The organism is Streptomyces spinoverrucosus (genome assembly GCF_006539505.1).
In the GTDB taxonomy this organism is placed as follows: domain Bacteria; phylum Actinomycetota; class Actinomycetes; order Streptomycetales; family Streptomycetaceae; genus Streptomyces; species Streptomyces spinoverrucosus.
This window is the reverse complement of the sequence record NZ_BJND01000056.1, coordinates 1-56,849: the sequence shown is the minus strand read 5'-3', so window position 1 is coordinate 56,849 and position 56,849 is coordinate 1. Positions and strand designations below refer to the sequence as shown.

The 56,849-nt window shown below is 71.2% G+C and carries 51 protein-coding genes (1 of these 51 running past the window's edge); 28 read left to right on the top strand and 23 right to left on the bottom strand.

Going from position 1 to position 56,849, the window contains the following annotated elements; all coding sequences use genetic code 11:
* Together SSP24_RS31700 and SSP24_RS31690 are read right to left on the bottom strand one after the other, a co-directional pair.
* A protein-coding gene (locus SSP24_RS31700) for a cation-translocating P-type ATPase (protein ID WP_141313416.1) crosses the window boundary here: on the bottom strand, positions 1-2,056 show its 5' portion. Its footprint begins 338 nt before the window's first position; only the first 2,056 of its 2,394 coding nucleotides appear in the window; its start codon is at positions 2,054-2,056; its stop codon lies beyond the left edge, outside the window.
* Positions 2,057-2,270: 214 nt separating this feature from the next.
* Complete coding sequence (locus tag SSP24_RS31690; protein WP_141313415.1) at positions 2,271-2,543, bottom strand: DUF2530 domain-containing protein; 273 nt, start codon at positions 2,541-2,543, stop codon at positions 2,271-2,273.
* 133 nt (positions 2,544-2,676) lie between these two features.
* Between SSP24_RS31690 and SSP24_RS31685 the strand changes: the two genes are divergently transcribed.
* Positions 2,677-4,128 carry an NCS2 family permease gene (locus SSP24_RS31685; protein WP_141313414.1) on the top strand — a complete coding sequence of 484 codons (1,452 nt, stop codon included), beginning with the start codon at positions 2,677-2,679 and terminating at the stop codon, positions 4,126-4,128.
* Between the two features lie 9 nt (positions 4,129-4,137).
* Here the strand turns inward: SSP24_RS31685 and SSP24_RS31680 are convergent, their stop codons facing one another.
* Positions 4,138-4,320 carry a toxin-antitoxin system HicB family antitoxin gene (locus SSP24_RS31680; RefSeq protein WP_174864755.1) on the bottom strand — a complete coding sequence of 61 codons (183 nt, stop codon included), beginning with the start codon at positions 4,318-4,320 and terminating at the stop codon, positions 4,138-4,140.
* A gap of 155 nt (positions 4,321-4,475) precedes the next feature.
* Here SSP24_RS31680 and SSP24_RS31675 point away from each other — a divergent pair, with 155 nt between their 5' ends.
* Both SSP24_RS31675 and SSP24_RS31670 read left to right on the top strand, forming a co-directional pair.
* On the top strand, positions 4,476-4,913 hold the full coding sequence (locus SSP24_RS31675; RefSeq protein WP_141313412.1) for a MarR family winged helix-turn-helix transcriptional regulator: 438 nt from the start codon (positions 4,476-4,478) through the stop codon (positions 4,911-4,913).
* Between the two features lie 27 nt (positions 4,914-4,940).
* On the top strand, positions 4,941-6,299 hold the full coding sequence (locus SSP24_RS31670) for an MFS transporter (RefSeq protein WP_141313411.1): 1,359 nt from the start codon (positions 4,941-4,943) through the stop codon (positions 6,297-6,299).
* A 9-nt stretch (positions 6,300-6,308) separates the two neighbouring features.
* On the opposite strand, the gene SSP24_RS31665 is transcribed toward SSP24_RS31670, so the two are convergent.
* Positions 6,309-6,896, bottom strand: a complete 588-nt coding sequence (locus tag SSP24_RS31665; RefSeq protein WP_141313410.1) for a Uma2 family endonuclease — start codon at positions 6,894-6,896, stop codon at positions 6,309-6,311.
* Positions 6,897-7,008: 112 nt separating this feature from the next.
* On the opposite strand from SSP24_RS31665, the gene thpR reads away from it, so the two are divergent.
* Positions 7,009-7,581 (top strand): RNA 2',3'-cyclic phosphodiesterase, encoded by a 573-nt coding sequence (gene thpR / locus SSP24_RS31660; RefSeq protein WP_141313409.1) that lies wholly within the window; start codon positions 7,009-7,011, stop codon positions 7,579-7,581.
* Positions 7,582-7,713: 132 nt separating this feature from the next.
* Here the strand turns inward: thpR and SSP24_RS31655 are convergent, their stop codons facing one another.
* Positions 7,714-8,709, bottom strand: a complete 996-nt coding sequence (locus SSP24_RS31655) for an aldo/keto reductase (protein WP_141313408.1) — start codon at positions 8,707-8,709, stop codon at positions 7,714-7,716.
* 56 nt (positions 8,710-8,765) lie between these two features.
* Positions 8,766-9,323: a Uma2 family endonuclease gene (locus tag SSP24_RS31650; protein WP_141313407.1), complete on the bottom strand. Its 558-nt coding sequence runs from the start codon at positions 9,321-9,323 to the stop codon at positions 8,766-8,768.
* A gap of 88 nt (positions 9,324-9,411) precedes the next feature.
* On the opposite strand from SSP24_RS31650, the gene SSP24_RS31645 reads away from it, so the two are divergent.
* Positions 9,412-10,155: an aminoglycoside adenylyltransferase family protein gene (locus tag SSP24_RS31645; protein WP_141313406.1), complete on the top strand. Its 744-nt coding sequence runs from the start codon at positions 9,412-9,414 to the stop codon at positions 10,153-10,155.
* Here SSP24_RS31645 and SSP24_RS31640 read toward each other — a convergent pair.
* Entirely contained in the window at positions 10,143-10,817 is a 675-nt protein-coding gene (locus tag SSP24_RS31640; protein ID WP_141313405.1) for an SGNH/GDSL hydrolase family protein, read from the bottom strand. The genes SSP24_RS31645 and SSP24_RS31640 overlap by 13 nt on opposite strands.
* Before the next feature lie 88 nt (positions 10,818-10,905).
* On the opposite strand from SSP24_RS31640, the gene SSP24_RS31635 reads away from it, so the two are divergent.
* Positions 10,906-11,880 carry a phage major capsid protein gene (locus SSP24_RS31635; RefSeq protein ID WP_141313404.1) on the top strand — a complete coding sequence of 325 codons (975 nt, stop codon included), beginning with the start codon at positions 10,906-10,908 and terminating at the stop codon, positions 11,878-11,880.
* 18 nt (positions 11,881-11,898) lie between these two features.
* Here SSP24_RS31635 and SSP24_RS31630 read toward each other — a convergent pair whose 3' ends face one another.
* Positions 11,899-12,672: a TetR/AcrR family transcriptional regulator gene (locus SSP24_RS31630; RefSeq protein ID WP_141313403.1), complete on the bottom strand. Its 774-nt coding sequence runs from the start codon at positions 12,670-12,672 to the stop codon at positions 11,899-11,901.
* A 90-nt stretch (positions 12,673-12,762) separates the two neighbouring features.
* Here SSP24_RS31630 and SSP24_RS31625 point away from each other — a divergent pair, with 90 nt between their 5' ends.
* Together SSP24_RS31625 and SSP24_RS31620 are read left to right on the top strand one after the other, a co-directional pair.
* The gene (locus tag SSP24_RS31625; RefSeq protein WP_141313402.1) at positions 12,763-13,737 is read left to right on the top strand and encodes an ATP-binding cassette domain-containing protein; all 975 of its coding nucleotides are present in this window, start codon (positions 12,763-12,765) and stop codon (positions 13,735-13,737) included.
* Entirely contained in the window at positions 13,734-14,546 is an 813-nt protein-coding gene (locus SSP24_RS31620; RefSeq protein ID WP_141313401.1) for an ABC transporter permease, read from the top strand. The genes SSP24_RS31625 and SSP24_RS31620 overlap by 4 nt, the downstream gene beginning before the upstream one ends.
* Before the next feature lie 145 nt (positions 14,547-14,691).
* Here the strand turns inward: SSP24_RS31620 and SSP24_RS31615 are convergent, their stop codons facing one another.
* Entirely contained in the window at positions 14,692-15,204 is a 513-nt protein-coding gene (locus tag SSP24_RS31615; RefSeq protein ID WP_141313422.1) for a DUF2269 domain-containing protein, read from the bottom strand.
* A 199-nt stretch (positions 15,205-15,403) separates the two neighbouring features.
* Here SSP24_RS31615 and SSP24_RS31610 point away from each other — a divergent pair, with 199 nt between their 5' ends.
* The gene (locus SSP24_RS31610) at positions 15,404-16,099 is read left to right on the top strand and encodes a hypothetical protein (protein WP_141313400.1); all 696 of its coding nucleotides are present in this window, start codon (positions 15,404-15,406) and stop codon (positions 16,097-16,099) included.
* Positions 16,100-16,175: 76 nt separating this feature from the next.
* Here the strand turns inward: SSP24_RS31610 and serC are convergent, their stop codons facing one another.
* Positions 16,176-17,294 carry a phosphoserine transaminase gene (gene serC / locus SSP24_RS31605; RefSeq protein ID WP_141313399.1) on the bottom strand — a complete coding sequence of 373 codons (1,119 nt, stop codon included), beginning with the start codon at positions 17,292-17,294 and terminating at the stop codon, positions 16,176-16,178.
* A gap of 201 nt (positions 17,295-17,495) precedes the next feature.
* Here serC and SSP24_RS31600 point away from each other — a divergent pair, with 201 nt between their 5' ends.
* Together SSP24_RS31600 and SSP24_RS31595 are read left to right on the top strand one after the other, a co-directional pair.
* Positions 17,496-18,464: an EamA family transporter gene (locus SSP24_RS31600; RefSeq protein ID WP_141313398.1), complete on the top strand. Its 969-nt coding sequence runs from the start codon at positions 17,496-17,498 to the stop codon at positions 18,462-18,464.
* 169 nt (positions 18,465-18,633) lie between these two features.
* A complete protein-coding gene (locus SSP24_RS31595) occupies positions 18,634-19,590 on the top strand; it encodes an LAETG motif-containing sortase-dependent surface protein (RefSeq protein WP_141313397.1) in 957 nt (318 codons plus the stop codon).
* A gap of 12 nt (positions 19,591-19,602) precedes the next feature.
* On the opposite strand, the gene SSP24_RS31590 is transcribed toward SSP24_RS31595, so the two are convergent.
* Positions 19,603-19,893, bottom strand: coding sequence for a DUF397 domain-containing protein (locus SSP24_RS31590; RefSeq protein WP_141313396.1), 291 nt, complete (start codon positions 19,891-19,893; stop codon positions 19,603-19,605).
* Positions 19,853-20,698 carry a helix-turn-helix domain-containing protein gene (locus tag SSP24_RS31585; protein WP_373306671.1) on the bottom strand — a complete coding sequence of 282 codons (846 nt, stop codon included), beginning with the start codon at positions 20,696-20,698 and terminating at the stop codon, positions 19,853-19,855. The genes SSP24_RS31590 and SSP24_RS31585 overlap by 41 nt, the downstream gene beginning before the upstream one ends.
* Before the next feature lie 120 nt (positions 20,699-20,818).
* Between SSP24_RS31585 and SSP24_RS31580 the strand changes: the two genes are divergently transcribed.
* The 8 genes from SSP24_RS31580 to SSP24_RS31545 are packed head-to-tail and all read left to right on the top strand — an operon-like array spanning position 20,819 to position 30,902.
* Positions 20,819-21,613, top strand: coding sequence for a TIGR03084 family metal-binding protein (locus SSP24_RS31580; RefSeq protein ID WP_141313394.1), 795 nt, complete (start codon positions 20,819-20,821; stop codon positions 21,611-21,613).
* On the top strand, positions 21,610-23,289 hold the full coding sequence (locus SSP24_RS31575) for an acyclic terpene utilization AtuA family protein (RefSeq protein WP_141313393.1): 1,680 nt from the start codon (positions 21,610-21,612) through the stop codon (positions 23,287-23,289). Before SSP24_RS31580 ends, SSP24_RS31575 begins: the two co-directional genes overlap by 4 nt.
* A complete protein-coding gene (locus SSP24_RS31570) occupies positions 23,244-24,884 on the top strand; it encodes an acyl-CoA carboxylase subunit beta (protein WP_373306672.1) in 1,641 nt (546 codons plus the stop codon). The genes SSP24_RS31575 and SSP24_RS31570 overlap by 46 nt, the downstream gene beginning before the upstream one ends.
* Before the next feature lie 6 nt (positions 24,885-24,890).
* Entirely contained in the window at positions 24,891-26,735 is a 1,845-nt protein-coding gene (locus tag SSP24_RS31565; protein ID WP_141313391.1) for an acetyl/propionyl/methylcrotonyl-CoA carboxylase subunit alpha, read from the top strand.
* 55 nt (positions 26,736-26,790) lie between these two features.
* The gene (locus SSP24_RS31560) at positions 26,791-27,924 is read left to right on the top strand and encodes an acyl-CoA dehydrogenase family protein (protein WP_141313390.1); all 1,134 of its coding nucleotides are present in this window, start codon (positions 26,791-26,793) and stop codon (positions 27,922-27,924) included.
* Between the two features lie 31 nt (positions 27,925-27,955).
* Complete coding sequence (locus SSP24_RS31555; protein WP_141313389.1) at positions 27,956-29,524, top strand: 4-coumarate--CoA ligase family protein; 1,569 nt, start codon at positions 27,956-27,958, stop codon at positions 29,522-29,524.
* Complete coding sequence (locus SSP24_RS31550) at positions 29,521-30,255, top strand: enoyl-CoA hydratase family protein (protein WP_141313388.1); 735 nt, start codon at positions 29,521-29,523, stop codon at positions 30,253-30,255. Before SSP24_RS31555 ends, SSP24_RS31550 begins: the two co-directional genes overlap by 4 nt.
* On the top strand, positions 30,243-30,902 hold the full coding sequence (locus SSP24_RS31545; protein ID WP_229864915.1) for a TetR/AcrR family transcriptional regulator: 660 nt from the start codon (positions 30,243-30,245) through the stop codon (positions 30,900-30,902). Before SSP24_RS31550 ends, SSP24_RS31545 begins: the two co-directional genes overlap by 13 nt.
* A gap of 21 nt (positions 30,903-30,923) precedes the next feature.
* Here SSP24_RS31545 and pdxH read toward each other — a convergent pair whose 3' ends face one another.
* Positions 30,924-31,598, bottom strand: a complete 675-nt coding sequence (gene pdxH, locus SSP24_RS31540) for a pyridoxamine 5'-phosphate oxidase (protein ID WP_141313387.1) — start codon at positions 31,596-31,598, stop codon at positions 30,924-30,926.
* A gap of 282 nt (positions 31,599-31,880) precedes the next feature.
* Here pdxH and SSP24_RS31535 point away from each other — a divergent pair, with 282 nt between their 5' ends.
* A complete protein-coding gene (locus tag SSP24_RS31535; RefSeq protein WP_141313386.1) occupies positions 31,881-32,981 on the top strand; it encodes a citrate synthase 2 in 1,101 nt (366 codons plus the stop codon).
* A 262-nt stretch (positions 32,982-33,243) separates the two neighbouring features.
* Here SSP24_RS31535 and iscB read toward each other — a convergent pair whose 3' ends face one another.
* On the bottom strand, positions 33,244-34,599 hold the full coding sequence (gene iscB / locus SSP24_RS31530) for an RNA-guided endonuclease IscB (protein WP_280527090.1): 1,356 nt from the start codon (positions 34,597-34,599) through the stop codon (positions 33,244-33,246).
* A gap of 490 nt (positions 34,600-35,089) precedes the next feature.
* Between iscB and SSP24_RS31525 the strand changes: the two genes are divergently transcribed.
* Both SSP24_RS31525 and SSP24_RS31520 read left to right on the top strand, forming a co-directional pair.
* Positions 35,090-36,013: a GNAT family N-acetyltransferase gene (locus SSP24_RS31525; protein WP_229864917.1), complete on the top strand. Its 924-nt coding sequence runs from the start codon at positions 35,090-35,092 to the stop codon at positions 36,011-36,013.
* Between the two features lie 158 nt (positions 36,014-36,171).
* A complete protein-coding gene (locus SSP24_RS31520; protein ID WP_141313384.1) occupies positions 36,172-37,584 on the top strand; it encodes a PAS domain-containing protein in 1,413 nt (470 codons plus the stop codon).
* Positions 37,585-38,052: 468 nt separating this feature from the next.
* On the opposite strand, the gene SSP24_RS31515 is transcribed toward SSP24_RS31520, so the two are convergent.
* Entirely contained in the window at positions 38,053-38,808 is a 756-nt protein-coding gene (locus SSP24_RS31515) for an SIS domain-containing protein (RefSeq protein ID WP_141313383.1), read from the bottom strand.
* Between the two features lie 278 nt (positions 38,809-39,086).
* Here SSP24_RS31515 and SSP24_RS31510 point away from each other — a divergent pair, with 278 nt between their 5' ends.
* Both SSP24_RS31510 and SSP24_RS31505 read left to right on the top strand, forming a co-directional pair.
* Positions 39,087-39,779: an iron-dependent transcriptional repressor DtxR gene (locus SSP24_RS31510; protein ID WP_020130217.1), complete on the top strand. Its 693-nt coding sequence runs from the start codon at positions 39,087-39,089 to the stop codon at positions 39,777-39,779.
* Positions 39,780-40,291: 512 nt separating this feature from the next.
* Entirely contained in the window at positions 40,292-41,170 is an 879-nt protein-coding gene (locus SSP24_RS31505; protein ID WP_141313382.1) for an alpha/beta fold hydrolase, read from the top strand.
* Positions 41,171-41,200: 30 nt separating this feature from the next.
* On the opposite strand, the gene SSP24_RS31500 is transcribed toward SSP24_RS31505, so the two are convergent.
* The 7 genes from SSP24_RS31500 to SSP24_RS31475 all read right to left on the bottom strand — a co-directional run bounded on the left by SSP24_RS31500 (position 41,201) and on the right by SSP24_RS31475 (position 50,175).
* Positions 41,201-41,851, bottom strand: coding sequence for a hypothetical protein (locus SSP24_RS31500; RefSeq protein ID WP_141313381.1), 651 nt, complete (start codon positions 41,849-41,851; stop codon positions 41,201-41,203).
* Positions 41,848-42,021: a hypothetical protein gene (locus SSP24_RS43090; protein ID WP_167529750.1), complete on the bottom strand. Its 174-nt coding sequence runs from the start codon at positions 42,019-42,021 to the stop codon at positions 41,848-41,850. Before SSP24_RS43090 ends, SSP24_RS31500 begins: the two co-directional genes overlap by 4 nt.
* 22 nt (positions 42,022-42,043) lie before the next feature.
* Positions 42,044-46,228 (bottom strand): CHAT domain-containing protein, encoded by a 4,185-nt coding sequence (locus SSP24_RS31495; protein ID WP_141313380.1) that lies wholly within the window; start codon positions 46,226-46,228, stop codon positions 42,044-42,046.
* A 17-nt stretch (positions 46,229-46,245) separates the two neighbouring features.
* Entirely contained in the window at positions 46,246-47,019 is a 774-nt protein-coding gene (locus SSP24_RS31490; RefSeq protein ID WP_141313379.1) for a tetratricopeptide repeat protein, read from the bottom strand.
* Between the two features lie 86 nt (positions 47,020-47,105).
* Entirely contained in the window at positions 47,106-48,695 is a 1,590-nt protein-coding gene (locus SSP24_RS31485; RefSeq protein ID WP_141313378.1) for a transporter, read from the bottom strand.
* Complete coding sequence (locus tag SSP24_RS31480) at positions 48,692-49,483, bottom strand: ABC transporter ATP-binding protein (RefSeq protein ID WP_141313377.1); 792 nt, start codon at positions 49,481-49,483, stop codon at positions 48,692-48,694. The genes SSP24_RS31485 and SSP24_RS31480 overlap by 4 nt, the downstream gene beginning before the upstream one ends.
* Positions 49,484-49,521: 38 nt before the next feature.
* Positions 49,522-50,175 carry a bifunctional DNA primase/polymerase gene (locus tag SSP24_RS31475; protein ID WP_141313376.1) on the bottom strand — a complete coding sequence of 218 codons (654 nt, stop codon included), beginning with the start codon at positions 50,173-50,175 and terminating at the stop codon, positions 49,522-49,524.
* Between the two features lie 320 nt (positions 50,176-50,495).
* Here SSP24_RS31475 and SSP24_RS31470 point away from each other — a divergent pair, with 320 nt between their 5' ends.
* Positions 50,496-51,881, top strand: a complete 1,386-nt coding sequence (locus SSP24_RS31470; protein ID WP_141313375.1) for an NsdA family TPR-like regulatory protein — start codon at positions 50,496-50,498, stop codon at positions 51,879-51,881.
* A gap of 200 nt (positions 51,882-52,081) precedes the next feature.
* Positions 52,082-53,896: a hypothetical protein gene (locus tag SSP24_RS31465; protein WP_141313374.1), complete on the top strand. Its 1,815-nt coding sequence runs from the start codon at positions 52,082-52,084 to the stop codon at positions 53,894-53,896.
* 11 nt (positions 53,897-53,907) lie between these two features.
* Here the strand turns inward: SSP24_RS31465 and SSP24_RS31460 are convergent, their stop codons facing one another.
* A complete protein-coding gene (locus SSP24_RS31460; protein ID WP_141313373.1) occupies positions 53,908-55,260 on the bottom strand; it encodes an ABC transporter substrate-binding protein in 1,353 nt (450 codons plus the stop codon).
* 117 nt (positions 55,261-55,377) lie between these two features.
* Between SSP24_RS31460 and SSP24_RS31455 the strand changes: the two genes are divergently transcribed.
* Positions 55,378-55,896 (top strand): SCO4402 family protein, encoded by a 519-nt coding sequence (locus tag SSP24_RS31455; RefSeq protein ID WP_141313372.1) that lies wholly within the window; start codon positions 55,378-55,380, stop codon positions 55,894-55,896.
* A 46-nt stretch (positions 55,897-55,942) separates the two neighbouring features.
* Entirely contained in the window at positions 55,943-56,830 is an 888-nt protein-coding gene (gene purU, locus SSP24_RS31450; RefSeq protein WP_141313371.1) for a formyltetrahydrofolate deformylase, read from the top strand.
* The last annotated feature ends 19 nt before the right edge of the window (positions 56,831-56,849 follow it).

The following is a 56,849-nucleotide window of genomic DNA, read 5'->3' as shown; positions in this document are numbered from 1 at the left end:
CGGCCAGCACCCCACCCGGGATCGAGTACCGCATCACCCGCCGCACGAAGTGGGGCTTCGCCCGTTCCGTGTTGGGTGCCAGGGCGAGGAAGAACGCCGGGACGCCGATCGTCAGCGTGGAGAGCAGGGTCAGGTGGCGGGGCAGGAACGGGTACTCCACCTGTGAGCACACCACCAGGATCGCCAGCAGCACCGAGTAGACCGTCTTGACCAGGAACAGGGTCGCCACGCGCGTGATGTTGCCGATGACCCGGCGCCCCTCCGCCACCACCGACGGCAGCGTGGCGAAGCTGTTGTTCAGCAGCACGATCTGCGCCACCGCCCGCGTCGCCTCCGACCCCGAGCCCATCGCGACCCCGATGTCGGCGTCCTTCAGGGCGAGCACGTCGTTCACGCCGTCGCCGGTCATCGCGACCGTGTGCCCGTGGGACTGCAGCGCGCCCACCATGTCCCGCTTCTGCTGCGGGGTGACCCGCCCGAACACTGTGCCCTCGTTGAGGGCCTCGGCCATCCCGTCCCGGTCGCTGGGCAGCCGCCGCGCGTCCACCGTCGTACCGGCCAGCCCCAGCTTGCTCGCCACCGCCCCGACCGACACCGCGTTGTCGCCGGAGATGACCTTGGCGGCGACGTTCTGGTCGGCGAAGTAGCGCAAGGTGTCCGCGGCGTCGGGACGCAGCCGCTGTTCGAGTACGACGAGGGCGGCGGGCTTGGCGTCCCGGGTGATCTCGGGCGAGTCCAGGTCGCCGGAGGTGCGGGCCAGCAGCAGCACCCGCAGGCCCTGCTCGTTCAGCCGGTCGGTCTCGGCGAGGTTCGGGTCGTCCTCGTCGAGCAGTACGTCGGGGGCGCCGAGGAGCCACGTACTGGACTCGCCGTTGCCCTCGCTGAAGGACGCGGCGCTGTACTTGCGGGCGGAGGAAAAGGGCAGCGCCTCGACGCAGCGCCAGTCGTCGTTGTCGGGGTAGGCGTCGATGATCGCCTGGAGGGATGAGTTGGGGCGCGGGTCGGACTCGCCAAGGGCACCGAGCACCTGCCGTACGTACGCCTCGTCGAAGCCGTTCAGCGTGCGCAGCTCGGTGACGTCCATGCCGCCCTCGGTGAGGGTGCCGGTCTTGTCCAGGCAGACCGTGTCGACGCGGGCGAGACCCTCGATCGCGGGCAGCTCCTGGACCAGGCACTGCTTGCGGCCGAGCCGGATCACGCCGATCGCGAAGGCGACGGAGGTGAGCAGCACCAGGCCCTCGGGGACCATGGGGACGATGCCGCCGATGGTGCGGGCGACGGAGTCCATGAAGTCGGTCTGCTTCACCACCAGCTGGCTGATGATGAGGCCGATAGCGGTCGGGATCATCATCCACGTCACGTACTTGAGGATCGTGGAGATGCCCGAGCGCAGCTCGGAGTGGACCAGCGTGAACCGCGACGCCTCCTCGGCGAGCTGCGCGGCGTACGCCTCGCGCCCCACCTTGGTGGCCTGGAACGCCCCGACCCCGGCGACGACGAAGCTGCCGGACATGACCTGGTCCCCCGGCCGCTTGACGACCGGGTCGGCCTCGCCGGTGAGCAGCGACTCGTCGATCTCCAGCCCGTCGGCCTCGACGCACACCCCGTCGACGACGACCTTGTCACCCGGCCCGATCTCGATCAGGTCGTCCAGCACGATCTCCGCGGTGCTGACCTCGGCGACCACCCCGTCCCGCCGTACCGTCGGCCGCACTTCACCGATCAGCGCCAGGGAGTCCAGGGTCTTCTTCGCCCGCCACTCCTGGAGGATGCCGATGCCGGTGTTGGCGAGGATGACGAAGCCGAAGAGGCTGTCCTGGATCGGCGCGACGACCAGCATGATCGCCCAGAGCACGCCGATGATCGCGTTGAACCGGGTGAAGACGTTGGCGCGGACGATGTCGACCATCGACCGGCTGCTGCGCACCGGCACGTCGTTGACCTCGCCTCGCGCGACCCGCTCGGCGACCTCGGCTGCGGTGAGCCCGGTCGTGGGAGAGGGCGCGCGCAGGGGGTGCGCGGCATCGAGACCGGCGTCCGCGTCGATGTGCGTCATGCATTCGACGGTACGGGCGGATTTGGGGCTTCACCCCCCGAGTGGGGTGAAGATCCGACTACGGGAGGACGTCTGTAGTGCCTCGGTTGTACGGGGGTTCCCGTAGGTCGTACGCGACTGGTCCTACGGGGGTCGCGACTGGTCCTACAGGGGTCACGACGGGTCCTACGGGGGTCGCGACGGCTCCTACGGGGCCACGCCTGGTCCTACGGCGTCACGGCGCCGGTGTCGTCTGCTCGCGTGCCGCCGCCGCGCGCTTGATGGCGGCGTCGCGCCTGCGGACGTACCAGATGCCGAGCAGGCCCAGGCCGCCGCCGGCCAGGCAGGTCCACAGCCACCAGGTGTTGCCGTGCTCGTCGAACCAGCCGTAGAAGGGCAGCTGGACCAGGAAGAGGACGAACCAGACGATCGTGCCGCCGATGATGGTGCCGACCACGGGGCCCTCCAGGGGCTCCGGCGCCTCGTGCTTGGGGGTCCACTTCGCCATGCGCACAGCTTACGAGGCGGACCCGGGGGCCGTTCCCCCGAATGGGTCTACGCGCGGAGATGGCACTTCTTCCCTCATATGTTCATACTGAAACAGTTTGCCTTTGACCGGTTCTGTTCGTAGGAAAGACCAAATGCCCACCTCGGCCTCCCCCAAGGCTCCCGCGCCCGAGCAGCCGGGCGGCGCGCCCGCGTACGGCGCCCTCGACCGCTACTTCAAGATCTCGGAACGCGGCAGCACGCTCGCCCGTGAGGTCCGAGGCGGTTTCGCCACCTTCTTCGCGATGGCCTACATCATCGTGCTGAACCCGATCATCCTCGGCAGCGCCAAGGACATGTACGGCCATCAGCTCGACAACGGGCAGCTGGTCACCGCGACGGCGCTGACCGCGGCGTTCACCACCCTGCTGATGGGCGTCATCGGCAACGTGCCGATCGCGCTGGCCGCCGGCCTTGGGATCAACTCGGTCGTCGCCCTCCAGCTCGCCCCGCGGATGTCCTGGCCGGACGCCATGGGCATGGTGGTGCTGGCCGGTTTCGTGGTGATGCTGCTGGTCGCCACCGGTCTGCGCGAGCGGGTGATGAACGCCGTGCCGTACGGCCTGCGCAAGGCCATCTCCATCGGTATCGGCCTGTTCATCATGCTGATCGGTCTCGTCGACGCCGGTTTCGTCTCCCGCATCCCGGACGCCGCCCAGACCACCGTCCCGCTCCAGCTCGGCACCACCGGTCACCTCACCGGCTGGCCAGTGCTGATCTTCGTCCTCGGCGCACTGCTCACGCTGGCGCTGATCGTGCGGAGGGTGCCCGGCGCGATCCTGATCTCGATCGTGGCAATGACGGTGCTCGCGGTGATCGTCAACGCCGTCGCCGACATCCCGTCCTGGGGTCTGACGACCCCCAAGTGGCCCGGCAACCCCGTCGCCACCCCCGACTTCGGCCTGATCGGCCAGGTCAGCCTGTTCGGCGGCTTCGCCAAGGTCGGTGTGCTGACCGGCGTCCTGTTCGTCTTCACGGTCCTGCTGTCGGCCTTCTTCGACGCGATGGGCACGATCATGGGCGTCAGCGAAGAGGCCAAGCTGACCGACGCGCAGGGTCAGATGCCGGGCATCAACAAGGTCCTGTTCGTCGACGGCATCGCGGTCGCCGCGGGCGGCGCCAGCTCCTCCTCGGCCACCACCTGCTTCGTGGAGTCCACGGCCGGCGTCGGCGAGGGCGCTCGTACCGGCTTCGCGAACGTCGTCACCGGCGGGCTCTTCGCCCTGGCGCTCTTCCTCACGCCCGTCGCCACCATGGTCCCGTCGCAGGCGGCCACACCGGCGCTGGTGGCGGTCGGCTTCCTGATCCTGGCCGGTTCGATCAAGGAGATCGACTGGGCGGACTACACGATCGCCGTCCCGGCCTTCGTGACGATGCTGATGATGCCGTTCACCTACTCGATCACCAACGGCATCGGCATGGGCTTCATCACCTTCGTGGTGCTGCGCCTGGCGGCGGGCCGGGGCCGGGAGGTCCCGGCGGCGATGTACGCCGTGGCGGCCGTGTTCGCCTTCTACTACCTGATGCCGGCCCTCGGGCTCACGTGATCCGCACGATCACGTGACCCCGTAGAACTTCTCCGTCTCGTCGACCGCGGACTTGAACCGCTCGTCGAAGTCGTCCCGAATGAGCGTCTGGACCACATAGTCCTGGACGCTCATTCCTCTTTTCGCCGCGTGGAGCCGGAGCCGTTCGAGCAGCTCCCCGTCGATCCGCAGGCTGAGCACACTGGTCCCCATGGACACGAGGGTCGCAAGACGGCCCAGTGGTGCGTCACTTTCCGGGAAGCGGCTCACTCGTTCGGGTGACGATCCTGTTTCAGTGGTGAGTGTCACGGGCATCTGTGCGTGTCGCGACTGGTCTTTAGGTTGGGTAATGAGTTACGCTAAAGAACATGCCGGACCTTACCCATGGCGACGACGTTGCCGCCGTGAACTCTCTGCGATCGGCCGTGATGCGGCTGTCCCGTCGGCTCAAGCACCAGCGGGTCGACGAGTCACTGAGCCCGACCGAGATGTCGGTCCTGGGCACCCTGGCCCGCTGCGGCACCGCCACCCCGGGTGAACTCGCCCGCAAGGAACACGTGCAGCCGCCGTCGATGACCCGCATCGTCGCGCTGCTGGAGGCCAAGGGCCTGGTCCGGCTGGAGCCGCACCCCGAGGACCGGCGCCAGAAGGTCGTCACCCAGACGGAGCGGGCCGAGGCGATGCTCGAAGAGAGCCGTCGCAAGCGGAACGCGTTCCTGGCCACACTGGCCGCGGACCTCGACGAGGACGAGTGGGCGAAACTGCGCGCCGCCGCCCCCGTGCTGGAGAAGCTCGCGCATCTGTAACCGCACCACCCGAGGAGGCGAACCCCTTTGAGTACGGGATCCGGAGCAGACTCCGCCCCCGCACCGACCACCCACGACACCCCTGATGACCCCATCGAGCGCAAGTCCTCGATGTTCAGCTCGCTGAAGGTCCGCAACTACCGCCTGTTCTTCCTCGGCCAGGTCGTCTCCAACACCGGCACCTGGATGCAGCGCATCGCGCAGGACTGGCTGGTCCTCAGCCTCACCGGCTCCGCCACGGCTGTCGGCGTCACGACGGCGCTGCAGTTCTTGCCGATGCTGCTCTTCGGCCTCTACGGCGGAGTCCTGGTCGACCGCCTCCCCAAGCGCCCCACGCTGCTGGTCACCCAGACGTCGATGGCGCTCACGGGCCTGGCCCTCGCCGCCCTGACCCTGACCGGGCACGTCGAGGTCTGGCACGTGTACGTCGCCGCCTTCGCGGTCGGCCTCGCCACGGTCGTCGACAACCCCGCCCGCCAGTCCTTCGTGAGCGAGATGGTCGGCCCCGACCAGCTCCAGAACGCCGTCAGCCTCAACTCCGCGAACTTCCAGTCCGCCCGCATGATCGGCCCCGCCGTCGCCGGTCTCCTGATCACCGGCGTGGGCACGGGCTGGGCGTTCCTCTCCAACGGCCTGTCCTACGTCGCCCCGATCGCGGGCCTGCTGCTGATGCGCGCGCGTGAGCTGCACCCCGTGGAACGCGCCCCGCGCGGCAAGGGGCAGCTGCGTGAGGGGCTGTCGTACGTCGCCGGGCGCCCGGAGCTGATCTGGCCGATCGTGCTGGTGGGCTTCATCGGGACGTTCGCGTTCAACTTCCCGGTCTACCTCTCGGCCTTCGCGGACGAGGTCTTCCACGTCGGCGCGGGCACGTACAGCCTGTTCAACACGCTGATGGCGGTCGGCTCGGTGACGGGCGCGCTGCTCGCCGCCCGCCGGGGCACGGCGCGGATGCGGCTGCTGGCCGCGGCGGCGCTGGTGTTCGGCGCGGTGGAGATCGTGGCGGCGGTGACCCCGTCGCTCTGGCTCTTCGCCCTGCTGATGATCCCGCTCGGCGTCTTCGGCATGACGGTCAACGTCACCGCCAACACCGGCATCCAGATGGCCACCGACCCGGCGATGCGGGGCCGCGTCATGGCCCTGTACATGATGGTCTTCCTGGGCGGCTCCCCGGTCGGCGCCCCGATCGTCGGCTGGATCACGGACACCTACGGCGCCCGCGTCGGCCTCGCGACCGGCGGCGCGGTGGCGGCCCTGGCCGCCCTCACCATCGGCCTGATCCTGGCCCGCGTGGGGGGCCTGCGGCTGGCAGTGGGCTGGAACGCCGGTCATCCGCGGGTGCGGTTCGTTCCCCGGGAGGAGCGGGAGGAACTGGCCAGGGCGGCGTGAGTCGGTGGGTCAGTCGCGGGGGAACTCGTCGGTCTTGAGTACCAGGCCGACCGGGGTACCGGTCAGGTCGATGTCCTCGCCGAAGGAGAAGCTGACGTCACTGTGATACTTGCCGTCCTTCGGCAGGGTGTGCAGATGCCACTCGCCGGTGTACGGGTCCACGATCAGGTACACCGGCACTTCGGCCGCGGCGTAGGCGTCTTTCTTCGGGCCGTAGTCGTTGGCCGCCGTGTCCTTGGAGATGACCTCGGCGACGAATTCGACGTCCTGATAGCGCCAGCGGCCCTTGCTGTCCTTCACTGACCGTTCGGCCATGGCCGCCAGGTCGCAGGCGAAGCCGTTCAGATGCCCGGGGAAGTCGATCCGCACGTCCGATGCCATGCGCTTCTGCGAGTACTTGGCGTCCAACTGCTTCGCGATGCCGAAGATGATCTCCCAGTGGTTCTGCCGCTGCGGTGACATGAAGATGTTCCCCCCGACGATCTCGACCTTCGTTCCCTCGGGGATGGGCATCTTCTCGAGCCACTCGAACAGGACGTCCAGAGTCAGCTCGCCGCATTCCTCGGCCATCTCGATCCTGTCGTCAAGGACGGTCATCGTGGCGCTCCTCCCCGGCTGCCGCTCGGTCACGCACAGCCGCGCAGTACAACGATACGCACGGTGACGAGGACACGCCCGGACCCGGCGACGCGAGAGGCACACTGGCCCCATGAGACTCTTCGCCGCCGTACTGCCCCCCGAGGACGTCACCGACGAACTGGCCGCCGAGTTGGCCGCGTTGAAGAAGCTGCCCGGTGCGGACGGGCTGCGTTGGACGGGGCGGCCCGGGTGGCACTTCACGCTGGCGTTCTACGGGGAGGTCGACGACGACGTCGTACCCGAGCTGGCGATTCGGCTCGAGCGGGCCGCGCATCGGACGCGGGCGTTCGCGCTGGCCCTGCGGGGCGGGGGGCAGTTCGGGCAGGGGCGGGCGTTGTGGGCCGGGGCGGAGGGGGACCTCGCGACGATGCGGCTGCTGGCCGAGCGCGCCGAGGCGGCGGCGCGGAAGGCGGGCGTGGAGATGGGGGAGCACCGGCGCTACAAGGCCCACCTGACGCTGGCCCGCAGCCGGGACGCCAGGAACGTACGGGCGTACCTCGACGCGCTGGCCGGGTTCACGAGCCGCACCTGGACCGTGGACGAGCTGGCGCTGGTGCGCAGCAACCTGCCGAAGTCCGGGGTGCCGGGCGCGCAGCCCCGTTATGAGGCGGTCGCCCGCTGGCCGCTTGGCGGGGCCGGTTAGTCTCGGTACGTGGACCCGAAAACCCGGAACCGGATCATGGCCGGTGCGCTTGTGCTGATGTTCGTGGTGGTGGCGGTGGCGGCGGCATTCGGAAATTAGCCGCCGCCCGCCGCCCCCAGCCGCTTCGGCGTGCTACCAGGCGAAGGCCTCCGGCGACGGCCCCGGCCCCGGGAAGATCTCGTCCAGCCCGGCCAGCAGCTCCTCCGACAGCTCCAGCTCGACCGCCCGCAGCGCGGAGTCCAGCTGCTCGGCGGTGCGCGGGCCGACGATCGGGCCGGTCACGCCGGGCCGGGTGAGCAGCCAGGCGAGGGCGGCCTCGCCGGGTTCCACTCCGTGCTTGTCGAGCAGGTCCTCGTAGGCCTGGATCTGCGCACGGGCAGCCGGTTCGGCGAGGGTGCCGGCGGCCCGGCCGGAGGCCCGGCGCCCGCCCTCGGTCTCCTTCTTCAGGACCCCGCCGAGCAGCCCGCCGTGCAGCGGCGACCAGGGGATGACTCCGAGGCCGTAGTCCTGCGCGGCCGGGATGACCTCCATCTCGGCGCGGCGCTCGAAGAGGTTGTAGAGGCACTGCTCGCTGACGAGGCCGATGGTGCCGCCCCGGCGGGCGGCGATCTCGTTGGCCTGGGCGATCTTGTAGCCGGGGAAATTGCTGGAACCGACGTACAGGATCTTCCCCTGCTGCACCAGCACGTCGATCGCCTGCCAGATCTCCTCGAACGGGGTGGCCCGGTCGATGTGGTGGAACTGGTAGACGTCGATGTAGTCGGTCTGCAGCCGCTTGAGGCTGGCGTCGACGGCGCGGCGGATGTTGAGGGCGGAGAGCTTGTTGTGGTTGGGCCAGGGCTCGACGTCGTCCAGGCCCATGTACCCGTACAGCTTGGTGGCGAGGACGACCTTGTCCCGCCGGTCACCGCCCTTGGCGAACCAGTTGCCGATGATGCGTTCGGTACGGCCCTTGTTCTCGCCCCAGCCGTACACGTTGGCGGTGTCGAAGAAGTTGATGCCCGCGTCCAGCGCCGCGTCCATGATCGCGTGACTGTCGGCCTCCTCGGTCTGCGGGCCGAAGTTCATCGTGCCGAGGACGAGGCGGCTGACCTTGAGTCCGGTGCGTCCGAGCTGCGTGTACTTCATGGTCCATAAGCCAACGTCTTGAAGTGGACTCAAGGCAAGCGGCTGCGGTGGCCGGATCAGTCGCGGGGGAACTTGGCCGTGTCGAGGGTGAGATCGAGAAGGGTGTGGGTCAGGTCGATCCGCTCGCCGAAGTCGAACCTGGACTCGGTGCGGTACTCGCCGTCCTTGGGGTCCGTGAAGACGTGGCAGCGGGCCTGGTAGGGGTCGGCGATGAGGTAGACGGGTACCCCGGCCTCGGCGTACGCGGCCTTCTTGGGGCCGTAGTCGTTCATCCCGGTCCCGCGGGAGATGACCTCGGCGACGAACTCGACGTCCTCATGACGCCAGCCGCGCTTCGGGTCGCGTTCGGCGTCGTCACGCAGCTTCATCACGTCGGGGCAGAAGCCGTTCTCGAAGCCGGGGAAGTCGATGCGGACGTCGGTCGTCACCTTGATGTCCATGCCGAACTGATCCTCCAACGCACGGATGATGCGGCGGATGATCTCCCAGTGCGTGTCCCGCTGCCGCACCATGTGGACGGCCCCCTCGACGACCTCGGCCTTGATGCCTTCGAGGACCATCCGCTCCAGCAGTTCGAACCACTCGTCGAGGCGCTGGGCGTTCTCGACGGTCATGGTGGCGCTCCTCCCCGGCCGCCCCATGAGAGGGTCGGCCGTGCAGTACAACGCGACGCACGGGATCCCGTCACGGGGAGAAGTGACCATGGCGACCGCCCTTACGGCCCCCCTCGTACGCCTCCTCCACCACACCCTCGGCGACAACATCCTCGGCATCTACCTCCACGGCTCCGCCGTCCTAGCCGGACTCCGCCCGCACAGTGACCTCGACCTGCTCGTCGTCGTGGACCGTCCCACGACCCACGCCCAACGCCGGGCCCTCGTCGAGGAGTTGCTCAAGGTCTCCGGCGGCCCCTCCCGCCGCCCCGTCGAGCTGATCGTCGTACGGCACGACGAAGTCAACCCCTGGCGGTACCCGCCGAACTGCGAGTTCCTGTACGGCGAATGGCTGCGGGAGGAGTACGAGCGGGGCCTCGTCCCCGCCCCGGCCCCGATGCCCGACCTCGCGCCGCTCCTCACCATGGTTCTGCAGGGCGACGCGCCCCTCTACGGCCCCCCGCCCGCCACCCTCCTCGCCCCCGTCCCGCGCGCCGACCTGCGGCGGGCGATCGTCGCGGGGGTGCCGGAGCTGATGGCCGATCTCGGCTCGGACACCCGCAACGTCCTGCTGACCCTCGCCCGGATCTGGGTCACGCTCGCCACCGGCACGATCCGTTCGAAGGACGCCGCCGCCGACTGGGCCCTCGAACGGCTGCCGCCCGAGCACCGCCCGGCGCTGGCGTGGGCGCGGGCGGCGTATCTGGGGCGGACGGTGCGGACTCCCTCAGCGGGTGCCGCGCGGGCCTGCGCCGACGCCCTCGTGCGCGCCCTCGCCGATCAGCCCTCGTAGTCCGCGCCCAGCCCCCACCCCTGGTACAGCGCCTCCGCGAACGCCTCCGCGATCCGGTGCTCGCCGCTCGCGTTCGGGTGGGTGCCGTCGTAGGTGTCCGTGTGGATGTCGTACGACGCCGGTGGCGACGCCAGCAGCAGCGGCGAGCGCGGTTCGTCCAGGTCGGCGACCGTCTTCGCGAGGAGCTCGTTGAAGGCGGCGACCTGCTCGGCGAAGGGTGCGTCGGACATGCAGCGCACGTTCGGTATCACGGGGAGTACGGCCATGCGGATGCGCGCGTTCCCCTCGCGCGCGCCGGCGATGAAGGCGCGGACGTTCTCCGCCGTCTGCTCGGCGTTCGTGTAGAAGCCCAGGTCGATCAGGCCCAGGGAGACCAGCAGCACGTCCGCGCGGCAGTCGCGCACCGCCCCGCCGATCAGCGGGGCCATGTGCAGCCAGCCCTCACCCCAGCCGGCCAGGTGGGCGCGCGGGAAGTCCGGTTCGGCGTAGGCGTACGACACCGGCGCCTGCGCCGTCTTGTCGTACAGCGACTCGCGCGGGCCGACGATCGCGAAGGGCCCGCCGTACGTCTCGCACAGGTGCCGCCACATCCGGTAACGCCAGGTGTGTTCGCCCGCGCTGCCGATGGTCATGGAGTCGCCTACGGGCATGAACCTGAGCATCCGCTCATCATGAACGATCAGGGCAGAGCGCGGGGTGTGAGGCCCACCACCCCGGTGAAACGCCGGGCGGGGTGGCAGTCTTGGGGGCATGCGCCGATCTCTCGCATTCCTCGCCGCGGCCCTCCTCACGGGCGCGCTCGCCGTGCCGACCGCCTCCGCCGCCGACGGGGACAAGGCGTTCACGATCAGGGACCCGCGCATCACCGAGTCCAGCGGCCTCGCCGCCTCCCGCCAGCACCCCGGCGTCTACTGGACCCACAACGACAGCGACGACGGTGCCTACCTCTACGCCGTGGACAGCGCGACCGGCGAGACCGTCGCCACCCTCACCCTCACCGGCGTCGGCCGCCCCCGCGACGTCGAGGCCATCTCCATCGGGCCCGGCAACCAGATCTACGTCGGCGACATCGGCGACAACCTCGGCGGCACCTGGGACCACGTCTGGATCTATCAGCTGCCCGAGCCCAAGGAGCTGAGGGACCAGACCGTCCGGGCCACGCAGTACGTCGTGAAGTACTCCGACGGGGCGCGCGACGCCGAGTCGCTCGTCGTGCATCCGAAGACCGGGCGCGTCTACATCATCGACAAGAACGAGGCGGGCGGGCACCTGTACGAGGGACCGGCGGAGTTGTCCGCCTCCGGCACGAACGTCTTCAAGCCCATCGCCCCCGTCGCCGACCTGGAGGCCACCGACGCCGCGTTCTCCCCGGACGGTGAACAGCTCGTCGTCCGCAGCTACTTCGGCTCGCTCGCCTACGACTGGAACGGCGGCCGGATCAAGCGCACCGGGCGGCTCGGCGTGCCGTCCCTGGGACAGGGGGAGTCGGTGACGTACACCGCCGACGGCACGAAGGTCATGTTCGGCAACGAGGGCGCCGAGAGTTCGGTGGAGCCGCTGGACGCGCCCGGTGCGTCCGGCGGCTCCTCCAAGTCGCCGTCCGCCGACGGCAGTTCGGCCTCCCAGGAGGAGGGCAGCGGCTTCTCCGTCGGGACCGGCGCCGTCGCCGTGGTCGTCGCCTGCGCCCTCCTCCTCGGCCTGCGGCGGCTGCGGCGCCGGGACTAGCCGTGGATCAGCCGTGAATCAGCCGACCGATTCCCGCCGCTGGGCCACCAGGACCTCCAGGCCGTCGAGGATGCGTTGCAGGCCGAACTCGAAGTGGTCGAAGTCCGGGCCCCAGGTGTTCTCGTCCAGGGATGCCATGATCGGGTAGCGGCCGGTGGCCATGACCTTCTCCAGGACCGGGACCTGCGCTTCCCAGAACTCCGCGTCCGTCAGCCCCGTCCTGCGCTCCGCCTCCTCCTGGTGGACCTGGGTGCGCGCGGCGCCGATGACGTACGAGTCGACCAGGATGATCGCCGAGACCAGTTCGCGGTCGGACAGGCCCATCGGGCGGATGCGGGAGAGGACCTTCTCCAAGCCGTCGATGGCGCTGGGGCCGAGGATTGGGCGTGACTGGTTGACCTGGAGCAGCCAGGGGTGGCGGCGGTAGAGGGCGAGGGTCGCGCGGCCCATGGCCTCCAGCGCCGAGCGCCAGGTGCCGTCGCCGAGGTCGGCGGGGTTCTCCGACGGGCGCTGCACACGGTCCAGCATCAGGTCGAGCAGCTCGGCCTTGCCGGGGACGTAGCGGTACAGAGACATCGCGCCGGTGCCGAGTTCGGCGGCGACGCGTCGCATCGACACCGCCTCCAGGCCCTCCGCGTCCGCGACCCGGACGGCGGCTTCCACGATGCGGTCGAGCGTCAGGCCCGGCTTGGGGCCGCGACTGGGCCGTCGGCCGGTGTCCCACAGCAGTTCGAGGGTCCGCTGGATATCGCCGCTGCCGCTGGTCTCGGTGCCGCCCTTGCCGCTCGTCATGCGGCTCAGTCTAGGTGCCCGAGGAAAAACTGGGTACGTCGTACGCGCAATCGGGTACGGTGTACCCAGTTAAGGAGAGAAGGGGGACCCATGAGCGACGGATACGCCGTACGGGCCGAGGGCCTGCAGAAGCGCTACGGCGAGAAACGCGCCCTGGACGGCTTCGACCTCGCCGTGCGCGAAGGCACCGTACACGGCCTGCTCGGGCCGAACGGCGCGGGCAAGACCACTGCCGTGCGCATCCTGTCCACGCTGGTGCGGCTGGACGGCGGACAGGCGACGGTGGCCGGACTGGACGTGGCCCGGCAGTCGCGCGAGGTGCGCGCCCGGATCGGGCTCACCGGGCAGTACGCCGCGGTGGACGAGGTGCTCACCGGGCGGCAGAACCTGGAGATGTTCGGCCGGTTGTTCCATCTGGGCGGGAAGCGGGCGAAGCTGCGCGCCGCCGAGCTGCTGGCGCAGTTCGACCTGACCGACGCCGCCGACAAGGGCGTCGGCGGCTACAGCGGCGGCATGCGGCGCCGCCTCGACCTCGCCGCGTCGATGATTCTCGCGCCCGCCGTCCTCTTCCTCGACGAGCCGACGACGGGACTGGACCCTCGTAGCCGCGGCGAAGTCTGGGAGTCCGTGCGGGAGTTGGTGGCGAGCGGTACGACCGTGCTGCTGACCACCCAGTATCTGGAGGAGGCCGACAAGCTCGCCTCCCACATCACCGTCATCGACCAGGGGCGGGCCATCGCCGACGACACCCCGGACGGGCTGAAGAACCGGGTCGGCGGCGACCGGATCGAGGTCGTGGTCGCCGAGCGGGCGGACATCGCGCGGGCCGTGAAGGTGGTCGCCCGGGTCTCCGACGGTGAACCGGAGACCGACGAGAGCGAGTTGCGGGTGCACGCGGCCGTGGCCGACCGGGTGACCGCGCTGACGGACGTCGCCCGCACCCTCCAGGACGAGGGCGTACGGGTCGAGGACATCGGACTGCGCAGGCCCAGCCTCGACGACGTGTTCCTGCGCCTGACCGGACACCGCACGGAGACATCTCAGACGAAGGAGGCCGCCGCATGAGCACCCTGGCTCCCGTGGCCCGCAGCCGCACGTACTGGCTGCTCGCCGACTGCTGGAACATCGTCCGCCGCGGCCTGACCCACTACCAGCGCCAGCCCGTCAACATCGCCTGGCAGCTGGGCTTCCCGATCCTCTCCGTCCTCCTCTACGGCTATGTCTTCGGCAGCGCCATGAAGGTGCCCGGCGGCGGGGACTACAAGGACTTCCTGATGCCGGGCATGTTCGTGATGACGATGGCGTTCGGCTTCATCAACACCGCGACCGTGGTGGTGTACGACTCCACCAAGGGCGTCATCGACCGGTTCCGCTCGATGCCCATGGCGTCGTCGGCCGTGGTCGCGGGGCGCGGGGTGACCGATCTGATCGTCGCCTGCGCTGAGCTGGGCATCATGATGCTGACCGCGCTGGCCATGGGCTGGCGGCCGGACGGTGGCTGGGGCTTCCTCGCCGCGTTCGGGCTGCTGCTGTGGCTGCGGTTCGCGCTGATCTGGATCGGCGTGTGGCTCGGCCTGATCGTGCCCAACCCCGAGGCGGCGGGCGGGCTGTTCGCGGTCGCCTTCCCGCTGACCATGATCTCCAGCATCTTCGTCGCCCCGCAGCTGATGCCGGACTGGCTGGGGTGGGTGGCCGCGTGGAACCCCATCTCGTCCACGGCGGCGGCCACGCGCGAGCTGTTCGGGACGCCGGTGGGCGGGAGTGACTCCTGGGTGGAGCAGCACGCGCTGTTGATGGCGGGGGTGTGGCCGGTGGTGCTGACGGTGATCTTCCTGCCGCTGGCCGTGCGCAGGTTCCAGAGGTTGAGCCGCTGAAGCCGTATGCGCTAGGGCCTGTCCGGCGGATCAGGTCGCAGGAAATCGGCGGCGCCCTATAAGCGCAGATGGGCGTGCCAGGCCCCGCGTCTGCGGCATGATCCGCCGGACAGGCCCTAGGGCGCCCGGTGCTCGCCGGGCGCCCTCACGCGCGTGCCCCGGCCTCCTGTGCGCGCAGCCTTCGGCCGCGCCGGGTCGGCCCCCAGGGTTTGAGGACCGAGATCACCGTCATGAAGACGTAGGCGGACAGCGAGACGACCGGTCCGAACAGGACGTCGCCGGTGTCGGGCAGCGGTCCGCCCGCGGTGACGGCGGCGACCGCGGAGTTCACCCCGGGGCGCAGCGCGAAGGCCGTGGCGGTCGTCGTGGCCAGGGTCAGCCAGAACTTGGTGCAGACCCATCGGTGCCTGGCCAGCCCCCACGGGGTGCCCAGGGACAGCAGCAGCCCGCTGAGGAGCGTGAGGAACGCGACGGGGAGCAGGAGCCAGTCGGCGAACAGCTTCATGGCCCGGACGGAGGCCTCCACGGTCACCGCGGACCCTGTGGTGGTCGCGGTGATCCCGAGCGCGAGCAGCCCGAGCGTGAGCCCGAGCCAGCCGGCGGAGGCGGCTACATGGACGATGAGGGTGGCCCGGCGTGCGGGCCGGCTCAGTTTCAGGCGGCTGGGTTTCACCTGCACAACGGTGCCGGGCGGGGGCGGCGAGGGCGTCTGACGGCGGGAGTAACCGCGCGTACCGGCGTCGGCGTACGAGGCCTCGCCACGAGGTCTTCGGGCGTCGTACCGACCGGGCCGGGACGGGTCCCGGACCGCCCGCACTAATGTGCGGTGCATGCCATGGTTCCGCAGGAAAAGCCCCGTGACCGGCACCGATTCCGACCTCATGGCGCGGCTGCCTCCGATCAAGGAGCCCAGCAAGACGGAGCAGTTCGCGCAGGACGCACGCCGGGACCGCCCGGCGGACGAGCACTGGACATCCACTCGGGTCTTCCCTTACGTCGACCTGCTGCGGGACAGGGACGACTCGCCGCTCTACCTCGGAGTGAGCGGCAGGCCCGCCATCCTGCTGCGCCTGTCCGGCCGGATGCGCGCGGACCTCGACGGCCTCGGCGAGCTGATCCGGGACAAGGGCGCCGACCTGTTTCTCCAGGGTCACCGCCTCGGACGGTACGGAATGGTGCGGGCGGTGCTGCAACTGCCGGAGTACGACCTGATCTTCGAGACGCCGCTGACGCTGGCGCACGGCGACGTGCAGGAGTTCATCGCGGCCGCGTATCAGGACGAGGCGGTCGAGCTGCACCTGGCCCACGCGCACGATGCGCGTTCGCTGGGGTTCGCCTGCCGGGCTGCCGGGATCCAGCCGGTGGTGGACGCCGTACTGGACGCTGTGCGCGGGCTCCGCCATCCGACCACACCGGCCGAACAGGCCGCACCCGTCGCCGCTCTGGAGGCAAGGTTCCCCCAGATCAGCGACGGGCTCAGCGACGGGACCCGGATACGGCTGAGCGTCACGGGGCGGGCGGACGGCGTCATGACGATGGTGACCCGCAACTGACGCGCACCGGCTGGCCTGTTCCACGAGAAAGGGCGCCCGGTGTCCGCCGGGCGCCCCAACTCACGTACAGGGATCGTCAGAGCTTCTCGATCACATAGTCGACGCACTTCGTCAGTGCCTCGATGTCCGCCGGGTCGATCGCCGGGAACATCGCGACGCGCAGCTGGTTGCGGCCCAGCTTGCGGTACGGCTCGGTGTCGACGATGCCGTTGGCGCGCAGCACCTTGGCGACGGCCGCCGCGTCCACCTCGTCGGTGAAGTCGATCGTGCCGATGACCTGCGAGCGCTTGGCCGGGTCGGCGACGAACGGGTTGGCGTACTTGATGTCCTCGGCCCAGCCGTACAGCGTGCGCGCGGAGGTCGCCGTACGGCGGACCGCCCAGTCGAGACCGCCCTGGCCGTTGATCCACTCCAGCTGCTCGTTGAGCAGGAAGAGGGTGGCGAGGGCCGGGGTGTTGTACGTCTGGTTCTTGCGGGAGTTGTCGATCGCCGTCGGCAGGCTGAAGAACTCCGGGACGTGGCGGCCGGACGCGTGGATGCGCTCGGCGCGCTCGATCGCGGCGGGGGAGAAGACGCCGATCCACAGGCCGCCGTCGGAGGCGAAGGACTTCTGCGGGGCGAAGTAGTAGACGTCCGTCTCGGCGATGTCGACCGGGAGGCCGCCCGCGCCGGAGGTGGCGTCCACGAGGACGAGGGCGCCCTCGTCGGCACCGGCCACCCGCTTGATGGGCATGGCGACGCCGGTCGAGGTCTCGTTGTGGGTGAACGCGTAGACGTCCACGCCCGCCGCGGCCTCCGGCTCGGGGTGCGTGCCGGGGTCGGCGGAGATGATGTCGGGCTCGGCCAGCCAGGGGGCCAGCTTGGCGGCCTTGGCGAACTTGGAGCTGAACTCGCCGAAGCTGAGGTGCTGCGACTTGTTCTCGATCAGGCCGTGCGTCGCGATGTCCCAGAACGCGGTCGAGCCGCCGTTGCCGAGGATCACCTCGTAGCCGTCGGGGAGCTGGAACAGCTCGCTGATGCCCTCGCGCACCTTGCCGACCAGGTTCTTGACCGGGGCCTGCCGGTGGGAGGTGCCCATGAGGGACGTGCCGGTCGCGGCGAGGGCGTCCAGCGCCTCCGTCCGCACCTTGGAGGGACCCGCGCCGAAACGACCGTCCGCGGGCTTGATGTCAGAGGGAATCTGGATCTCAGCCACGAAGGGAGACTAGCCGCTGGGGGAAACCTGGTCGAAACGTCGTCCGTCGGGTGAGACGGCGTTTCGCGCGGGCGGTGGGGGAGGGCAGGGTGGTCAGTGGCAAAAGCGGTTCACACGCCTGACCGAGTCCACTACTCTGGACTGGCGAGTGCAGCGAGCTGAACATTCCCCGGATCGGTCCCGAGCCCCCTGGAAGGCCCCGTGAGTACCCCGAGCGCCACCCCGTCGTCCCCGGTGACGTCCTCGTCCGCGCCGTCCGCGGCGGCCACGCCGAGCCAGGGACAGCCCAGGGGTGGCCGACTCGGTGGCTCCATCGGCCCGGTCGGCCTGGTGCTGGCGGGCGGGGTGTCGGTTCAGTTCGGCGGCGCCCTCGCGGTCAGTCTGATGCCGCGGGCGGGCGCGCTGGGCATCGTGACGCTGCGGCTGCTGGTCGCCGCGGTGGTCCTGCTGGTGGTCTGCCGTCCCCGGCTGCGCGGCCACTCCCGCACCGACTGGGGCACGGTCATCGCCTTCGGTATCACGATGGCCGCGATGAACGGCCTCTTCTACCAGGCCCTCGCCCGGATCCCCCTCGGCCCCGCGGTCACGCTTGAGGTCCTCGGCCCGCTGGCCCTGTCCGTCCTGGCCTCCCGCCGCGCGATCAACCTCGTCTGGGCGGGACTCGCGCTGGCCGGCGTCTTCCTCCTCGGCGGCGGAGGCTTCGACAGCCTCGACCTGGTCGGCGTGGCCTTCGCGCTGGGGGCGGGCGCGATGTGGGCGGCGTACATCGTCTTCAGCGCGCGTACGGGCCGCCGGTTCCCGCAGGCCGACGGGCTGGCGCTGGCCATGGCGGTGGCGGCGGTGCTGTTCCTGCCGCTGGGCATCGTGGAGTCGGGCGCGAAGCTGCTGGACCCGGTGACGCTGGCCCTCGGCGCGGCCGTCGCCGTCCTCTCCTCGGTCCTCCCCTACACCCTCGAACTCCTCGCCCTGCGCCGCCTGCCCGCCGCCACGTTCGCCGTCCTCATGAGCCTCGAACCCGCCATCGCCGCCGCGGCAGGCTTCCTGATCCTCAACCAGGCCCTCACCGCGACGGAGGCCGCGGCGATCGCCCTGGTCATCGCGGCGAGCATGGGGGCGGTGCGGACGCAGACCCGGCGCGCGCGGAGGGCGGGAGCCGAGCGAATGACATGACTCACAGGAGAAACCCAGTTTCCGTGGGCAACTGTCCGAATCGGGACGTTTATCTCTGAGCGGCCATCGTGCGGCGCGCTGGAGCAGGGGGAATTCGGCTGTTCCCTCCGACAACAGAGTCTTATGATCACCGCCGTTTACGCTTCCGCCTTTCGACCAAAGGGCTCGTATGAATCTGCGCCGCACCGTCTCCACTGCCGTCGCCGTCGCCGTGACCGCGCCGTTCGCGCTGCTGTCCGCCACTCCGGCCCTCGCCGCCGACAAGTCGTCGGCCACCGCGGTGCAGTCGGAGACGGCAGGGGCGACGTCCACGCCGTCGATCGCAGAGCTGGAGCAGGCGGCGAAGGAGGCGCAGGAGGCGTACGAAGCGGCTGTGGCCGCCAGGGAAGCCCAGTACAAGTACCTTGAGGAGATGCTCGACGGGGGCACTCCGCTCGACGCGGCCGCCAAGGCCGCGGACGAGGAGGCGGACGCCGCCGAGGCGGCCAAGGCGACCGCCGACAAGGAGCTGTCCGACGCTCAGGCCGCGCTCGCCGCACTGGGTGAGTCCGCGACCGCGGAGGAGAAGGCGGCGGCGGAGCAGCGGGTGACCGAGGCGAAGGCCGCGGCCGCGGCAGCCGCGGAGACGGCGACCGCCGCCCGGGCCAAGGCGACCGAGGCCGGCAGGAAGCGGGACGACGAGCGGGTTGCGGAGGCCCGGAAGTACGGCGAGCTGCAGAGGGCGGAGGAGCAGGCGCTCGCCGACAAGCAGGCCGCCGACAAGGCCCTCGCCGACGCCAAGAAGGCCCTTGAAGAGGGCGACAAGGGCGACGACACCGAGGGCGAGACCGGCGCGGGCGGGAACAAGGGCGACGACACCGAGGGCGGCAACGAGTCCGAGGGCGCCAAGGGCAAGGACGGCGAGAACGACGGTGCCGAGGCCGCCAAGTCCGACGGTGCCGTGAAGCAGCAGGGCGGCGCGGCCGACACACCGACGGGCGCTACGACCCCGTCCGGCAGCATGGCCGAGACCGGCTCGTCCTCCGCGCTGCCGCAGCTCGCCCTCGCGGGCGGCGCCGCCGTGGCGCTCGGCGCGGGAGCGGTGTTCATCGTCCGCCGCCGCAGGACGGGTGACGCCGAGGTCTGAGCGGCGGGTGGTTCATCCGTCGAGCGCTGTGAAGTCGCCCCGGGAGGCCGCCGACACGAACGTGGTGAAGGCCTCCGGGGTGACGGTGAGGGTCCCGTGGGCGGGGTTCTTGGAGTCGCGGATGGCAATGTGGGCGGTGAGGTCGGCGACTTCGACGCACTCGCCGCCGCTGCTGCCGCTGTAGGAGGACTTGCGCCAGGTGGCGGTGCCGAAGGGGGCGCATTCGACGCAGTCGCCGCCGCTGCTGCTGCTGTACGACGACCTACGCCACCGCGCTCGCGTCACGTTCAGGCTGCTCCCCATAGCGTTCCTCCATCACGCGGGTGATCAGGTCGGCCGAGTCTCTCGGTGAGAGGGCGGCGGCCTGCAAGCGAGCGTAGCCGACGGAACGCTCCCTGATCACTTGCGGATTGGCGGTCATGTGGCCCTGGTCGTAGCTCTCGTTGTAGTGCAGGTCCGGTTCGCTGTCGAACCGGAGAAGAGTGAACGAGCCCATCATCCCCGTGTGCTCACCCGCCGAGAACGGCAGCACCTGGATCTCCATCCACGGTTGGCCGAACAGGTCCAACAAGTGTGCTAGTTGGCCTCGCATCACCTCCCGGCCGCCGATCGCTCGATGCAGTACCGCCTCGTCCAGTACGACCCACAGCACTGGCGGCTGCTCGCGCTCCAGAATGCGCTGTCGGTCCAACCGCGCCGCGACCATCTCGTCGAGCCGTTTCGAGTGCTCGACGCTCAGAACGGCTCGCGCGTACGCCTCCGTCTGCAAGAGCCCGTAGACCAACTGGCACTGGTACGTGGAGATATACGCAGCCTTCGCCTCCATCTCCGCATACGGCTGAAACCACCCCGGCAACTGACTCCGCAGCACCAGCCCCACCAGCCGGGAGAACAACCCGTCCGTCCCCAGCGCAGCATCCACCCGCTCCGAGAAGTCCCGTTGAGGGACCCTCGCCGCTGTCTCGATCTGCCCGATCAGTGACCCGGTGCAGAAGACGATCGCGCCGAGCTGCGCCAACGTCAGTCCCGCCGCCTCCCGGCAGCGCCGCAGCTCGTAGCCGTAGTAGTCCAACGGCGATGCACTCGGGTCCAGTTCACGACTTCGCACGCCAACCACCTCCCGTGACCGAGAGTAGCCGCACGGACGCGCACAGGTGCCGGGGTTGTGGAAAACAAAATCATGCAAGCGTGCTTGATTTGTTCCGGGGGCGCTGTCACGCTCCTCCCCATGGCCGACCCGACCCCCGTCTTCGACGACCTGCGTGCCGAAAGCGACGAACTCGACCGGCTCGTCGCAGATTTGGAACCGGACCAGTGGGCGCTCCCCACCCCCGCGCCCCGATGGACCATCGCCCACCAGATCGCTCACCTCGCCTGGACCGACCGGTCTGCCCTCCTCGCCGTCACGGACGCCGACGCGTTCCGGACGCTGGCCGAGAAGGCCCTCGCCGCGCCGGACTCCTTCGTCGACGAGGGCGCCGAGGAGGGCGCCCGGCTCGCGCCGAGTGAGCTGCTGGCGACGTGGCGGGAAGGACGTACCGCCCTCGACACGGCGCTGCGCACGGCCCCGCGCGGCGCGCGTTTCCCCTGGTACGGCCCGCCTATGTCCGCCGCCGCCATGGCCACCGGCCGGATCATGGAGACCTGGGCCCACGGCCAGGACATCGCCGACGCCCTGGGTGTGGTCCGCCCACCCACCGACCGGCTGAAGCATGTGGTCCGCATCGGGGTCCGCGCCCGCGACTTCGCCTTCGGCGTGCACGGCCTGCCGGCGCCGGGCGAGGAGTTTCGCGTGGAACTGACCAGCCCCTCGGGTGAGTTGTGGACGTACGGCCCCGAAGGCGCCGCCCAGCGCGTCACCGGCCTCGCCGTCGACTTCGCCCTCCTGGTCACCCAGCGCGCCCACCGCGACGACCTCGCCGTACGCGCCGAGGGTCCCGACGCCGACCGCTGGCTGGACATCGCGCAGGCCTTCGCGGGCCCGCCCGGCAGTGGCCGCCCGCCGCAGGGGGACGCCCGGTGACGCTGCGCATAGGCAACGCCTCCGGCTTCTACGGCGACCGCTTCGACGCCCTGCGCGAGATGCTCACCGGCGGCGAACTCGACGTCCTCACCGGCGACTACCTCGCTGAGCTGACCATGCTCATCCTGGCCCGGGACCGCCTGAAGGACCCCACGGCCGGTTACGCCCGCACCTTCCTGCGCCAGCTGGAGGAGTGCCTCGGCCTCGCCCACGACCGGGGCGTCCGCGTCGTCACCAACGCGGGCGGCCTCAACCCGGCCGGACTCGCCGACGCCGTACGGCAGTTGGCCGACCGACTCGGCATCCCCGTCCGCGTCGCGCACGTCGAGGGCGACGACCTCACCGCCGCCCACCCCGGCAGCCTCGCCGCCCACGCCTACCTCGGCGGTTTCGGCATCGCCGCCTGTCTGAGGGAGGGCGCCGACATCGTCGTCACCGGGCGGGTGACGGACGCGGCCCTGGTCACCGGGCCCGCCGCCGCGCACTTCGGCTGGCAGCCGGGGGAGTACGACCGCCTCGCGGGCGCCGTCGTCGCCGGTCACGTCCTGGAGTGCGGCACCCAGGCCACCGGCGGCAACTACTCCTTCTTCCACGAGCGCCAGGCCGACCTCCGCCGCCCCGGCTTCCCCCTCGCCGAACTGCACCCCGACGGCACCTCCGTCATCACCAAACACCCCGGCACCGGCGGTTTCGTCGACATCGGCACGGTCACCGCCCAGCTCCTCTACGAGACCGGCGGCCCCCGCTACCCGGGCCCCGACGTCACCGCCCGCCTCGACACCGTCCGCCTCACCCAGGAGGCCCCCGACCGCGTCCGTATCGAGGGCGTACGAGGAGAGGCCCCGCCCCCGACCCTCAAGGTCGGCCTGAACCGCCTCGGCGGCTTCCGCAACGAGGTCACCTTCGTCCTCACCGGCCTCGACATCGAGGCAAAGGCCGCGCTGGTACGGCAGCAAATGGCGGACGCGCTCGACAAGTCACCGCCCGCCGAGATCCGTTGGGATCTCGTCCGCACCGACCGCCCCGACGCCGACACCGAGGAGACGGCCAGCGCCCTGCTCCGCCTCGTCGTGCGCGACCCCGACCAGGAGACCGTCGGCCGCACCCTCAGCGCGGCCGCCGTCGAACTGGCACTCGCCAGCTACCCCGGCTTCCATGTGCTGGCGCCACCCGGAAAGGGCACCCCGTATGGGGTCTTCGAGGATGTGTACGTCCCCCATGGCGTCGTCCCACATATGGCGGTCCTCCACGACGGACGCCGTATCCCTGTGGTTCCGCCCCACGACACCGTCGTACTCGACGTCGTACCGGAGCCTCCCCTGCCCGAGCCGCTGCCGGACGGACCCAGAAGGCGCGCCCCCCTCGGCCTCGTCGCCGGTGCCCGCAGCGGCGACAAGGGCGGGAACGCCAATGTCGGGGTGTGGGCCCGTACGGACGAAGCCTGGCGGTGGCTCGCACACGAGCTGACGGCCGACAGATTCCAGCAACTCCTGCCCGAGTGCCGCGAATTGAATGTCACCCGCCACGTCCTGCCCAACCTTCGCGCCCTCAACTTCGTCGTCGAAGGCATCCTCGGCCAGGGCGTCGCCGCGCAGGCCCGCTTCGACCCGCAGGCCAAGGCCCTCGGCGAATGGCTGCGCTCCCGCCACCTGGACATCCCGGAGGCCCTGCTGTGACGGTCATCAGCTCCACTCTGGACACCAACGGCCCCGACTACACGGCCAACCGCGAGGCCATGCTCGCCAAGCTCGCCGAACTGGACGCCGAGCACGCCAAGGCCCTCGCGGGCGGCGGCGAGAAGTACGTGGCCAGGCACAGGAAGCGCGGCAAGCTCCTCGCCCGCGAGCGCATCGAACTGCTCCTCGACCCCGACACGCCCTTCCTGGAACTGTCCCCGCTGGCCGCCTGGGGCAGCGACTACACCGTCGGCGCCTCCCTCGTCACCGGCATCGGGGTCGTCGAGGGCGTCGAGTGCCTGATCACCGCCAACGACCCGACCGTCCGGGGCGGCGCGAGCAACCCGTGGAGCCTGAAGAAGGCCCTGCGCGCGAACGACATCGCCCTCGCCAACCGCCTGCCCTGCATCAGCCTGGTCGAGTCGGGCGGCGCGGATCTGCCCTCGCAGAAGGAGATCTTCATCCCGGGCGGAGCCATCTTCCGGGACATCACCCGTCTCTCGGCCGCCGGGATCCCGACCGTCGCCGTCGTCTTCGGGAACTCCACGGCCGGTGGCGCGTACATCCCCGGCATGTCCGATCACGTGATCATGATCAAGGAGCGCGCGAAGGTGTTCCTCGGCGGCCCGCCCCTGGTGAAGATGGCCACCGGCGAGGAGAGCGACGACGAGTCCCTGGGCGGCGCCGACATGCACGCGCGCGTGTCGGGCCTCGCGGACTACTTCGCCGTCGACGAGCGGGACGCGCTGCGGCAGGCGCGGCGAGTGGTGGCCCGGCTCAACCACCGCAAGGCGTATCCGGAACCCGGTCCCGCGGAGCCGCCGAAGTATGACGCCGACGAGCTGCTGGGCATCGTTCCCGGCGATCTGAAAGTGCCCTTCGACCCGCGCGAGGTCATCGCCCGGATCGTCGACGCCTCCGACTTCGACGAGTTCAAGCCGCTGTACGGAACCAGTCTGGCGACCGGCTGGGCGACCCTGCACGGCTACCCGGTGGGCATCCTGGCCAACGCCCAAGGGGTGCTGTTCAGCGCGGAGTCGCAGAAGGCGGCCCAGTTCATCCAGCTCGCCAACCAGCGCGACATCCCACTGCTGTTCCTGCACAACACCACCGGCTACATGGTGGGCAGCCAGTACGAGCAGGGCGGCATCATCAAGCACGGCGCGATGATGATCAACGCGGTCTCCAATTCGCGCGTCCCGCACCTCTCCGTCCTCATGGGCGCCTCCTACGGCGCCGGCCACTACGGCATGTGCGGCCGCGCCTACGACCCCCGCTTCCTCTTCGCCTGGCCCAGCGCCAAGTCCGCCGTCATGGGCCCGCAGCAGCTCGCGGGCGTGCTGTCCATCGTCGCCCGCCAGTCCGCCGCCGCGAAGGGACAGCCGTACGACGAGGAGGCGGACGCCGCCCTGCGCGCGATGGTCGAGCAGCAGATCGAGTCCGAGTCGCTGCCGATGTTCCTGTCCGGGCGCCTCTACGACGACGGCGTCATCGACCCGCGCGACACCCGAACCGTCCTCGGCCTGTGCCTGTCCGCCCTCCACACCGCCCCCTACGAGGGCGTGCGCGGCGGCTTCGGCGTCTTCCGGATGTGAGGCCCAGTGATTACTTCCGTTCTTGTCGCCAACCGGGGCGAGATCGCCTGCCGGATCTTCCGCACCTGCCGTGAGTTGGGAATCCGAACGGTCGCCGTGCACTCGGACGCCGACGCGAACGCCCTCCACGCGCGCGTGGCCGACGCCGCGGTACGGCTGCCGGGGGCGGCGCCCGCCGAGACGTATCTGCGCGGCGACCTGATCGTCAAGGCCGCGCTCGCGTCCGGCGCCGACGCGGTGCACCCCGGCTACGGCTTCCTCTCCGAGAACGCCGACTTCGCGCGCGCGGTGATCGACGCGGGGCTGCTGTGGATCGGCCCGCCGCCGGAGGCCATCGAGGCGATGGCGTCCAAGACGCGCGCGAAGCAGCTGCTGGGGCTCACGCCCCTCCAGGACGTCACCGAGGCCGACCTCCCGGTGCTGGTGAAGGCGGCCGCGGGCGGCGGCGGACGCGGAATGCGGATCGTACGGCGTCTGCAGGACCTGGACGCCGAGCTTGCGGCCGCCCGCGCGGAGGCGCTCGCCGCCTTCGGCGACGACGAGGTGTTCGTCGAGCCGTACATCGAGGCCGGCCGGCACGTCGAGGTACAGGTCCTCGCCGACACCCACGGCACGGTGTGGGCGCTCGGCACCCGCGACTGCTCCCTCCAGCGCCGCCATCAGAAGGTCATCGAGGAGGCCCCCGCACCGGGTTTGAAACTTGAACTCACCGAATCCCTCCACGAGACGGCCGTACGAGCCGCCCGCGCCGTCGGCTACACCGGCGCAGGCACGGTCGAGTTCCTCGTCGCCGACGACAAGGCGCACTTCCTGGAGATGAACACCCGCCTCCAGGTGGAACACCCCGTCACGGAAGCCATCTTCGACATCGACCTGGTGGCCCTCCAACTCCGTGTCGCCGAGGGTCACACCCTGGAAGCCGACCCGCCCCGCGCGCGGGGCCACGCCATAGAGGCCCGCCTCTACGCCGAGGACCCGTCCCAGGACTGGGCCCCGCAAACCGGCACCCTGCACCGCCTCACCGCCCCCGAAGGCATCCGCCTGGACACGGGCTACACCGACGGCGACGAGATCGGCGTCCACTACGACCCCATGCTCGCCAAGCTCATCGCCCACGCCCCCACGCGCGCGGAGGCCATCCGCAAACTGGCCGGAGCCCTTCAGCGCACGACACTCCACGGCCCGACCACCAACCGTGACCTCCTGGTCCGCTCCCTGCGCCACAAGGAGTTCACGACGGCCCGCATGGACACGGGCTTCTACGACCGGCACCTGGGCGAGCTGACCGAGCCCGCCCCCGACCCGTACGTCCCACTCGCCGCCGCCCTCTCCGACGCCCACACCCGCAGCCGCTTCGGCGCCTGGCGCAACGTTCCCTCCCAGCCCCAGAGCAAGCGCTACGCGATGGCGGGCGAGGAATACGAGGCCCAGTACTGGCAGACGCGGGAGGGCCTCAGGGCGGAGGGGGTCCGGGTTGTGCACGCGGACGCGGGTCTGGTCGTACTCGAAATAGAGGGTGTCCAACGGAAGTTCGAGATCGCTTGCTATGGCGACCAGCTCTACGTAGGCAACACAGCACTCACAGCCCTGCCCCGCTTCCCCACCCCGACGACCGAGCACGCCCCGGGCTCCCTCCTGGCCCCCATGCCGGGAACGGTGGTCCGAGTGGCCGAGGGCTTGGCCGTAGGAGCGCCGGTGAGGGCCGGAGAGCCCCTCGTATGGCTGGAGGCAATGAAGATGCAACACCAGATCTCAGCCCCGACCACAGGCACGCTCACAGCCCTGCACGCCGCACTGGGCCAACAGGTGCAGGTCGGCACCTTGCTGGCGGTCGTGACTGCAACCCCCTAGGGGCGCGGGGAACTGCGCGACCAGCCACCCACAAACCCGCACCCGGAGGACAACCATGACCCCCACGATCGAACCCGAAGAACACAAGGCCCTACGATCCGCAGTAGCCACCCTGGGCAAGCGCCACGGCCGCAACTACAACCGAGAAGACCTCTGGACCGAGGCCGGAAAACTCGGCTACCTAGGCGTCAACCTCCCCGAGGAGTACGGCGGCGGAGGCGGCGGCATCACAGAACTCTCCATAGTCCTCGAAGAACTAGGCGCCGCAGGCTGCCCCCTCCTCATGCTCGTCGTCTCCCCAGCCATCTGCGGCACGGTCATCGCCCGCTTCGGCACCGACGCCCAGAAGCGCGAGTGGCTCCCGCCCCTCGCCGAAGGCACCCGCACCATGGCCTTCGGCATCACCGAACCCGACGCCGGATCCAACAGCCACCGCATCACCACAACGGCCCGCAAAGACGGCCCCGACTGGCTCCTGACCGGCCGCAAAGTCTTCATCTCCGGCGTAGACATAGCGGACGCGACCCTCATCGTCGGCCGCACCGAAGACGCCCGCACCGGCCGCCTCAAGCCCTGCCTGTTCATCGTCCCGCGCGACGCACCCGGCTTCACCCGCCGCCCCATCGACATGGAACTCAACGCCGCGGAGAAGCAGTTCGAGCTGGTCCTGGACGACGTACGCCTGCCCGCCGACGCACTCGTCGGCGACGAGGACGCAGGCCTGCTGCAACTCTTCGCCGGCCTCAACCCCGAACGCATCATGACGGCCGCGTTCGCGATAGGCATGGGCCGCTACGCGCTCGCGCAAGCGATTGCGTACGCCCGAGACCGCACCGTATGGAACACCCCCATCGGCGCCCACCAGGCCATCGCCCACCCTCTCGCCCAGGCGCACATCGACCTGGAACTCGCCCGCCTGATGATGCAGAAGGCGGCGCACCTGTACGACGCGGGGGACGACGTCGGCGCGGGCGAGGCCGCCAACATGGCCAAGTACGCGGCGGGCGAGGCCTGTGTGAAGGCCGTCGACCAGGCCGTGCACACCCTCGGCGGCAACGGCCTCACGCGCGAGTTCGGCCTCGCCTCACTGATTACGGCCGCGCGCGTGGCTCGTATCGCACCGGTGAGCCGGGAGATGATTCTCAACTACGTCTCCCACCAGACCTTGGGCCTGCCCAAGTCGTACTGAACCAGTACGGCGTTGTGCGAGGAGGAACCGCATGTTCCGCAGCGAGTACGCAGACGTCCCACCCGTAGAACTCCCCATCCACGAGGCGGTGCTGGGCCGGGCCGCCGAGTTCGGTGACGCGCCCGCGCTCATCGACGGCACCGACGGCACCACCCTCACCTACGAGCAGGTGGACCGCTTCCACCGGCGGATCGCCGCCGCGCTCGCCGAGGCGGGCGTGCGCAAGGGCGACGTACTCGCCCTGCACAGCCCCAACACGATCTCCTTCCCCATCGCCTTCTACGCCGCCACGCGCGCGGGTGCCGCCGTCACCACCGTGCACCCGCTCGCCACGGCCGAGGAGTTCGCCAAGCAGGTGCGCGACTCGGCCGCCCGCTGGATCGTCACCATCTCACCGCTGCTGGACATCGCCCGCAGGGCCGCCGAACTCGCGGGCGGCGTCAGGGAGATCTTCGTCTGCGACAGCGCGCCCGGACACCGCTCGCTCATCGACATGCTGGCGTCCGCCGCCCCCGAACCGCGGATCGCCATCGACCCCGTCTCGGACGTGGCGGCCCTCCCGTACTCCTCGGGCACCACCGGCACCCCCAAGGGCGTGATGCTCACCCACCGCCAGATCGCCACCAACCTCGCCCAGCTCGAACCGGCGATCACCGCGGGCCCCGGCGACCGCATCCTCGCCGTACTGCCCTTCTTCCACATCTACGGCCTCACCGCCCTCATGAACGCCCCCCTGAGAGTGGGCGCCACGGTCGTCGTCCTGCCCCGCTTCGACCTGGAGCAGTTCCTCGCCGCCATCCAGAATCACCGCATCACCGGCCTGTACGTCGCCCCGCCGATCGTCCTCGCCCTCGCCAAACACCCGGCGGTCACGCGCTACGACCTGTCGTCCCTGAAGTACGTCATCAGCGCCGCCGCCCCGCTGGACGCCAACCTCGCCGCCGCCTGCTCCCGCCGCCTGAACCTGCCGCCGCTCGGCCAGGCGTACGGAATGACGGAACTGTCCCCCGGCACGCACGTCGTCCCCCTGGACGCCATGGCGGACGCCCCGCCCGGGACCGTCGGCCGGCTCATCGCCGGCACCGAGATGCGGATCGTGTCCCTCGACGACCCCGGCAAGGACCTCGGCACCGGCGAGGCGGGCGAGATCCTCATCCGCGGCCCCCAGGTCATGAAGGGCTACCTGGGCCGCCCCGACGACACCGCCGCGATGATCGACGCCGAGGGCTGGCTGCACACCGGGGACGTCGGTTGCGTCGACGGCGACGGCTGGCTGTTCGTCGTGGACCGCGTCAAGGAACTGATCAAGTACAAGGGCTTCCAGGTGGCCCCCGCCGAACTGGAGGCCCTGCTCCTCACCCACCCCGGCATCGCCGACGCCGCCGTCATCGGCGTCTACAACGAGGACGGAAACGAAATCCCGCGCGCGTACGTCGTCCGCCAGCCGACCGCGCCCGACCTCACCGAGAACGAGATCATGATGTACGTCGCCGAACGCGTCGCCCCCTACAAACGCGTCCGCCAGGTCACCTTCATCGAAGGCGTGCCCCGCGCCGCCTCCGGCAAGATACTGCGCCGCCGCCTCCGGGAGGGCGCGTGACCCTGATCGGCCGCACCCGCGCGCGGGGAGTCGAAACGCTCACCCTCGACTCCCCGGCCAACCGCAACGCCCTGTCGGCCGCACTGGTCGGCGAACTCGCCGACGCGCTCGCTGAAAGTGCCAAGGACAGCGACGTCCGCGCGATCGTCCTCACCCACACCGGCACCACGTTCAGCGCCGGCGCCGACCTGCGCGACCCACCGGACCCCGACGCCCTGGTGGCCCTCCTCCGCCAGATCGTGGAGCTGCCCAAGCCGGTCGTCGCCCGCGTCACCGGACACGTACGCGCGGGCGGCCTCGGCCTGCTGGCGGCCTGCGACATCGCGGCCGCGTCCAGCACGGCCACCTTCGCCTTCACGGAGGTCCGCATCGGAGTCGCCCCCGCGGTCATCTCCCTCCCGCTGCTGCCCCGCACCGACCCGCGCGCCCTCGCCCGCCACTACCTCACCGGCGAACGCTTCGACGCCGCCGAGGCGGCCCGGATCGGCCTCATCACCGCGACCGGCGACGACGCCGACGCCGTACTCGAACCCATCCTCGACGGCCTGCGGCGCTCCTCCCCGCAGGCCCTGGCCGAGACGAAACGGCTGCTCACGGCTAAGGTGCTGCAGACATTCGACCGGGACGCGGCGGAGCTGACCGCCCTCTCGGCCCGGATGTTCGCCTCTGGCGACGCCCGCGAGGGCATGACGGCCTTCCTCGAACGACGGGATCCTCCATGGGTGCTGTGAACCCGGTCAACACGGTCAACACGACGGTGACTGCCGTTACAGCCGTGCCCGCCGTGGACCGCGTCGACCGCGTGCCCAAACAGGACCGCAGCCGGGCCACCCGGCAACGCCTCCTCGAAGCCGCCGTTGCCTGCCTCGCCGAACACGGCTGGGCAGGCTCCACGGTCACCGTCGTCGCCGAACGCGCCGGCGTCTCCAGAGGCGCCGCCCAACACCACTTCCCGACCCGCGAAGACCTGTTCACGGCGGCGGTGGAGTACGTAGCGGAGGAACGCTCGACCGCCCTGCGAGCCCTGTTCCCGCAGGGCGCGACGGCCGACCGCAGAGCAGTGATCTCCGCCCTGGTCGACCTCTACACGGGCCCCCTGTTCCGGGCAGCCCTCCACCTCTGGGTAGCCGCCTCCAACGAGGACCAGCTCCGCCCCCGCGTCACCGAACTCGAAGCCCGCGTCGGCCGCGAAACCCACCGCATAGCCGTCGACCTCCTAGCCGCCGACGAGTCCAAACCAGGCGCACGGGAAACGGTCCAGGGCCTCCTGGACATGGCCCGAGGCCTAGGCCTCGCCAACCTCCTCACCGACGACGGCCAGCGCCGCGAACGCGTGGTGACACAGTGGGCGAAACTGCTGGAGGAGGCGCTGGGCTGAGCTCGGCAGCCTCAGTGAGCCTCACGGACTGAGCCGCTCCACCCGCCAGCTCCCGTCCTGCTCCGCCACATACCGCAACCGGTCGTGCAGCCGGTTCTCCCGCCCCTGCCAGAACTCAACCGCCTGCGGAGCCACCCGGAAACCGCCCCAGTTCGGCGGCACCGGGACCTGCTCGCCCTCCGGATAGCGGGCCGCCAGCTCCGCGTACGCGGCGTCCAGATCGGCGCGGGTGGCGATCACCGTGGACTGGGCGCTCGCCCAGGCGCCGAGCTGGGAGCCGTGCGGGCGGGTACGGAAGTACGCCGCCGTCTCGTCCCGGCCGGTGCGCCGCGCGATGCCCGTGACGATCACCTGACGGGCCATCGTGTACCACGGAAAGAGCAACGAGACGTACGGATTCTCGGCGAGATCGCGGGCCTTGCGCGAGTCGTAGTTGGTGTAGAAGACGAAGCCCGCGTCGTCGAAGTGCTTCAGCAGCACCGTACGAGAACTGGGCCGCCCCTCCGCGTCCGCCGTCGACACGACCATGGCGTTCGGCTCGAACAGCCGGCCCTCCGTCGCGGCCTGCTTGAACCAGCGCGCGAACTGCTCCACCGGCGTCGCGGCCAGCTCGGTCTCGGAGAGCCCCTCCGCCCGGTAGTGCTTGCGCATCGCGGCGGGATCGGGCGGTGCGGGGACGGCATCTTCGTCGGTCACGCGGTCATCTTGCCGTATACGCGGCGCACGCCAGGCAAGGTGGTGTTCATCACGGACTGGCACTGAGTGCCGTCACCTCTCCCCAAGGGTGGCACTCGGGGATATCGTGCAGATGCCGTTCCGGTTGGGTGACCGCGCGCGCCACGGGGCATCACCCCAAAGACCGCCCGGGACCGCGAGTCCGCAACAGACCGTGGATCCGCCGGGCGATCACCCGTTTCCACCGCGAAACACGGTCGCCACACCCTCGTACCCATCCGTACACATCCGAGGAGCCGCCTGATGTCCGACTTCGTACCCGGACTTGAGGGAGTCGTCGCGTTCGAGACGGAGATCGCCGAACCGGACAAGGAGGGCGGCGCCCTCAGGTACCGGGGCGTCGACATCGAGGACCTGGTCGGTCACGTCTCGTTCGGCAACGTCTGGGGCCTGCTCGTCGACGGCGCCTTCAACCCCGGCCTGCCGCCCGCCGAGCCCTTCCCCATCCCCGTGCACTCCGGCGACATCCGCGTGGACGTCCAGTCGGCCCTCGCCATGCTCGCACCGGTGTGGGGCCTCAAACCCCTCCTCGACATCGACGCCGAGCAAGCCCGCGAGGACCTCGCCCGCGCCGCCGTCATGGCCCTCTCCTACGTCGCCCAGTCCGCCCGCGGCCAGGGCCGCCCCATGGTCCCGCAGCGCGAGATCGACAAGGCCCAGTCCGTCGTCGAACGCTTCATGATCCGCTGGCGCGGCGAGCCCGACCCGAAGCACGTGGCGGCCGTCGACGCCTACTGGACCAGCGCCGCCGAACACGGCATGAACGCCTCCACCTTCACGGCGCGCGTCATCGCATCGACCGGCGCGGACGTAGCGGCAGCGCTCTCCGGCGCCGTAGGAGCCATGAGCGGCCCCCTCCACGGCGGCGCCCCTTCCCGCGTCCTGCACATGATCGAGGAGATCGAACGCACCGGCGACGCCGAGGCCTACGTCAAGAAGACCCTGGACAAGGGCGAACGCCTCATGGGCTTCGGCCACCGCGTCTACCGCGCCGAGGACCCCCGAGCCCGAGTCCTGCGCCGCACGGCCCGCGACCTGGGCGCGCCCCGCTTCGAGGTCGCCGAGGCCCTGGAAAAGGCGGCCCTGGAGGAACTCCACAACCGCCGCCCGGACCGAGTCCTGGCCACGAACGTCGAATTCTGGGCAGCGATCATGCTCGACTTCGCCGAGGTCCCGGCCCACATGTTCACATCGATGTTCACCTGCGCCCGCACGGCAGGCTGGTCGGCCCACATCCTCGAACAGAAGCGCACCGGCCGCCTGGTCCGCCCCTCCGCCCACTACATCGGCCCGGGCCCCCGCGACCCGCGCGCCATCGAGGGCTACGAGGACATCGCCCACTGAGCCCAGGCCCACTGCAAACGCAGACGACCCGCGAGCCTGGTTCCTCCAAGGAGGAGCCGGCCGGACGTTACCGGCGACTCGCGGGTCGGGTGACTGCGTTGGATTGGCCGGCTGCGTGTTTCTCACACGCTGGTCCGGCACCGCACTTCGTGTGGTGGCGGGCCGCTAGCCCGCAGCCACCTCCGACGTCCGGTGTGCATACATGCTCCGAACCACCTCCTCTCATCGGTGACCACACCCTAAGAACCGATTGGCGGCCTCATCAACCGATTTTCCGGGAACTTGACGGCCCTGTTTCCGGCCGCAGGTCGTAGGCGTAACCGTCGCCGCGCTGCAGTAGCCGTAGATTCCAGTGGGAGACATTGAACCGTCCTACCGGCGTCGAGAGACTGTGCTGTCCACGGGCACGAACGGAGATGCGTCCCGTCCATGTGCCTGCCCACCTGCCGGTCGGCACGGTGGCCTGCACCAGGTCCCCGGTGACGTACCCGAAGTGCTGCTTGGTACGGGCTCGCCGCAGGCGCGGGAATCCGTAGCGATCCGGGGTCGTGCGAGCGTACGAGCCGCGTCCGGTGGCCTTGGCGACGAGGACCTGGCTGGGGAATCGCACGATCGCATCCCCGCCCTGGTGGTCCAGATGGCCCACGGACAGAGCGTCCAAGGTGTGGGTCTTGGCCAGCCCCATGGCGCTTCGGTTTCCCTTGGTCAGCCCGCCCGGCCAGCTGTGGACGGGTTTGCCGAGGGTGTCCAGCGCGTCGATGAGCTGCCAGCGGGTCGCGTTCATGGCGGCGGCGTCGTGGAGAGGCTTCCTGACCTGCTGGAGGATCCTGGCCAGCCGGTCGGGCCGGTGGGCGAGGAAGATCTCGACCGGGGTGTTGCCCTTGGCTTGGTTGCAGGGGACGCAGGCGAGGACGAGGTTGGTGATGCGGTTGGTGCCTCCCCGGCTGCGGGGGTGGAGATGGTCGATGTTCAACGGAACACCCGTGGCGTCGCAGTAGACGCAGGCGTTGTCCCACTTGGCCTGTAGGTAGGCGCGGGCTGTGGTTCCGGCGAGGGCTCCCTGGGCGTACTCGGCCCCTCTGAGTTGTCTGCCTGCGCTGAGGGAGTGCGTGTCGAAGGCAACGGCTTCCAGGTGGATCTCGGTGACGGGCGCGTAGCGGCACAGGCGGTTGGCCAGGGAGAGGGTGGTGTCCACGCGGTGGCACAGGGAGGGCGGCAGCCATCCTGCGGGGTGTGCCCGTTTGTTCGCGCGGGGTGCGCGGTAGCGGCAGTTGGCCGAACGGCGTCTGTGGCGGTAGCCGGCGCGTTGTCGCATGCAGTGTCGGATCTGGTCGGCGCGGTGCTGGAGCTCGACGGCGACGAGTCCGCGTCGGACGGTAACGATGGCGCCGTTGTCGCTGGTTTCTTTCTTCTCGTCGGTGAGGACGAGGCCGGTGCCTTTGGAGCCGGGGTCGATGCGTAACTGCACGCCGTCCACCTCCGACTCGGCGAGTGTGCGGTCCTTCAGCCGGATGGTGAAGGGCACGTGCCGGGCGACCACGGCTCGACTCTTCCGAAGTAGCTCACGGGCGCGGGCGGGATGGCAGGGCATGAGGGGGTGCCCCTCCTTCGACAACACGAAAACCCTGCTCGCGCCGATGCCGCCTTGGTACGGCGGGCTGTTGTGCGGGGGAGTGTCACCGCTCCCGTTCTCTGCCGCCTGCGCCACCGTGGCGGCGCTCTTGGCGTGACGCTGGCGGGCTCGGGTGCCCTGCCCGCCGGTCTCCCCTCGCCCATGTTCCCTGCCGGTGCCCCGCGCGGCGGCGGGGTGTCCGTGAGCCGTTTCGTCCCTGCTCCCAGGGTTGTCTGCTCCCACGGATTCCAGAGCAGGCTGCTGAGGAAGCACAGCCTGGTGGGTCTGCTCGCCTGCAGGAAACGTAGTCATCGGTGGCACCTCCCTGATCTTTCGGATCGCGATGACTGGGGCTGGTCACTCGGCGACCTTGCGGTCGGGGAGCGAGTGACCTCCTTTCTCGTGTGGCGATCACGCTATTGACCAGCGCGCACGAGGGGTGCCAGAAGCGCACGGAATCGCCTGTTCGTGCGGATCCCTCGAATTCCCCGAACGTATGGCCGACCTTGCTGCTATCGCGGCTTGCGTCGCGCTGTGCGGTGAGCCCGCCGTTACCTCATGGGGACGGTCTAGCGTTGCGGGCATGACAAAGCGGCGGGCAGTTCTCAGTGGGTCGGTGTTCGAGGAGCGGATCGGGTATGCGCGGGCCGTTGTCGATGGGGACTGGGTGCATGTGTCGGGGACGACCGGGTTCGATTACGCGAGCATGACCATCTCGGACGATGTTGTGGAGCAGGCCGAGCAGTGTCTGCGGAACATAGGCGCGGCGTTGTCCGAGGCGGGGTGCACGTTTGCCGACGTTGTGCGGGTGCGGTATCTGCTGCCCGAGCGGGAGGACTTCGAGTCGTGCTGGCCGGTGTTGCGGCGGGTGTTCGGGGAGGTGCGGCCGGCCGCGACGATGATGGTGTGTGGGCTGGCGGACGCTCGGATGAAGATCGAGATCGAGGTGTATGCGCGGCGCGGGCCTGTGGAGGGGGTGCGGATCGAGGTTGTCGACGGTGAGCGGATGCTGGAGCAGTGGCGGCATGTGCACAACGTCGTGGTGCCGCCCGGGGCGCTTTCGCTGGAGGAGGTGCGGGAGCGGAGTGGGCGGTATCGGCTGGAGAACGCGTACGTCGGTGAGGTGCTGGTGGGGTGTTCGACGGTGCGGCCGGCTGAGCGGGACGGGGGTGCGGTGACCGTGATCGCGCGGGTGCTGCCCGAGTGGCGGGGGCGGGGGATCGGGCGCGTGCTGTATGAGAACGGGCTTGCGTACGCGCGCGTGCTGGGGGCCGGGGTGGTGGAGACGTGTGTGTTGGCGGTCAATGGGGACGGGTTGTGGTTCGCCGAGTCGCGTGGGTTCGTCGAGGTTGACCGGTATGTGCTGCCCGGGGAGCGGGACGAGTGGGTTGACCTGCGGCTTTCGGTGATCGAGAGTTAGTGGGCGGTTGTCGTGCGGTTGTCGTGCTGTCTCCCGCGTACAACGATTCCTGCAATATTGCGGGAACCACGTGTGGGCTGCGTCACGTTCGAGTTGAATGATTGCAAGTGAGCGAACCGACGCGCCGTTCGTGCTGACGCAGCCTGCAGGGGGTCCAGGTGAGTGCTTCCCGGCGTAGTGGGACCACGGACGAACTCGGACCGGACGAGCCCGGGCCCGACGGCCCGGAGGGTTCGGGTGGTTCCGATCTGCTTGCCGCCCTGCTGGACGGCATGGATGCGGCGTTGTGCGCTTTCGACGCCGACGGGGTGCTGACGCACTGGAACCGCGAGGCCGAGCGGATCCTCGGCTGGACGGCGGAGGAGGCGGTGGGGCGGCACGGCTTCGCCGGGTGGGCGGTGCGCAGTGCCGACGCCGAGGAGGTCGAGGGGCGGCTGATGTCCGCCATGCATGCGCCGGGCCGCCAGGTGCATGAGTTCGCGCTGCTGACGAAGGACGGCGGGCGGGTGCTCGTACGGACGCAGTCGGCGGCCGTGCGGGGGCCGGACGGCAAGCCCGCGGGGGTGTACTGCGCCTTCAGTGAGGTGCACGCGCAGATCGATCTGGAGCGGTCCATCGCGCTGAGCGAGGCGTTGTTCGAGGATGCGAGCTGGGGTGTCGTCCTCGTCGATGCCGATCTGCGGCCCGCGGTGGTGAACGCGCACGCGGCGCGGGCGCTGGGCACGGGGCGTACGTCGCTGCTGGGGCGGCCGCTGGGGGAGTTGCTGGCGCAGGGTGTGGAGGAGCTGGAGAGCGCGCTCACGCATGTGCTGGCGGAGGGTGCGCCGCCCGCGCCGGCGGAGATCTGGGTGAGTGTGCGGACGCCGGAGGGTGAGAAGCGGCGTTGCTGGCGCAGCGGTTTTCTGCGGCTGGCCTCGCCGCTGGCGGAGGAACCGGTTCCGCTCGGGGTGGGCTGGCTGTTCCAGGACGTGACCGAGGCCAAGCAGGGTGAGCAGGAGGCGGCGCTGCTGCGGTTCCGCGGCAATCAGTTGCACCGGGCCGCCCGCGCGGCCGCGGAGTGCGAGGACCCGGCGGAGGCGGCGACCGTCCACCTCGACTTCGCGCTGGCCGGTTTCGCCGACCACGCGCTGATCGACCGGGTGGCGGGCGGCGCGCTGTCCGACGCCGAGTCCGTGGGGCCGGTCCGGCTGGTGCGGGTGGCCGGTACGCCGTCGGGTGCGCCGGGACCGAGCCTGCTCGCGGGGCAGGCCGGGTTGCCGACGCGGTATGGCGAGGGGCATCCGGCGTTGCAGTGCGTGGAGCGGATCGGCACTGTCCGGGCGAGCGTCGGCAGTGTCTCGCCGGAGCAGGCGCGCGCGTGGGCACTGGCCCGGCAGTGGCCGCCCGACGCGGTACACGCGCTGTGCGCGGTACTGCGCAGCCGGGGGCGGACGCTCGGTGTCGTGACGTTTCTGCGGGGGAGCGGGCGCAGCGCTTTCGAACGGTCGGACACGGTGTACGCCGAGGATGTGGCGGTCCGCATCGCGGCGGCGCTGGACCTGGCGGGGCTACTGGGGGAGCGGCCGGACTGACGCCCGCCTCGGGCGGATTGACGCCGCCTCGGCCGGGCTGACGCCCGCTTCGGGTGGATTGGCGCCTGCCTCGGCCGGATTGGCGCCTGCCTCGGCCCGACCGCGCCCGCGCCCGCCATGCAGATCCGTCCCTGCGGGGCAGCCCCCCGGCCTGTGCGCGAGACGGGCCCGCGTCCCGGCCGGACGGCGCCCGCGCTTACTGGACAGATTCGCCCCCGCGGGACACCCTCCCGCCCTCGCCGGACAGATCCGCCCTCCCCGCGGCACGAACCCCGCCCCGCCGACCAGCCCCGCGCCCCCGGCTCGACTCCCGCCGCCCCTGCCGCTGCCGGACGGCGGCCGCGCCCGCCGGGCAGATCCGCGTCCTCGGGGAGGGCAGACCCCCGCCGCCGGACGGCGCCCGCGCCCGCCGGATAGGTCCGCGTCCCCGAGGGACAGACCCCCGCCCCCGCCGGACAGCCCCCGGCCTCAGTGCCGGTAGAAGATCCGGTCCCCGTACTGCTCCAGCACCCGCCGGTTCCAGTCGTGCCCGCCGTCCACGTTGCCCGAGCGCAGCAGCGGGGGCTCGATGCCGCGGTCGGCCAGGTTGACGGCTGCTGTGGCCATGACCGCCTGGAGGAGGGCCGCGGTCACGACCGTGGAGGCGGGGGCGAAGGGGGCGGGGACGGCGTCGTGGGTGAGTTCTGCGTCGCCGACCGCGATCTTCGAGTCGAGGACGATGTCGCAGTGGTCCTTCAGGTACGTACCGGAGGCATGGCGTGACGTCGTTTCCGTGGCGTATGCCACCGAGGTCACGCCGATCACCCGCACGCCGAGGGTGCGGGCGCTGATCGCCATCTCCACGGGGAGGGCGTTGCGGCCGGAGAGGGAGATGATCACCAGGGTGTCGCCCGCGCGCAGCGGCGAGGAGTCGAGGACGGCGGCGGCGAGGCCGTCGACGCGTTCCAGGGCGGAGCCCAGCGTCGCGGGCATCACGTCGACGCCGACGACCCCGGGCACGGCGAGCAGGTTCATCAGGGCGAGCCCACCGGCGCGGTAGACGACGTCCTGCGCGGCGAGCGAGGAGTGCCCGGCGCCGAAGGCGAACAGCCGGCCCCCGGCGGCGACGGTGTCGGCGAGGAGCGCACCGGCGGCCGCGATGGCCTCCGCCTCCTCCTCACGGACGCGCTGCAGCAGACCGATCGCGGCATCGAGATACTGGTCGGCCGGCGTGCTGTCGCCCATCTGAGCTCCTTCGCTCCGCTTGACGCACCTGTGTCGCGGATCACCGTGCGGTCTGGACCAGTGGAATGTCAACAGGGTCAACAGGGCGTACGGGCGGTGTCCGTGCCGCGCGTCCCGCAGTTGCGCAGCCGTCGCCCCGCAGTCACGTATCAGCATGCAGCCCCCCGGTTTCGGCGGCGCGGCACGGTTGTCGGTGGTATCCGGCAGAATTGAAGCCAGGGCCAGCGCACGCGCCGGAGAGCGGTCGAGCCTCCGGCAGAGCTAATCAAGGGGCACGTATGTCCGGACTGATCGACACCACGGAGATGTATCTCCGCACCATCCTCGAGCTGGAAGAGGAAGGTGTGGTCCCCATGCGTGCCCGCATCGCCGAGCGGCTCGACCAGAGCGGGCCGACGGTGAGCCAGACGGTGGCGCGGATGGAGCGCGACGGCCTGGTGTCCGTGGCCAGCGACCGGCACCTGGAGCTCACCGACGAGGGCCGCCGTCTGGCGACCCGCGTGATGCGCAAGCACCGCCTCGCCGAGTGTCTGCTCGTCGACGTGATCGGCCTGGAGTGGGAGCAGGTGCACGCCGAGGCCTGCCGCTGGGAGCACGTGATGAGCGAGGCCGTGGAGCGCCGGGTCCTGGAGCTGCTGCGCCACCCCACCGAGTCGCCGTACGGCAACCCGATCCCGGGCCTGGAGGAGCTGGGCGAGAAGGACGGCGCCGACCCGTTCCTGGACGAGGGCATGGTCTCGCTGGCCGACCTCGACCCGGGCCTGGAGGGCAAGACGGTCGTCGTGCGCCGGATCGGTGAGCCGATCCAGACGGACGCGCAGTTGATGTACACGCTGCGCCGGGCGGGTGTGCAGCCCGGTTCGGTGGTGAGCGTGACGGAGTCGGCCGGCGGGGTCCTGGTGGGCAGTGGCGGCGAGGCGGCCGAGCTGGAGTCGGACGTCGCCTCCCACGTGTTCGTCGCCAAGCGCTGAGCGTTCACCTCGCGGGGTTCGTCGATCGCGTCGAATCCTGGACTCGGTGTGCCGAATCGCAGCGCCCGGACGTCTGACGTGCCAGGCTGTCGTGAGCATCGGGCCTGAGGGGGCGGGGTGGGGATGTGCCGGAGTCGAATGGAGAGCCCCGGCGCCGTGCGGCGCCGGGGCCTGTCCTCCCCTGTTCTGACCCGGAGCCCCGAGCTCTCAGGGTCATCCCCCTCGGACCGTTTTCCCCGAGCGGTCCGCCTCCCGCTGAAGATCTCCCCTGGGGGGCCGGGATCATTCCTGGAGCGGCGTCACTCAAACGAGGGGTGTTGCCGCCAGAAAGCCCATTCTCGAATACCCATTCGATAGTCTGCGGGGGCGGAACCAGCCCCGAGGGATGCGCGGTACGACGAGTAGGACAAGCGGAGCGAGCAGGTAGAGCGGATCAAGCAGGACCGTAGGCGAGAGCACGGCTAGCACAGGTACGAGCGGGTCCGAGCGGAGCTTGGGGGGTGCCGGCACGAATGGCGCGACGCATCGACGTGACCGGGGCGGGCGGCGTACGACTCGCGGCCTGGGAGTTCGGCGACCCACCCAAGACCGACCCCGACCCCGCCCAAACCGACCCCGACCCGTCACCCGGCGTGCTGTTACTCCACGGCCTGATGGGCCGTGCCTCCCACTGGGCCTCCACCGCCCGCTGGCTCTCCGAACGCCACCGCGCCGTGGCGCTCGACCAGCGCGGCCACGGCCAGAGCGAGAAGCCCCCGCAGGCCGCGTACACCCGTGAGGCGTACGTCGACGACGCCGAGGCCGCCCTCGAACAGCTCGGCCTCGCCCCCGCCGTGCTGATCGGCCACGCCATGGGCGCGCTGACCGCCTGGCAGCTCGCCGCCAAACGCCCCGACCTGGTCTGCGGCCTGGTCATCTGCGACATGCGGGCCTCCGCCCTCGGCGCCGCCTCGCAGCGCGAGTGGGCCGACTGGTTCACGTCCTGGCCCGTCCCCTTCGCCACCCTGGCCGACGTACGCAAGTGGTTCGGCGAGGACGACCCCTGGGTGGAGCGGCCGAATCCGGCCCGTGGCGCGTTCTACGCCGAGGTGATGCACGAGTCGCCCGACGGCTGGCGGCCCGTCTTCGACGTCGAGCAGATGCTGAAGTCCCGCGAGACCTGGGTGTACGACGCCCACTGGGACGAGCTGGCCCAGGTCCGGTGCCCCGCCCTGGTCGTCCGCGGCCTCGACGGCGAACTCGGGCGGGCCGAGGCGCAGGAGATGGTGCGCGTGCTGCCCCGCGGTGAGTACGCGGAGGTCGCCGACGCCGGTCATCTCGTCCACTACGACCAGCCGGAGGCGTGGCGCGCGGCGATCGAGCCGTTTCTGGAGGCGGCGTTCGGCGAGTGAGAGGGCCAATAACGGTACCCGCGCAGCCGTTCAGCTCCCCGTGACCGTCAGGAACCCCACCGCCCCGGTCGTCACCAGCAGCACCGCGAGCAGGCACCAGCGCCGAGCCCTGTGCAGGGCCGCGCGGATCTGCCAGACGTGGGTCATGGCGAGCAGCCAGCGCACATACGGGTCGGTGCGGGTGACGTTGGCGCGGGCGCGGGCGAGGTGATGGCGGAGCAGTTCGCGTCGCCGCGGGTCGGGCTCGGCGGCGATCGCCCGCTGGATGTTCGCGGCGACGGCGCGGTGCCGCAGCAGGTCGTCCACGCCGGTCGCGGCGGAGCCGAAGAAGTCGGCGGGCGCGGCGTCGATCAGCTCGCGCAGGCCGCGTACGGCCGGGTCGGCGAGCGTGGCCGTCGTGGTCACCGGCGGCTCCAGCACCCGGCTGACCTGCCAGATGGCGAGGCTGACCCCGGCCAGCGCCAGCAGCAGGGCGGCACCGGCGACCAGCGCGTCCCCGAGCCCGTGCACCTTGCCTACGGCGACCAGCGGACCGACGCCGATCAACGCCGCACCGACCGCCCCGAACGCGGCGATCATCCACCGCGCCGCCGCCCGCAGTTCGGGCACGGCGTCGAGGGGTGAGGGCAGCGCGTCGAACGGGGTCGCCGGGCCACTGTCGGGAGGCGGCGGCACGCTCACGACGTACCGTCGTCTCTGCTCGGGACGTCGTCCCCCCTGCTCACGGCGTTCGGAGGCGCGCCGTCGTCGTCCGGTACGTCCGGATATGTCACCCACCCGGTCCCGTCGAAGTACTCCAGCGAGCCGTCCGGCCCGAGCCGTACGTCGTTCAGTCGCGGTTCCTCCACCACGAACCCTCCCTCCACGCTTCTCTCAACCCACCCTTCCCTCAATCCCGTTGAGGCACCGCAGTACGGCCCCCACCACCGCCCGTTGCGTCGGCTCCCGCAACCGCCCCGCTAGCCCCGGATCGCGGCTCCCGGCGAGGATCTCCTCCAGCACCGGGGCCAGCGCTCGCAGGGCGGGGTCGGTGCGGAAGCCGTCGAGGTTGGCGCGGTTGGCGTCGGCGGTTCCCTGGTGACCGGCGGCTGTGGCGACGAAGTTGCCCAGGGCGAGGCCGAGATGCATCGCGGGCCACAGCTCGGCCGCCACCTCGTCCTCGCCGCGCAGCGCCCCGAGAGCACGGTGAGCCACGGCGGCGTCCAGTGGTCCCAGTCCGGCCGCCACACCCGGGTCGCGCTCCCCTTCGAGAATGCGCCGCAGTACGTCCGTCAGGTCCGCGAACTGCGGCGCCATGCCCCCGTACCGCGTCAGATGCTGACGCAGCTTCACCCGCGCCGCCGTGTTGCCCCGCTCGGCGGAGACGAGGGCCGCGATCGCCGGTTCCCACACCATGCCCCACACCGCCCCGGCCACCGCCCCCGCGTCCGCCTCCCCGCGTGCCTTGCGCACCAGCTCCGCCAGCACCTCCCGCACCCGCTCGCCGCCGGGCACCAGCCGATCGAGCAGCCGCCCCAGATCCACCCCGGGAACCTGCCCCACGCGCGCGTACAGCGCGTCCGGATCACCGGGCAGCCGAGCATCCGCCCCGAACTCCCGCAGATCGCCCGCCACCGCGCCCAGAGCGTGGGCGGTCCGGCCGCCGCCGGTGAGGACGCCCAGCAGCGTCCCGGCCAGGTGGTGGGCGACCGCGCCGGAGCCGTCCCGCGCATGGGAGTGCAGGTAGGTGCCGAAGTTGGCGTGGCTGATGGCGATGGTCGCGGGGACGCCCGCGCGATAGGCGTACCGCAGACTGTCCCGCCCCCGGGCGAGCGCCACCTCCCCGCGCCCGCGCGCGTCCGCCACGTTGGCGAGCGCCCCGAACACCTCGCCCAGGTGCAGATCGTCGGCGGCGGCCTCGAAGACCTCCCGGCACTCCTCCAACAGTGCCAGCGTCTCCTCGACGCGGCCGAGCCGCAGCAGGGGCATGTACGCCGGGAAGCGGGCCTGCGCGAGTTCCGCGGGCGGCGCGCCACGGCCCGCCATGGACGCGCGCAGCTCCGCGTTGTACTCCAGCGCCCGCGGCCATTCCTCGGCGTCCACCGCGGCCCGCTGGGCGGCGTCGCACAGCTCCTCCCAGACCTCCCACCACAGCACGCCCTCCGCGCCGACCGGCTCCCGGGGCACCTCGCGCATCCGCCGCAGCAGTACGTCCGCCTCGACCACCACCCGGCCGGACTCGCCCCGTTCGACCAGCACATGCAGCCGGTGCACCTCGCCCAGCAGCCGCGTCCACACCCCGAGCCCGGACTCGCGCGCGTGCGCGATCTCGGCGTCGGCGAACGCGAGCGCGTCGTCCAGCCGCCCGGTGCGCAGACACAGCCCCGCCAGCGAACCGGCCGCCAGGGCGGCCGCCGTGTGGTCCCCGTCTTCCAGCGCCTCGGCCAGGGCCGTCCGCGCCTGCCGTTCGGCCGCCGCCGGGTCGGTCGCCCACAGCACCTCGGCCAGCGCGCCGCGCGGCGGTGGGGCGCCGGTCCCGGACGCGGCGAGGGCGGCGAGCTGCCGCAGCACGGGCAGCACCCGGGCCCGGGTCGCCCGGCTGCCGTCCCGGCGCAGCACGGCCTGCAACAGCGCCTCGGCGCCCTGCCACATCCGCAGCCGGATCAGATACGGCGCCGCCGACAGCCCCGCGCGCGCGAGCACCGGCCCGGCGAGATGGGCGCCCTCCGCGTCCGTGCCCTCCCGCGTCCACGCCATCTCGAAGACCCGCACCCAGTACCCGGACATCCGCGTGTCCACCAGCTGCCGGAACGTCTCTCCGGCCCGCGCCCGCCCCTCGGCGGCGACGGCGGCCTGGATGTCGTACGACTCCTGCGGCCCGTGCGGCAGCCGTGCGGACCGTCGGGTGAGCAGCCCGCAGCTCACCAGGGTGTCGAGGAGCGGGTCGAGGGGCTGGTCGGGGTGGCCGAGGCCCGCGCGCAGGTCGGGCCAGTTGTGGTCGAGGACCGGGCGGGTGCGGTCGGGCTCCTCCAGGCAGCACAGGACGTGGAACAGGTCGCGCGGGGCGGGGGCCAGGGCGTCCGCGATGCCGTCCGCCCAGACACGCAGCATGCGCGCGTAGTCACCGTCTCGCGTGGTGGCCGTCCGGTCGGCCGTGAAGAAACCCTCGGGCACCCCGCCGGCCTCCGCCCAGGCCCGCCCGGCGGACCCCAGCAGCGCGGCGAGGCGAGCCGGGTCGGCGGCCTGGGCGTCGGCGAGTTCGAGCAGCTTGGGGTGGCCCTGGGTGACGTCCAGCAGGCCGGTGAGATGGCGGCGGGCGGCGCCGGGGGTCATGCCGGGTGCGCGGCCGTCGGCGAGGCGGGCGAGGTGGGGGAGCTCCCGGACGAGGAGCAGGGCCTCGTCCGGGTTCAGCAGGTCGACCGGTTCCGTGGGCACCCGGGGGCCCGGGCCGGGTGGGCGCACACGGCCGGTCAGGATCAGCCGTCCGGGCCCGTCGTGCCCGGACAGGGCGGCGAGCAGGGCTTCCCACCGTTCGTCGCGCCACGTGCCGTCCGGGGAGAGGAGCCCGTCGAGATGGTCCACGACGAGCAGCAGCCGACTGCGTCGCAGACGCCGGGTGAGGGCGGCCGTGAACTCCGCGAACCGCTCGTCCGCCACGTCCAGCCCCAACGCCACCGCGAACTCCGCGAGCACCGCCCGCCCATCCGTCTCCGCCCGTTCCGGCGCCTTGAACCAGACGACCTCGTCGAACGCATGCGCATGCGTAGCCACCAACTCCCGCGCACAGGCCGTCTTGCCGACGCCGGGCATGCCTTGCAGCAGTACGCCGCACAGGCCGCTGCCCGGGGCGAGGGCGGCGCCCGCTCGCGCCATGAGGGCCACCCGGCCCACGAAGTGATCGGGGAGGGGCGGGAGTTCGGGGAGGTCGAGGTCGAGGTGCGGCGCGCGCCGAGGCGGTGCCTCCAGCCGCAGCCCGGCCGCCCGTGCCCCGAACAACGCCGGTGTCGCCACCTCCAACGCCGACTCCCCCTCCTCCAGCACCCCACAGAGCGCCTCCGGCAACACCCGGCCCTCGATGATCAGCCGCCGGTACAGCCCCTCCGCCAGCGCGATCGCGAACCGGTCCGCCACGGGGTACCGCATCGCCAGCACCGCACACCCGAGCCGCTCGACCAACTCCCCGGCCAGCGCGGCCACCCCGTCCGAGCGAGCCCCCTCGTCCCCCTCGTCCACCGGAACCCCGGCCGTAGCCACCCCCAGCGCCCGCCGCTGCTCCCGTACCGTCAACGCCCCCGACCAGCACGCCGACACCGTCACCAGCGACACCCCGCGCGCCGCGCCCAGCAGCGCCCCCAGCTCCTCGGCCCGGATCCGGTCCATCCCACCGGTGCCGGTCTCCAGCAGCAGCTCACCGGGCGCCCCGTGCCCGGACACATGGATGACGTCCCACCCCTCGGCCAGCACCTCCCGCAGCCGCTCCCGGGTCACCCCGTACTGCAGCGTCCGCACCTCGACGTCCCGCTCGGCATCGGCGAACAGCCGGGTCAGCGCCAGCCGCTCCCGGCGCAGGTTCAGCGCCCGGCTCCCCTCCGGCTGGCTGAACAGCGCCAGCACCCGCACCGGCCGCCTTCCGGCCGCCGGTTCAGGTGGGTCGTAGGAGTCCCCGACCTGCATCACCAGGGACACGTTCCGCAGAGCGAGGGGCCGACCGTCGACGTGAGCGAGTTCCAGCGGTACGTACAGCAGGCGCCGTGCCTCGGGCACGTCCGGCGGGACCACGACCCGTACGACCACCGGGGCGGCCGCAAGCAGGACATCTGCGACGGGGCCGAGGATCTCCGCGCCGATCCACGCGCCCACCTCCCGCACGATCTCCCGCTCCCGCTCCACCCGCTGGTCGGGCGCGGCATGCCGCCGCACATGACCGGGGATGTCGAGGAAGGCCTCGTACGGCGCGCAGTCGGGGTCGAGGCGCACCTCGTGCCGGGCCAGTACCCGCCCGCCGTCCGATTCGGTCAGTTCCCAGCGCCACCGGTCGAGGCCCGCGAAGTCCCGTACCTCAAGGCGCAGTTCCGCCACCTCAGGCCCCTCGCGGCTCAGATGCCGAGCGTCCTGCGCAAGGAGCGGATCCGCTCCACCGCCCCCTGGACGGAGCCGTACGCGGGATGGGTGCGGGGCAGCTCACGCAGGGCCCGCTCGTACATCGCCTGCGCCTCGGCGGCGTGCCGGACCTGCCCGCTCTGTACGAGCCCGAGCAGCGCCCCGCCGAGGTTGACCAGCCGCACCGGGTGCATCGGATCGTGGGCCGGGGTGTGGTCGAGGGCGGCGCGGGCGTGGCGTACGGCCTCCTCCAGCGTCGCCGGGTCGGGGAACCGCTGCGCCCGGCGCAGCAGCGCGTTGGCGAGGTTGGACTCCTGCCCGGCGTGTTCGGCGTGGTCGGGCGGGAGGAGGTCGAGGCAGCCGCGGTAGAGGGCGACGGCCTCGTCGATGTCCTGCTGCCGCCCGCCCCGGTCGAAGGCCTCCTGCAGTGAGGTGGCCAGCGAGGACATGTGCCGGCCCAGCTCGGGGTCGCCGGGCGGCGAGGCGTCGACGGCCTGACGCCCGTACGCCACCGACCTCTCCAGCAGCCGTGCGTCCCGCTCCCGCTCCCAGCGCAGCCGGTACAGCATGCACAGCGCGGAGAGACTGGAGGCGTGGTGCGGATCGTCGGCCGGATAGCGGTCCTTGGCCTGTTCCGCCGCCTGGATCGCCCGGCGCAACAGGCCCGGATCGCCCGTCTGACCGTAGGCCAGCCGCAGCTCGTCGGCGGTGCCCAGCGGATCGTCGTCGCCGGGCCGTACTTGCCTGGACTTGCCGAACCATCTGGCCACTCGCGCCCCCAACGCCGACTGCCGTCTCCGGATCGTAAGCCCAAAGGTCAGGAGAACAACAGGAGTTGGCAGCGCCCCCGGCCCGCTCAGCCTTTGCTGACCGCCGTCAGGATCTCCGGCAGCCGCTGAGCCGTGCGCGGCGCCGCCAGCCGCAGCCCCAGGTAGGTGAGCGCCGCCCCGTACGCCGTCCCCACCGGCAGCAGCAGCCAGCTCCACGCGTCGCCGTCGGCGCTGGTGTTGATGAGGATGGTCAGGATGATGACCGGCGCGCACAGCAGAGCCGCGGCCACCATGCCGCCGAAGATCGCGATCCAGGCGAGCCCCACCTGGCCGGGGGCGACGTTCTTGTAGCCCTCCTGCGGGATGGAGTACGGGAAGCGCGCCGACGTCCACGCCCCGGTCGCCAGCATCGCGCCGAGCAGCGCGAACGACAGCCCCAGCACCTCCGGCAGCCTGGGCCAGTCGCCGAGCATCGCCGTGGTCAGGACGGTGACGAGCGTGGCGTACGGCAGGGTGATCACCAGCAGGGCCAGCGCACGCGCGCGGAGTTCGACGTACGCGTCCCGGGTGGAGGAGATGGTCATGGCGACCATCCAGAACGCGGACGTGTCCTGCCCGAACTGGTTGTACATCTGGATGCCGAGCATGCCTGCGGCGAAGCACGCGAAGTAGATCGACCCGGTGCCCTGCAACGCGTTGAACACGGGCACGATCAGCCCGATGGCCAGCGAGGTCACCCAGGCCGCCTTGGTCTTCGGGTCGCGCCACACATACCGCAGGCTGCGCTCCATCGCCGTCCCGGTCCGCCCGCCCGGCAGCAGTCGCGCCATACCGGTGGACGAGCGGCCGCGTACGGCCGTTTCGGCCATGGCCTGGAGCGTCGATCCGTCCGGCGAGGTCATCAGCCGGTTCAGATGCCGCGCCCACACCGCGAGCAGCGCCGCCAGGGCCAGCGCGGTGAGCGCGAGTTGGGCGGCGGCGATGCCGTACGAGCCCTCGCTCGCCGCGTCCACCGCGCCCAGCGCCGAGGCGGGCGGCACCCAGCGCAGCACGTCGGCCGCCGGTTCGAGCTGGCCAAGACCGGCCGAACCGAGCCGCTGCGCCCCGAAGTTGACCAGCTGCGCGCCGACGGCGATGACGAGCCCGCTCAGCACCGCCAGATCGCGTCCCTTGCGGCTGGTCAGCAGCCGGAGGTTGGCGGCGGCGACGGCCCGCGCGAGGGCCACGCACACCAGCAGGGCCAGGGCGACGGCGACGACTCCGACGACGTACGCCGCTGCCCCGTGCGCCACCGCGAGCACCGAACCGATCAGCATGCACACCGTGAACAGCGGCCCGATGCCCACCAGCGAGGCCGCAAGCAGCGCCCGCACCAGCGGCTGGGGCCGCAACGGCAGCATCACCAGCCGGGTCGGATCGAGCGTCTCGTCGCCGCCGGGAAAGAACAGCGGCATCACCGCCCAGCCCAGCGCCAGCACGGCCACCAGCAGCACGATCACGGCGTCGGCATGCGCGTTGCCGCGCAGCAGAATCAGGCCGAGCAGTTGCAGCGCGGCGAACAGCAGGGTGAACACCGCGGACGCGATGTAGGCGGCGCGCCGCCCGGTGGACTGCCGCAGGCCGCCCCGCAGCAGCGACAGTTTCAGCTGTACGAGGGTGGTGGTCGTGCTCGTCATCGGACGCCGCCGCCCAGCCAGTCCAGGTCGGAGGCGGCGTCGCGGTCGTGCGCGCCGACGAGTTCGAGGAAGGCCTGCTGAAGGGTGGGGGCGTCGCCGCGGACCTCGGCAAGCGGGCCGTGGGCGCGGATCCGGCCGGCGGCCATCACGGCCACCCAGTCGCACAGGGACTCGACCAGCTCCATCACATGGGAGGAGAAGACGACGGTGGCTCCAGAGGCGGTGTACCGCTCCAGTACGCGCCGGATCGTCTGCGCGGACACCGGGTCGACGCCCTCGAAGGGTTCGTCGAGGAACAGCACTTCGGGGTTGTGCAGCAGCGCGGCGGCGAGCCCGATCTTCTTGCGCATGCCGGTCGAGTAGTCGACGACCAGCTTGTGCTGCGCACCGGCCAGATCGAGGACGTCCAGCAGCTGGGTGGCCCGCTTGTCGACCTCGGCGCCGGGCAGGCCGCGCAGCCGGCCCGTGTACGCCAGCAGCTCCCGCCCCGACAGCCGCTCGAACAGCCTGAGCCCCTCCGGGAGCACCCCTATCCGGGCCTTGACCTCGACCGGGTCCCGCCACACGTCGTGCCCGACCACCTCGACGGTCCCCTGATCGGGCCGCAGCAGCCCGGTCACCATCGACAGCGTGGTGGTCTTACCGGCCCCGTTGGGTCCGACCAGCCCGATGAACCGGCCGGCGGGCAGCTCCAGATCGATCCCGGCGACGGCGACCTGTTCCCCGAACCGCTTCCAGAGCCCCTGTATGCGTACGGCGGCTGTGCCCACCCGTGCTCCCTCGTTCATGTGAGAACCCTACGGGGAGCCGTGTCATGAGGGGCTGGTCAGCGGTCGCGTCCGCAGGCGTACGCGAGGGGGGAGATCAGCTCCTCGGCGTCCGGCAGCCAGCGGTTCGCGGGGGTGGGGCGGCAGGCCCACTGGACGCGGCCGCGGGAGCCGTAACGGGTGGGGGGCGCGGCGACGTAACCGCCCTCCCCCAGCACGACCAGGTCGAGCGAGCCGAGCGACCAGCCCAGCTTGCGCACCAGGTCGGGAACCTTCACCGACGCGCCCGGCAGCACGAAGAACTGCATCCGCCGGTCCGGGGTCAGCGTCACCGGCCCCAGCGTCAGCTCCATCCGCTCCATCCGGGCCAGCGCCAGAAACCCGGCGGTCTCCGGCACGGAGATCGCGTCGAACGTACGCCCGGTCGGCAGCAGGATCGACGCGTTCGGCTGCTTCTGCCACATCCGCCGCGCGACCGTCGCGCTGCCGGTCGCCTGCGTCGCCCAGTCCGGGCGGGCCGGATGCGCCCCCGGCGCACCGCACGCGGCGTCGCCGCAGGAGCAGCGCTGCACCCCGTCGACGGCTTCCAGCCAGGTGCCGGGGAACACGTCCCAGTGGCGTTCCTCGGCATAGCGAACGGCGGTGTCCAGCAGCGATTCCCCACGCTGCTTCGGAATCTGTGCGGCTTCGGTGGCCGGGATCGTCTCTTCCACGCTCCACTCAACTCCCAGCCCAACCTGGGGTTACGGCCGGACCGCGCGCGGGGGAGGAGCATCGATTCGGCATGTGGGGCGCATGGGTGCATGTGTGGGGGCGCGCAGGAGGATCGGCGGCGGTAGCTGGGTAGCCAGGTGTGGGGTGGCAACCGCCTTTACCCCGGCAATCCTCGCAAGCCTCGCATTTTCGGTATGTCCGCGGGGCATTGATCTTCAGGGCCGGAATTCCTCGCTCCCGCAGGGGCCGGGGGTCCCGGTCGTGGAAGACACAACAACTCGGTGTGTGGGCAGGCACCGCAGCCTCAGGGGGTACGCCAATGGCCGCAAGGCCTCTCGTCGCGCGGCAGCCGAACGAACGGCTGCAGGCGCTCATCCAGGAAGCGGGTTGCTCGAACGCCGGGCTGGCCCGCCGGGTCAACATGTGCGGCGCCGAGCACGGTCTCGACCTGCGCTACGACAAGACGTCCGTGGCCCGCTGGCTGCGCGGACAGCAGCCGCGCGGACGCGCGCCGGCGATCATCGCCGAGGCGCTCGGCCGCAAGCTCGGCCGTACGGTCACGATCGACGAGATCGGCATGGCCAACGGCAAGAACCTCGCCTCGGGTGTCGGCCTCCAGTTCTCGCCGACGGTACTGGGAGCCATCGAGCAGGTCTGCGAGCTGTGGCGCAGTGACGTGGGGCGCCGGGACTTCCTGTCCGGTTCGTCCGTCGCGGCCTCCGCGCTGGTCGAGCCGAGCCGCGACTGGCTGATCTCCGCACCCGACGCGCAGGTGGCGCGCTCGGCGGGCCCACGCGTGGGCCAGTCCGACGTGGCGGCCGTGGGGGCGATGACCCAGGCGCTGGTCGACCTGGACCACCAGTACGGCAGCGGGCACGTGCGCCCGGTCGTCGTGCACTACCTCAACAGCGTCGTCTCGGGACTGCTGGCCGGGTCGTACCGGGAGGCCGTCGGGCGGGAACTGTTCGCGTCCGTGGCCCGGTTGACCGAACTCGCCGGGTACATGGCGGTCGACACCGGGCAGCCGGGCCTCGCCCAGCGCTACTACATCCAGGCGCTGCGGCTCGCACAGGCCGCCGGGGACCGAGGCTACGGCGGGTATGTGCTCGCCGCGTCCATGAGCCACCTGGCCGCACAGCTCGGAAACCCCCGGGAGATCGCCCAGTTGGCGCGGGCGGCACAGGAGGGGGCGCGCGGACGTGTGACCCCGCGCGCGGAGGCGATGTTCCACGCGGCCGAGGCACGCGGGCACGCCCTGATGGGCGACGCACTCGCCGCCCAGGCGGCCTCCGGGCGGGCGGTGACCGCCATGGAGCACGCGGACGACTCCTCCGGCGACGACCCGGCGTGGATCGCGCACTTCGACGAGGCCTACCTCGCCGACGAACTGGCCCACTGCCACCGCGACCTCGGCCAGCCCGAGGCGGCGGCGCGCTGCGCGCAGGAGTCCCTCGATGGCCACCCCGAGTCCCGCGCGCGCAGGCGGGCGATCGGCTATGTGCTGCTCGCCACGGCACAGGTGCAGCAGCGCGAGATCGAACAGGCCTGTCACACGGGACTGAAGGCGGTGGAGCTCCTGGGGACCCTCCGCTCCAACCGGGGCGCCGAGTATCTGGATGACCTCCAGCAGCGGCTGGAGCCGTTCCAGGAAGAGTCCGTGGTAAGGGAGTTCGGAGCGCGACTGGACCTCCAGGCGGCCGCGTGAAATATGCCCCGCGGGTGCGTGAACGTGCGGGAAACGAGGGCCCCGGGAGCAGGAGGTGACATAAACAGCGTGCCGCGGGCCGGTTTTGTTACGGCGGTCACAGGGCAGAAGGTCAGGTCCTGTGCTGCGTGGCAACGGGCTCGGGGGACCCGGTAGCGTGAGCCGACGATTCCGATGGTCCCCCATTCGTAGGAGTCCCGGTGACGCAGAGTGGACAGGGCGAGGAGCCCTCGGCGCGGCCCGCGCGCGAAGGCATCGTGCTGCCCTCCGACGGTGGCGAGCCGCTGCTGCCGGGCATGACGGGCGGACCCGCCGACCGGCCCGTCGGCCCGCAGCACGGCGCCCCTGCCGGCGGCCCCGCCCCGGCCTCGGCGCCGCCCGGCGGCCAGGCCTGGGGCCAGCCGTGGGGCCCCGGCCAGCACCAGGCCCCGGCCCCGCCGCCGGGCCAGGACTGGCAGACACCGCCCGCCGAGCCGTGGGGCGCACAGCAGCAGGCTCACTGGAGTGGGCAGGACCAGCCGGGGCCGCTCCCACCCGAGGGGGCGCCGGGGCAGGCGTACGGCGGGGGTGCGCAGGCGTCGTACGACGGTGGCGCACAGGCGTCCTACGGGGCGTACGGGACGCCGGGTCAGGGCGCGCCCGCGCCCCTGCCCGCGCCGGGGACCTCGGCGCCGCTGCTGCCTGCCGGGCATGGGGCGCCGGGTGGGTCGCTGCCGCCTGCCGGGTATGGGGCGCCCGGGATGCCGCTGCCGTCGGCCGACGACGGGGCGACCCAGTACATACCGCCGGTCGCGGGCGCGTCCGGCGACGAGGGGGCCACGCAGTACATTCCGCCGGTCGGGGGCGCTCCGTACCACGCCCCGGACGGCGCGACCCAGTACATCCCGCCCGTCGCCGGTGGGCCCAGCGACGAGGGTGCTACTCAGTACCTGCCGCCCGTGTCCGCCTCCGCCTCCGGTGACGACGGGGCCACTCAGTACATCCCGCCGGTCGGGCCCGGAGCCCTGCCGCCCGAGATGCCGTCCGGGGGGTCCGCTCACCGGCCCGCCGAGACGACGACCTACCTCGGGCGGGCCCAGGAGGGCGGCGCTGCGGCCGGACCGCTGCCCGCCGCCCCGGGGGGCGATGCCGAGGCCACGCAGTACATCCCGCCCGTGCCCGGGCAGGGGGCGTACGGGGACCGGCAGCCGCCCGCCGAGTTCGACAACCTCTTCCGCAGCGGGCCCGGCGCCGACGGCGGCCAGGCCGGGGCCACCCAGTACATGCCCCGTTACCAGGGGCCGCAGGACGCCGGACATGCCGTCGCGCAGCGGTCGTACGAAGGGCCCGGCCCGGCTCAGGGTCGGCGGGCCTCCCGGGACGGCGAGGGCCGTACCCGCTCGAAGGTGCCGCTCATCGCGGCCTGCGGGATCGCCATCGCCGTCGTCGGCATAGGCGCCGGTGCGCTGCTCGCCGACGGGGGCGGCGGTGGGCAGAACGACGACCCCAAGACCGTCTCCGCCGCGTCACCCGTGCCCTCCGGGTCGGACACGTCCGCCTCGCCGTCCGCCGATCCGGCCGAGCAGCAGGCCATCGCCCTGGACAAGCTCCTCGCCGACAGCGGCGCCAGCCGGGCCACGGTGATCAACGCCGTCAATGACGTGAAGACCTGCGACAACCTCGCCCAGGCCGCCAAGGATCTGCGCGGTGCGGCTCAGCAGCGCAACAACCTGGTCACCCAGCTGTCCGGGCTCACCGTCGACAAGCTGCCCGACCACGCCGCGCTGACCGCCGCGCTCAACAAGGCCTGGAAGGCCTCCGCGGCCGCCGACAACCACTACGCCGCCTGGGCCGACCAGGTCGCCGGGCAGAAGGGCAAACTCTGCAAGAAGGGGCAGGCCCGCTCCACCGGCCAGACCGCCGCCGGCAACCGGGAGAGCGGCGTCGCCACCACGCAGAAGGCCGAGGCCGCCAAGCTGTGGAACGCGATCGCCCGGAAGTACGGCCTGACCGAGCGCCAGCCGACCCAGCTGTGAGGCGCGGCCGCTCAGCCCTGGCTTTCGGCGCCCTGAAGGGTCTTCGTCACATCGAGGGCGCCCTGGCGTGCCGCCACCAGCTGGCCGTCCTTCACCACCTGGACGGTCACGTCGGTGTTGACCAGCCGCGGGAAGCCGACGGAGGCGAGCACGTCCTGGAACTGCCAGCGCAGGGTCGGGGTGAGCCCGCCGGTGGTGACCTTGAAACCGTCGTCCAGGGTGCGTCGTACCGTGTCGGAGGACACCTCGCCGTCGCCGAGCGACTTCACGACGGCCTCCAGGACGGTGTACGCGATCCAGGTGGTCTGCACGCCCGCGTCGGCGGGGTCGATACGGGTGTCGGTGAAGGCCTGTTCGCGGATGACCTTCTTCATCGGGTCCCAGCGCTTGTCGGCCTCCACCGGGTACCAGCCGGTGATGTACGCGCCCTCGTACGGGCTCGACGCGCCGCCGGTGAAGTCGATGACCGTCTGGTCGACGCTGCCGAGCACGGTGCCCAGGCGCACCTCGGGGTAGTCCTCGCGGGCGCGTCGGAAGGAGTCCATGAAGGTGTTGGTGCGGTCGCCGAGCGCCGGCACCACGCAGCCCGTCTCCGTCGGGTCCGTGGTGGCCTGGGTCAGGGCCCGCTCGGACTGCGCGGAGAACTCGGTGGCGTCCTCCGCCGCGCGCACATCGGCCACATCCCGGTGACCGCCCGTCTCAAGGCCCGAATTGAGCAGGTTGGGAAGTTCGTCACCGGCGATGGTGTCCGGCCGGACCAGCGCGACCGGGCCGCAGTCGCTCGCGAGCTGCCTGCCGAGGCCGGCCAGCAGCGCGGGCTGGCCGCCGTTGACGGGGTAGGACAGCGGGCTGGTGAACTCGGCGTTCGTGATGCCGTAGCCACCTATGTACGGGATGCCCGCGCCCTCCAGGATCGGGAAGAACGAGTCGGCGAACTGGCTGTAGGAGCCGACGACCGCGACGACATTCTCCTTGACCGCGCGGCGGGCGCACTTCGCGGCGTTCACGCTGTCGTTGCGGTCGTTGCAGATGATGACCTTGAGCTTGCGGCCGTTGATGCCGCCGTCCGCGTTGACCTGGCGGGCGTAGGCGACGGCCAGGGCCGGCATGCCGGGCTTGTTCGTGGCGTTGGTGTCCTGCGGCGCCCAGGTCATGACGGTGATCGGGTCGTCCCCGGCGCCCCCCGAGAAGCCGGGGACGGCCCCGCATCCGACGGCGAGCGACGCGCACGCCACCAGGGCGGCCGCTGTGCGCAGGGCCCTGACTCGCCTGGTTCTGGCGGGCCTGGTGCTGGTGGGCCTGGCGCTGGCGGGCCTGGTGAGGGTGGGGAGGAATGTGCTGCGGATGCGTCGCCTGCCGGTCATGTATCCGCACGATTCCGCCACATCGCTAACCCGTGAGTGATCCTCGGTCAACAAGGGGTGACGTCCAGGTGAATTGCGGGGTCCGGTGAACGGCGCGTGGCGAGGAACGTACGATCGATGACCGTGCAAGGTGTGCAAGGTGTACAAGGTTCGGCGAACTCTTCCCGTCGCGGGCATCGCTCATCCACGATGGGTGGCATGCCACTGAACGACATGCCGTGGTGGCGCTGGCGCAGCAATGTGCGCTCCGCGCTGCACATGCTCTCCGATCCGGTGTTCCAGCGGGACGTCTGGCTGGCGGGCGTCGAGGGATACGGGGACGTCACCGACGCCGTGTACCGGTTGGTCGAGGACACCTGGCTGGATCACTGGTCCGCCGAGAAGTACGTCGGGACGATATTCCGGGACTCGCAGGAGGCGGCGCTGGTGGATACCGCCGTGCTGCGGGTGCTGCGGATCATGCACCAGGTGGGGCCGGATGCGCCGGTGTCGTCGTACGTCGAGCATCCGGCGTGGCCGGAGGCGGTGCGGGCGGCTCGGGACGCGCATGTGCGGATGGCTGTGAGCGATGGGGAGGATCCGGATGCGGTGCCTCGGACGCTTGAGGTGCTGCGGATCATGACGCGGTCGGCCTGAGGTTGCTTTTTCTGGGTGCGGAGGTCCGTGTGGGACCCTGTGCTGCATGAACGAGCAGTCCACCAGCCGAGCCGCGGCCGTGCCGGCCGATCAGTACGTCCTCACTCTGTCGTGCCCGGACAAGAAGGGCATTGTGCACGCCGTGTCGAGCTATCTGTTCATGACCGGCTGCAACATCGAGGACAGTCAGCAGTTCGGTGACCATGACACGGGACTGTTCTTCATGCGGGTGCACTTCTCGGCGGATGCGCCGGTGACGGTGGAGAAGCTGCGGGCCAGCTTTGCGGCGATCGGTGACTCGTTCCAGATGGAGTGGCAGATCAACCGGGCCGACGAGAAGATGCGCATTCTGCTGATGGTCAGCAAGTTCGGGCACTGTCTGAACGATCTGCTGTTCCGGGCGCGGATCGGGGCGCTGCCGGTGGATATCGCCGGTGTGGTGTCGAACCACACGGACTTTGCTGAGCTGGTGGGTTCTTATGGGATTCCGTTCCACCACATTCCTGTGACGAAGGACACGAAGCCGGAGGCTGAGGCGCGGCTGCTGGAGATCGTGCGGGAGGAGGGGGTGGAGCTGGTGGTGCTGGCTCGGTACATGCAGGTGCTGTCGGACGATCTGTGCAAGCAGCTCAGCGGGCGGATCATCAATATCCACCACTCGTTCCTGCCGAGCTTCAAGGGGGCGAAGCCGTATCACCAGGCGCATGCGCGGGGTGTGAAGCTGATCGGGGCTACGGCGCACTACGTCACGGCGGATCTGGATGAGGGGCCGATCATCGAGCAGGAGGTCGAGCGGGTGGGGCACGGTGTCACGCCGGATCAGCTGGTCGGGATCGGGCGGGACGTGGAGTGCCAGGCGTTGGCTCGGGCCGTGAAGTGGCACGCTGAGCGGCGGATTCTGCTGAACGGGCGGCGGACTGTCGTGTTCGCGTAGGTGGTGGGTAGGGGTCTTA

Coding starts and splice junctions, on each gene's coding strand:
- SSP24_RS31635 (WP_141313404.1), top strand. CDS start 10,906: ATGCGCCGATCTCTCGCATTCCTCGCCGCGGCCCTCCTCACGGGCGCG.
- purU (WP_141313371.1), top strand. CDS start 55,943: ATGAACGAGCAGTCCACCAGCCGAGCCGCGGCCGTGCCGGCCGATCAG.
- SSP24_RS31505 (WP_141313382.1), top strand. CDS start 40,292: ATGGCGCGACGCATCGACGTGACCGGGGCGGGCGGCGTACGACTCGCG.
- SSP24_RS31535 (WP_141313386.1), top strand. CDS start 31,881: ATGTCCGACTTCGTACCCGGACTTGAGGGAGTCGTCGCGTTCGAGACG.
- SSP24_RS31515 (WP_141313383.1), bottom strand. CDS start 38,808: ATGGGCGACAGCACGCCGGCCGACCAGTATCTCGATGCCGCGATCGGT.
- SSP24_RS31625 (WP_141313402.1), top strand. CDS start 12,763: ATGAGCGACGGATACGCCGTACGGGCCGAGGGCCTGCAGAAGCGCTAC.
- SSP24_RS31640 (WP_141313405.1), bottom strand. CDS start 10,817: ATGCTCAGGTTCATGCCCGTAGGCGACTCCATGACCATCGGCAGCGCG.
- SSP24_RS31685 (WP_141313414.1), top strand. CDS start 2,677: ATGCCCACCTCGGCCTCCCCCAAGGCTCCCGCGCCCGAGCAGCCGGGC.
- SSP24_RS31620 (WP_141313401.1), top strand. CDS start 13,734: ATGAGCACCCTGGCTCCCGTGGCCCGCAGCCGCACGTACTGGCTGCTC.
- SSP24_RS31580 (WP_141313394.1), top strand. CDS start 20,819: ATGGCCGACCCGACCCCCGTCTTCGACGACCTGCGTGCCGAAAGCGAC.
- SSP24_RS31545 (WP_229864915.1), top strand. CDS start 30,243: ATGGGTGCTGTGAACCCGGTCAACACGGTCAACACGACGGTGACTGCC.
- SSP24_RS31645 (WP_141313406.1), top strand. CDS start 9,412: ATGGCGACCGCCCTTACGGCCCCCCTCGTACGCCTCCTCCACCACACC.
- SSP24_RS31680 (WP_174864755.1), bottom strand. CDS start 4,320: ATGGGGACCAGTGTGCTCAGCCTGCGGATCGACGGGGAGCTGCTCGAA.
- SSP24_RS31560 (WP_141313390.1), top strand. CDS start 26,791: ATGACCCCCACGATCGAACCCGAAGAACACAAGGCCCTACGATCCGCA.
- SSP24_RS31455 (WP_141313372.1), top strand. CDS start 55,378: ATGACCGTGCAAGGTGTGCAAGGTGTACAAGGTTCGGCGAACTCTTCC.
- SSP24_RS31690 (WP_141313415.1), bottom strand. CDS start 2,543: ATGGCGAAGTGGACCCCCAAGCACGAGGCGCCGGAGCCCCTGGAGGGC.
- SSP24_RS31485 (WP_141313378.1), bottom strand. CDS start 48,695: ATGACGAGCACGACCACCACCCTCGTACAGCTGAAACTGTCGCTGCTG.
- SSP24_RS31590 (WP_141313396.1), bottom strand. CDS start 19,893: ATGGGGAGCAGCCTGAACGTGACGCGAGCGCGGTGGCGTAGGTCGTCG.
- SSP24_RS31675 (WP_141313412.1), top strand. CDS start 4,476: ATGCCGGACCTTACCCATGGCGACGACGTTGCCGCCGTGAACTCTCTG.
- SSP24_RS31665 (WP_141313410.1), bottom strand. CDS start 6,896: ATGACCGTCCTTGACGACAGGATCGAGATGGCCGAGGAATGCGGCGAG.
- SSP24_RS31570 (WP_373306672.1), top strand. CDS start 23,244: ATGGCTGCGCTCCCGCCACCTGGACATCCCGGAGGCCCTGCTGTGACG.
- thpR (WP_141313409.1), top strand. CDS start 7,009: ATGAGACTCTTCGCCGCCGTACTGCCCCCCGAGGACGTCACCGACGAA.
- SSP24_RS31480 (WP_141313377.1), bottom strand. CDS start 49,483: ATGAACGAGGGAGCACGGGTGGGCACAGCCGCCGTACGCATACAGGGG.
- SSP24_RS31460 (WP_141313373.1), bottom strand. CDS start 55,260: ATGACCGGCAGGCGACGCATCCGCAGCACATTCCTCCCCACCCTCACC.
- SSP24_RS31655 (WP_141313408.1), bottom strand. CDS start 8,709: ATGAAGTACACGCAGCTCGGACGCACCGGACTCAAGGTCAGCCGCCTC.
- SSP24_RS31470 (WP_141313375.1), top strand. CDS start 50,496: ATGGCCGCAAGGCCTCTCGTCGCGCGGCAGCCGAACGAACGGCTGCAG.
- SSP24_RS31595 (WP_141313397.1), top strand. CDS start 18,634: ATGAATCTGCGCCGCACCGTCTCCACTGCCGTCGCCGTCGCCGTGACC.
- SSP24_RS31555 (WP_141313389.1), top strand. CDS start 27,956: ATGTTCCGCAGCGAGTACGCAGACGTCCCACCCGTAGAACTCCCCATC.
- SSP24_RS31650 (WP_141313407.1), bottom strand. CDS start 9,323: ATGACCGTCGAGAACGCCCAGCGCCTCGACGAGTGGTTCGAACTGCTG.
- SSP24_RS31510 (WP_020130217.1), top strand. CDS start 39,087: ATGTCCGGACTGATCGACACCACGGAGATGTATCTCCGCACCATCCTC.
- SSP24_RS31525 (WP_229864917.1), top strand. CDS start 35,090: ATGGCCGACCTTGCTGCTATCGCGGCTTGCGTCGCGCTGTGCGGTGAG.
- SSP24_RS31630 (WP_141313403.1), bottom strand. CDS start 12,672: ATGACGAGCGGCAAGGGCGGCACCGAGACCAGCGGCAGCGGCGATATC.